General features: G+C 40.2%; 44 protein-coding genes and 1 tRNA gene (1 of these 45 only partly in view). 20 read left to right on the top strand and 25 right to left on the bottom strand.

All coding sequences use genetic code 11. The annotated features are described in order from the left end of the window. Together C7B62_RS02005 and C7B62_RS02010 are read left to right on the top strand one after the other, a co-directional pair. Nucleotides 1-640: the end of a SulP family inorganic anion transporter gene (locus tag C7B62_RS02005; protein ID WP_106232934.1), read on the top strand. The gene continues 1,064 nt to the left of window position 1, outside the view; 640 of the gene's 1,704 nt are visible here — the last part of the coding sequence; its start codon lies off the left edge, out of view; it ends in the stop codon at nucleotides 638-640. A gap of 138 nt (nucleotides 641-778) precedes the next feature. Beyond that, on the top strand, nucleotides 779-1,477 hold the full coding sequence (locus C7B62_RS02010; protein WP_106232935.1) for an MBL fold metallo-hydrolase: 699 nt from the start codon (nucleotides 779-781) through the stop codon (nucleotides 1,475-1,477). A gap of 364 nt (nucleotides 1,478-1,841) precedes the next feature. Here the strand turns inward: C7B62_RS02010 and uraH are convergent, their stop codons facing one another. Both uraH and C7B62_RS02020 read right to left on the bottom strand, forming a co-directional pair. Continuing rightward, on the bottom strand, nucleotides 1,842-2,201 hold the full coding sequence (gene uraH / locus C7B62_RS02015) for a hydroxyisourate hydrolase (RefSeq protein ID WP_106232936.1): 360 nt from the start codon (nucleotides 2,199-2,201) through the stop codon (nucleotides 1,842-1,844). 96 nt (nucleotides 2,202-2,297) lie between these two features. After that, a complete protein-coding gene (locus tag C7B62_RS02020; RefSeq protein ID WP_106232937.1) occupies nucleotides 2,298-4,382 on the bottom strand; it encodes an ATP-binding protein in 2,085 nt (694 codons plus the stop codon). A gap of 124 nt (nucleotides 4,383-4,506) precedes the next feature. On the opposite strand from C7B62_RS02020, the gene C7B62_RS02025 reads away from it, so the two are divergent. Both C7B62_RS02025 and C7B62_RS02030 read left to right on the top strand, forming a co-directional pair. Further along, nucleotides 4,507-5,193: a RibD family protein gene (locus C7B62_RS02025; protein ID WP_106232938.1), complete on the top strand. Its 687-nt coding sequence runs from the start codon at nucleotides 4,507-4,509 to the stop codon at nucleotides 5,191-5,193. A gap of 170 nt (nucleotides 5,194-5,363) precedes the next feature. Next, the gene (locus tag C7B62_RS02030; RefSeq protein WP_106232939.1) at nucleotides 5,364-5,840 is read left to right on the top strand and encodes a Tic20 family protein; all 477 of its coding nucleotides are present in this window, start codon (nucleotides 5,364-5,366) and stop codon (nucleotides 5,838-5,840) included. Between the two features lie 89 nt (nucleotides 5,841-5,929). Here the strand turns inward: C7B62_RS02030 and C7B62_RS02035 are convergent, their stop codons facing one another. The 3 genes from C7B62_RS02035 to C7B62_RS02045 form a co-directional block, all read right to left on the bottom strand. After that, nucleotides 5,930-6,208, bottom strand: a complete 279-nt coding sequence (locus C7B62_RS02035; protein ID WP_106232940.1) for a DUF2470 domain-containing protein — start codon at nucleotides 6,206-6,208, stop codon at nucleotides 5,930-5,932. 63 nt (nucleotides 6,209-6,271) lie between these two features. Further along, entirely contained in the window at nucleotides 6,272-6,697 is a 426-nt protein-coding gene (locus C7B62_RS02040; protein WP_370303729.1) for a hypothetical protein, read from the bottom strand. 145 nt (nucleotides 6,698-6,842) lie between these two features. Further along, a complete protein-coding gene (locus C7B62_RS02045; RefSeq protein ID WP_106232941.1) occupies nucleotides 6,843-7,442 on the bottom strand; it encodes a GNAT family N-acetyltransferase in 600 nt (199 codons plus the stop codon). A 207-nt stretch (nucleotides 7,443-7,649) separates the two neighbouring features. Here C7B62_RS02045 and C7B62_RS02050 point away from each other — a divergent pair, with 207 nt between their 5' ends. Then, nucleotides 7,650-9,941, top strand: coding sequence for an adenylate/guanylate cyclase domain-containing protein (locus tag C7B62_RS02050; RefSeq protein WP_106232942.1), 2,292 nt, complete (start codon nucleotides 7,650-7,652; stop codon nucleotides 9,939-9,941). Nucleotides 9,942-9,965: 24 nt separating this feature from the next. Here the strand turns inward: C7B62_RS02050 and C7B62_RS02055 are convergent, their stop codons facing one another. Beyond that, on the bottom strand, nucleotides 9,966-11,558 hold the full coding sequence (locus tag C7B62_RS02055; protein ID WP_106232974.1) for an iron ABC transporter permease: 1,593 nt from the start codon (nucleotides 11,556-11,558) through the stop codon (nucleotides 9,966-9,968). A 330-nt stretch (nucleotides 11,559-11,888) separates the two neighbouring features. Between C7B62_RS02055 and C7B62_RS02060 the strand changes: the two genes are divergently transcribed. From C7B62_RS02060 to C7B62_RS02070, 4 genes are all read left to right on the top strand, one after another. Next, nucleotides 11,889-12,179: a hypothetical protein gene (locus C7B62_RS02060; protein WP_233219773.1), complete on the top strand. Its 291-nt coding sequence runs from the start codon at nucleotides 11,889-11,891 to the stop codon at nucleotides 12,177-12,179. A 96-nt stretch (nucleotides 12,180-12,275) separates the two neighbouring features. Then, complete coding sequence (locus C7B62_RS02065) at nucleotides 12,276-13,469, top strand: GNAT family N-acetyltransferase (RefSeq protein WP_106232944.1); 1,194 nt, start codon at nucleotides 12,276-12,278, stop codon at nucleotides 13,467-13,469. 180 nt (nucleotides 13,470-13,649) lie between these two features. Beyond that, the gene (locus tag C7B62_RS26010; RefSeq protein ID WP_199194028.1) at nucleotides 13,650-13,787 is read left to right on the top strand and encodes a hypothetical protein; all 138 of its coding nucleotides are present in this window, start codon (nucleotides 13,650-13,652) and stop codon (nucleotides 13,785-13,787) included. Nucleotides 13,788-13,912: 125 nt separating this feature from the next. Further along, nucleotides 13,913-13,994, top strand: a tRNA-Tyr gene (locus C7B62_RS02070). 60 nt (nucleotides 13,995-14,054) lie between these two features. On the opposite strand, the gene holA is transcribed toward C7B62_RS02070, so the two are convergent. Next, nucleotides 14,055-15,068 carry a DNA polymerase III subunit delta gene (gene holA, locus C7B62_RS02075; RefSeq protein WP_106232945.1) on the bottom strand — a complete coding sequence of 338 codons (1,014 nt, stop codon included), beginning with the start codon at nucleotides 15,066-15,068 and terminating at the stop codon, nucleotides 14,055-14,057. A gap of 135 nt (nucleotides 15,069-15,203) precedes the next feature. On the opposite strand from holA, the gene C7B62_RS02080 reads away from it, so the two are divergent. Further along, a complete protein-coding gene (locus C7B62_RS02080; RefSeq protein WP_106232946.1) occupies nucleotides 15,204-16,217 on the top strand; it encodes a diguanylate cyclase domain-containing protein in 1,014 nt (337 codons plus the stop codon). Between the two features lie 260 nt (nucleotides 16,218-16,477). Then, nucleotides 16,478-18,034, top strand: a complete 1,557-nt coding sequence (locus tag C7B62_RS02085) for a serine/threonine-protein kinase (RefSeq protein WP_106232947.1) — start codon at nucleotides 16,478-16,480, stop codon at nucleotides 18,032-18,034. Nucleotides 18,035-18,054: 20 nt separating this feature from the next. Here C7B62_RS02085 and C7B62_RS02090 read toward each other — a convergent pair whose 3' ends face one another. After that, on the bottom strand, nucleotides 18,055-18,831 hold the full coding sequence (locus C7B62_RS02090; RefSeq protein WP_106232948.1) for a peroxiredoxin-like family protein: 777 nt from the start codon (nucleotides 18,829-18,831) through the stop codon (nucleotides 18,055-18,057). 152 nt (nucleotides 18,832-18,983) lie between these two features. On the opposite strand from C7B62_RS02090, the gene C7B62_RS02095 reads away from it, so the two are divergent. Together C7B62_RS02095 and C7B62_RS02100 are read left to right on the top strand one after the other, a co-directional pair. Next, nucleotides 18,984-20,336 carry an FAD-dependent oxidoreductase gene (locus C7B62_RS02095; RefSeq protein ID WP_106232949.1) on the top strand — a complete coding sequence of 451 codons (1,353 nt, stop codon included), beginning with the start codon at nucleotides 18,984-18,986 and terminating at the stop codon, nucleotides 20,334-20,336. A 211-nt stretch (nucleotides 20,337-20,547) separates the two neighbouring features. Further along, nucleotides 20,548-21,732, top strand: coding sequence for an LL-diaminopimelate aminotransferase (locus C7B62_RS02100; protein WP_106232950.1), 1,185 nt, complete (start codon nucleotides 20,548-20,550; stop codon nucleotides 21,730-21,732). A gap of 91 nt (nucleotides 21,733-21,823) precedes the next feature. Here C7B62_RS02100 and C7B62_RS02105 read toward each other — a convergent pair whose 3' ends face one another. After that, nucleotides 21,824-22,012, bottom strand: a complete 189-nt coding sequence (locus tag C7B62_RS02105) for a heavy metal transport/detoxification protein (protein WP_106232951.1) — start codon at nucleotides 22,010-22,012, stop codon at nucleotides 21,824-21,826. 203 nt (nucleotides 22,013-22,215) lie between these two features. On the opposite strand from C7B62_RS02105, the gene C7B62_RS26770 reads away from it, so the two are divergent. Next, the gene (locus C7B62_RS26770) at nucleotides 22,216-22,347 is read left to right on the top strand and encodes a hypothetical protein (protein WP_255413976.1); all 132 of its coding nucleotides are present in this window, start codon (nucleotides 22,216-22,218) and stop codon (nucleotides 22,345-22,347) included. A 128-nt stretch (nucleotides 22,348-22,475) separates the two neighbouring features. Here C7B62_RS26770 and C7B62_RS02110 read toward each other — a convergent pair whose 3' ends face one another. The 3 genes from C7B62_RS02110 to C7B62_RS02120 all read right to left on the bottom strand — a co-directional run bounded on the left by C7B62_RS02110 (nucleotide 22,476) and on the right by C7B62_RS02120 (nucleotide 23,531). Next, nucleotides 22,476-22,871 (bottom strand): type II toxin-antitoxin system PemK/MazF family toxin, encoded by a 396-nt coding sequence (locus C7B62_RS02110; protein WP_199194029.1) that lies wholly within the window; start codon nucleotides 22,869-22,871, stop codon nucleotides 22,476-22,478. Beyond that, complete coding sequence (locus C7B62_RS02115; RefSeq protein ID WP_106232952.1) at nucleotides 22,864-23,112, bottom strand: hypothetical protein; 249 nt, start codon at nucleotides 23,110-23,112, stop codon at nucleotides 22,864-22,866. Before C7B62_RS02115 ends, C7B62_RS02110 begins: the two co-directional genes overlap by 8 nt. Before the next feature lie 233 nt (nucleotides 23,113-23,345). Further along, the gene (locus C7B62_RS02120; protein ID WP_106232953.1) at nucleotides 23,346-23,531 is read right to left on the bottom strand and encodes a hypothetical protein; all 186 of its coding nucleotides are present in this window, start codon (nucleotides 23,529-23,531) and stop codon (nucleotides 23,346-23,348) included. Nucleotides 23,532-23,561: 30 nt separating this feature from the next. On the opposite strand from C7B62_RS02120, the gene C7B62_RS02125 reads away from it, so the two are divergent. After that, on the top strand, nucleotides 23,562-24,428 hold the full coding sequence (locus tag C7B62_RS02125; RefSeq protein ID WP_106232954.1) for an SDR family oxidoreductase: 867 nt from the start codon (nucleotides 23,562-23,564) through the stop codon (nucleotides 24,426-24,428). Nucleotides 24,429-24,533: 105 nt separating this feature from the next. Then, nucleotides 24,534-24,974: a DoxX family protein gene (locus C7B62_RS02130; protein ID WP_106232955.1), complete on the top strand. Its 441-nt coding sequence runs from the start codon at nucleotides 24,534-24,536 to the stop codon at nucleotides 24,972-24,974. A gap of 295 nt (nucleotides 24,975-25,269) precedes the next feature. On the opposite strand, the gene C7B62_RS02135 is transcribed toward C7B62_RS02130, so the two are convergent. From C7B62_RS02135 to C7B62_RS02145, 3 genes are all read right to left on the bottom strand, one after another. Beyond that, complete coding sequence (locus C7B62_RS02135; RefSeq protein WP_106232956.1) at nucleotides 25,270-27,021, bottom strand: R3H domain-containing nucleic acid-binding protein; 1,752 nt, start codon at nucleotides 27,019-27,021, stop codon at nucleotides 25,270-25,272. A gap of 50 nt (nucleotides 27,022-27,071) precedes the next feature. Next, a complete protein-coding gene (gene ldpA / locus C7B62_RS02140; protein WP_106232957.1) occupies nucleotides 27,072-28,169 on the bottom strand; it encodes a circadian clock protein LdpA in 1,098 nt (365 codons plus the stop codon). 176 nt (nucleotides 28,170-28,345) lie between these two features. Beyond that, on the bottom strand, nucleotides 28,346-28,966 hold the full coding sequence (locus C7B62_RS02145; protein ID WP_199194030.1) for a VWA domain-containing protein: 621 nt from the start codon (nucleotides 28,964-28,966) through the stop codon (nucleotides 28,346-28,348). 272 nt (nucleotides 28,967-29,238) lie between these two features. Between C7B62_RS02145 and C7B62_RS02150 the strand changes: the two genes are divergently transcribed. Beyond that, nucleotides 29,239-29,562 carry a hypothetical protein gene (locus C7B62_RS02150; RefSeq protein WP_106232958.1) on the top strand — a complete coding sequence of 108 codons (324 nt, stop codon included), beginning with the start codon at nucleotides 29,239-29,241 and terminating at the stop codon, nucleotides 29,560-29,562. 93 nt (nucleotides 29,563-29,655) lie between these two features. On the opposite strand, the gene C7B62_RS02155 is transcribed toward C7B62_RS02150, so the two are convergent. Then, complete coding sequence (locus C7B62_RS02155; RefSeq protein WP_106232959.1) at nucleotides 29,656-30,441, bottom strand: ABC-2 family transporter protein; 786 nt, start codon at nucleotides 30,439-30,441, stop codon at nucleotides 29,656-29,658. A gap of 170 nt (nucleotides 30,442-30,611) precedes the next feature. On the opposite strand from C7B62_RS02155, the gene blaOXA reads away from it, so the two are divergent. Next, on the top strand, nucleotides 30,612-31,454 hold the full coding sequence (gene blaOXA / locus C7B62_RS02160; RefSeq protein ID WP_106232960.1) for a class D beta-lactamase: 843 nt from the start codon (nucleotides 30,612-30,614) through the stop codon (nucleotides 31,452-31,454). Between the two features lie 116 nt (nucleotides 31,455-31,570). On the opposite strand, the gene C7B62_RS02165 is transcribed toward blaOXA, so the two are convergent. From C7B62_RS02165 to C7B62_RS02195, 7 genes are all read right to left on the bottom strand, one after another. Further along, nucleotides 31,571-32,857, bottom strand: coding sequence for a glutamyl-tRNA reductase (locus C7B62_RS02165; protein WP_106232961.1), 1,287 nt, complete (start codon nucleotides 32,855-32,857; stop codon nucleotides 31,571-31,573). A gap of 281 nt (nucleotides 32,858-33,138) precedes the next feature. Next, on the bottom strand, nucleotides 33,139-34,176 hold the full coding sequence (glpX, locus tag C7B62_RS02170; RefSeq protein WP_106232977.1) for a class II fructose-bisphosphatase: 1,038 nt from the start codon (nucleotides 34,174-34,176) through the stop codon (nucleotides 33,139-33,141). A gap of 921 nt (nucleotides 34,177-35,097) precedes the next feature. Next, a complete protein-coding gene (locus tag C7B62_RS02175) occupies nucleotides 35,098-35,442 on the bottom strand; it encodes a DUF760 domain-containing protein (protein ID WP_106232962.1) in 345 nt (114 codons plus the stop codon). Nucleotides 35,443-35,526: 84 nt separating this feature from the next. Continuing rightward, the gene (gene scpB, locus C7B62_RS02180; protein ID WP_106232963.1) at nucleotides 35,527-36,027 is read right to left on the bottom strand and encodes an SMC-Scp complex subunit ScpB; all 501 of its coding nucleotides are present in this window, start codon (nucleotides 36,025-36,027) and stop codon (nucleotides 35,527-35,529) included. Between the two features lie 30 nt (nucleotides 36,028-36,057). Further along, complete coding sequence (gene thiD / locus C7B62_RS02185; RefSeq protein ID WP_106232964.1) at nucleotides 36,058-36,858, bottom strand: bifunctional hydroxymethylpyrimidine kinase/phosphomethylpyrimidine kinase; 801 nt, start codon at nucleotides 36,856-36,858, stop codon at nucleotides 36,058-36,060. 44 nt (nucleotides 36,859-36,902) lie between these two features. Continuing rightward, a complete protein-coding gene (gene ftsZ, locus C7B62_RS02190; RefSeq protein WP_106232965.1) occupies nucleotides 36,903-38,180 on the bottom strand; it encodes a cell division protein FtsZ in 1,278 nt (425 codons plus the stop codon). 238 nt (nucleotides 38,181-38,418) lie between these two features. After that, nucleotides 38,419-39,192 (bottom strand): cell division protein FtsQ/DivIB, encoded by a 774-nt coding sequence (locus C7B62_RS02195; protein WP_106232966.1) that lies wholly within the window; start codon nucleotides 39,190-39,192, stop codon nucleotides 38,419-38,421. A 417-nt stretch (nucleotides 39,193-39,609) separates the two neighbouring features. On the opposite strand from C7B62_RS02195, the gene ctpC reads away from it, so the two are divergent. Continuing rightward, nucleotides 39,610-40,905: a carboxyl-terminal processing protease CtpC gene (gene ctpC / locus C7B62_RS02200; RefSeq protein WP_106232967.1), complete on the top strand. Its 1,296-nt coding sequence runs from the start codon at nucleotides 39,610-39,612 to the stop codon at nucleotides 40,903-40,905. A 79-nt stretch (nucleotides 40,906-40,984) separates the two neighbouring features. On the opposite strand, the gene C7B62_RS02205 is transcribed toward ctpC, so the two are convergent. Together C7B62_RS02205 and C7B62_RS02210 are read right to left on the bottom strand one after the other, a co-directional pair. Next, a complete protein-coding gene (locus C7B62_RS02205) occupies nucleotides 40,985-41,170 on the bottom strand; it encodes a hypothetical protein (protein WP_106232968.1) in 186 nt (61 codons plus the stop codon). Nucleotides 41,171-41,244: 74 nt separating this feature from the next. Further along, nucleotides 41,245-41,361, bottom strand: a complete 117-nt coding sequence (locus C7B62_RS02210) for a photosystem II reaction center protein I (protein ID WP_106232969.1) — start codon at nucleotides 41,359-41,361, stop codon at nucleotides 41,245-41,247. 274 nt (nucleotides 41,362-41,635) lie between these two features. On the opposite strand from C7B62_RS02210, the gene gcvT reads away from it, so the two are divergent. Continuing rightward, nucleotides 41,636-42,748, top strand: coding sequence for a glycine cleavage system aminomethyltransferase GcvT (gene gcvT, locus C7B62_RS02215; protein ID WP_106232970.1), 1,113 nt, complete (start codon nucleotides 41,636-41,638; stop codon nucleotides 42,746-42,748). Nucleotides 42,749-42,773 lie beyond the last annotated feature (25 nt).

Consider the following 42,773-nt stretch of genomic DNA (forward strand, 5'->3'; position numbering starts at 1 on the left):
ATTTCCGAAAGCTGCTTTAGGGGCAATTGTGATTTATGCTGCCACCAAATTAATTGAAATTGCCGAATTTGTTAGGCTATATCGATTTCGGCGTAGTGAATTTTTCCTGGCTGTTGTCACTACCCTTGCCGTATTAGCAACCGATATCTTAGTCGGCGTAGGTATAGCGGTTGGTCTGTCGGTAATTGAGCTATTTTCTAGGGTTGCCCGTTCCCATGATGCGGTACTCGGAACTGTTCCTAATTTAGCAGGACTTCATGATATTAATGACTGGGAAGGAGCGAAAACCATTCCAGGACTGGTAATATATCGCTATGATGCGCCTTTATGTTTTGCTAATGCGGAGAATTTTAAACAGCGATCGCTTTTAGCCATTGAAACCGAAACAACACCCGTGGAATGGTTAGTTCTCAATATGGAAGCCAATGTAGAAATCGATATCACCGCAATTGATATGCTGTCAGAATTGCGTGCTGAATTAGCTACTAAAAACATCACCTTTGCTATGGCGCGAGTCAAACAAGATCTATATTTAAGTCTCGAACGCGCAGGATTTTTGAACAACACTCAAGTCGAATATATTTATCCTACTCTACCTACAGCGATCAAAGGCTACGCGGAGCGTAATCGCCGCTTTTGAACAAAGGAAAGTGTAGTTAAACTGTATCTACTTGGAAAACTGGAAATTACGGTAAATGTTCAGATTCTGCTTGCAACTGCTGGACAAGGCGATCTCATACTAAATTACATAATATGTAATAGATTAATGGAGACGACAATGTTATTTCGTCAGCTATATGACAGCGAATCTAGCACCTATACTTACTTATTAGCAGATTTAGCTATTAAACAAGCTATATTAATCGATCCTGTTTTAGACCAGCTAGAACGAGATTCGAGGCTGCTTCAAGAATTAGGCTTAAATCTGCGCTACTGTCTAGAAACTCATATCCATGCTGACCATATCACGGCGACAGGTAAGCTACGAGAACTAACTGGCTGTTTAGGTATTCTCCCCATCAAGGCTCAAGCTGATTGCGCCAACCACTATATTCAGGATCGGGAAGACTTGAAATTAGGTTCGATTACGATTAAAGCGATCTCTACTCCAGGTCATACCGATAGCCATATGGCTTATTTAGTTAATGGAGAAAGAGTCTTAACAGGAGATGCCTTATTTATTCGTGGATGTGGTCGCACCGACTTTCAAAATGGTGACGCAGGTACGCTATATAATTCAGTCACAAGCAAGTTATTTACTCTACCCGACAGCACCTTAGTTTATCCTGCCCATGATTATCGCGGACAGACAGTTTCAACTATTGGTGAAGAAAAAAGCTGGAATCCTCGCTTTGTGGGTAGAGATCGAGCTAATTTTATCCAGTTTATGAATAATCTCAATCTTCCCAATCCTCAAAAGATGATGGAAGCAGTACCAGCTAACAAACAATGTGGTCAAAAGGTAGAATATGGGTAAAAAATTTTGCTTTCAGACAAATTTTTCGTCTCAAGAATCTGGTGCTAAACCTCCATCGATTAATGTTCTTAATCCGAACTCAGGTTAACCAACTTATAGAACCCATTTGAGATCTAGAGAAGGAGCAAGTAAAATCATCACTAGCAGGCAATAGCGATAAAGAGAAGGTAATTTGGCAATTTTCATCTTAATTTGCTCTTTTTTGTGACTTAAGCTTTAGTTTGCAGGAAAATTGCGATCGCATTTGTAATTAAAGTTACTGATCTTGTTTGACTACTAATTATTTGTGAGGTTACTTGTGAGGGTTTCTAGACGAAGTTGAGCAATGTGACTAATTATTTTTATTTCTCTTTTAATTGCTTAATTAGCTTCCTCGATAAGTACTGTAAGACCAAGGCGAAACTAACAAGGGAACGTGATAATGAACCTGAAGATCGCTGATGCCAAAGCGGAGGGGAATTTCATCTAAAAAAGCAGGATCGGGATAATTTCCGTAGCGAGCAAAATAATTACCTACCAAAAAAATTAGTTCATATATCCCTATTTCCAATTCCTCTCCTGTCAAGAGTGGTTCATTGGTGCGTCCATCATGATTGGTTTTTGTGGTTTTTAAGAGAGTTTTAGAATCTATTTTAAGATCTAGTTGCCAAAGTGCGATCGCAATTCCTGTTCCAGGACAACCGTTAGCCGTATCTAATACATGAGTAGTTAGTTTACCTGACATAAATATTGATTGTTTGATTGTTTGATTAAATAATTATTCTCATCCTAATTTAATGTAGCGAACCTCATTTAAGTTTGTGCCAAAATGGCGCTGTCGTTATGACTGCTTGTCGTCGTCATTGTTGATGATAATTTGCTTAAGAGGAATCGAAATCGAGACAGTAGTACCTTTGCCGATGCCAGGACTTTCTAAAGAGATAGTACCCTGCATTAAATCCATCAGATTACGCGAAATAGCCAACCCTAAACCTGTTCCCCCAAACTTTCTGGTAGTTGAACCATCGATCATGACAAAGGGATTAAAGAGTTTATGCTGTTGGCTGGGGTCGATCCCAATACCTGTATCTTCGATTTTAATGACAACGTATTGGTTCAGTTGTGGCCATGTTTTGGGATGACTATCGATTAGAGAACTAGGGGGATGATCTTCTTCAGTAGTTATTGCTGGTTGGGAAAAAGAAATATTATTGATTGAAGCTTGAATATCTTTTTGGTATGTGCCTTTTGAAGCTAAGGAATATTGATAATTATCAAATTCTCGATCGTTTGTTAAGAGTTGTGTGGCGATCGCGATCGTGATCCTACCGCGATCGGTAAACTTAACGGCGTTACTAACAATGTTGATTAATACCTGCTTTAGTTTGGCTTGATCTGCCATAACGTAAATCTTTTTTTCCCAAACAGGCATCTCTAAATGCAAATTTTTCTGTTGGATAGAAACTAAATGAAGATTGACCGCTTCACTAAGTATTTTGTCTAAATTGACGGGTTCAATCTTTACTGACAGTTTTCCCGCCTCAATCTTGGAAATATCTAGTACATCATTGATGATGCCCAAAAGGTGAATGGCTGCATCATCTGCCTGCTGTAAAAATTCTCGTTCCTCCTCTTTGCTGTCACAATAACCGTCTTGAACCACGCGAATACAGTTGATGATGCCGTTAAGAGGAGTCCTCAGTTCATGAGAAGTAGTGGCTAAAAATTCGCTTTTCAACTGGTTGGCAGTCTGAGCCTGTTTCCAAGCCATCACGATTTCATCTCCCCAAGCTCGGAGTCGACTCACCATATCGTTGAGAGAGAGAGAAAGCTGATTAAATTCGCGAATTTGAAAATTTTCTGGCAGGCGATCGATCTTAGAATGTAAATGTTCATCTTTGAGTGAATAATCTCTAATTTGCTCCAAAGGACGAGCCAGTTCACGGGAGAGATAGAGAGTAGCTAACGAACAAGCAGCGATCAAACCTAGAGTCATACCCACAAGAGCTTGTTGAATGTCCTTGAGAGGTTCTAAGGCAGCATCTAAAGGAGTGACCGCTAAAATGATCCATTTTTCTCCTTTATTGCTGGTTACGGGAGAAGGAATAGAACTATATCCAGCGACTAATTCAACTCCATCCGTCTCTAGATAAAACAGGTGCAAAAAATCAGGCTTATTGGCGATCGCATTTTGCATTATTTTGGTTAATCTTTGAGCATCGGGCATTTGTTTAATATTGCGTCCCACTCGCTGCTCAAAAGGATGGGCGAGAATTGTGCCATCTTGATCGATGACTACAGGATATCCTTCTAGAGAACCTGGCTCAATAATGTCTTGAGCGAGAACTGCCGATTTGATGCTTAAGGCATAACGAAGATTGCCTCGGCGATCATAGATAGGAGCAGTCAACCATAATTTGAGTTGACGACCTGAGGGATTTTCACTTACTTCCTCAGAATTTCTGACTAAAGGTGTAGTTGATGCAACTAATTGGACATCCACTTGAGATGCAGTGGTAAAAACTCGCTGTTTTTTCATCCAGGTACTATTTTCTAGCTCAACTGGCTCTTTACAGGTAGAAGCAGTAATAGAACTGGTTTTAAGATTGGTAATCTGAGCGCAGAGTATACCTGCTGGCAAGACTTCTTCTAGTTGAGAGATTAGTAATTCACCATTTAAAATGTCTGAGCGGGCGATTGCTGCATCACCAGCACTGGCTAGATTATTTTGCAAAGCTTCAATCGACTGTTGGATAATCTCTCCCTTTCTCACGGCACTTTCGGTTAAATTTTGTCTAGCAGTCTCCAAAAAAGCCGAACGAGCTTTTCTGTAGGTGACATATACCCCAACTAACAAGACTGGAACGCTGACTAAAAGAATGCGCGAGAGTAAGATTCGTCGAAAAGAAGATTGACCATGTGCCATAAGGAAAAAGGAAAGACGTAGCCCCACGCTTAAACTAGATCTCTACTGTTGTATTTTAATCATATCCACTCAAATACCATTTGCCAGATCCATTGAGAGAAAATTAAGCAAATATACAGTATTAATGAACAATCGATTACACACCACTGTTATTCTAGCAATGACTGTTGATGGTAAAATTGCCGACTATCAAAATTCTGCTGCTCGGTTTGGTTCTGCCAACGATCGCACTCACCTCGAACAACAGATATCTTTAGCAGATGGAGTCTTGTTTGGTGCGGGGACATTGAGAGCTTATGGTACAACTATGTCGGTTTCCCATCGGCAACTATTGCAAGCAAGAAAAGCGCGATCGCAATCACCCCAGCCGATCCAAATTGTCGTCTCCGCCTCAGCAGATTTAGATCCTCAGTGGCGCTTTTTTCAACAACCGATCCCACGATGGTTAATTACTATCCCTGGTAATAAGGACAAATGGCATAGCCGAAAAGAGTTTGAGCGAATCTTAATTGCTCCAGAAAATAATTCTCTCATCAATTGGACGACAATCTTTCAACAGCTAGCAGAATTAGGTTTAAATAAATTAGCTATCTTGGGTGGAGGGGAACTAATAGCATCTTTATTAGCCGAAAATTTAATTGATGAATTGTGGTTGACTCTGTGTCCTGTAATTTTTGGCGGCAATGCTCCTACTCCTGTAGGGGGAACAGGATTTATTCAGTCTCAAGGCAAAAAACTCCAGCTATTAGAAGTAAAGCAAATAGAGCAAGAATTATTTTTACACTACCTAGCAGTGAACAATGAACAATGAAGGATTCTCTGCGGTCAGCTTACAGCTTTTGTTAAAAGCCACACCTCCATCTAGTTTAAGCAACTGGACTGGACTCAAAAAAATCTAAATTGCGATCGGTTATTAGTTAATTGATGATCGGCAATCTAAGATAATAATGTTTACCTCATATTCACTGATGCAAATTGAACATGAATACTCCTGAAACCGATGTTAAAGACCGTAGTTTCGGCGCGTTAATCTATTTATTTCCTTTAATCTATTCCCTGCCCTTCGGACTGATCTTACTAGCTCAATTTCCCTGGTTGGCTCAATTTTTCTCTCCTGTCATTGCTTTATATAGCCTTACTAACAGCCTACCTTTTGCTAGTTTAATCATCTTCTTTGGTTTGTGGCTGGGAGTAGTGAGAAATGACAAAGTGAGCTATTTTTTGCGTTTTAATGGCATGCAGGCAATCCTGCTCAATATTATCCAGATTCTTTTTAGTCTGATTATGGCAGTTCTTCTTCCCGCTTTTGGCGCACAAAGCTTAATTAGTGAGACTCTCAACAATACAATTTTTATGGGTAGTGTTGCTGCCTGTTTTTTCTGTATGGTTTTTTCTGTGCAGGGTAAATATGCTGAATTACCAGGTATTTCAGAAGCTGCCTCTTCCCAAATTCGTTAATTAATTATTAATAATTAATTAACGAATTTTGCTCAAAAGCGATCGCCTATCCTCAACTGCGATCGCTTTTCAACCACTATTTTGATTAGCTAAACAGTGCGCGCCTGTTTAATCATTGCCACTAAAGTGTGATGTGCATCTTCAGCATCTTTGAGGGGGTGATCGAATTCTACCCTGACAGGAATAGCTTCGCCAGCAATTTGAGCTAAGATATTCATTCCTAAGGAATCGATTGATTTCATGACCGCGCTGTCGGTTTGGGGAGCATTACCATAGACTTGGGCGTAAAGAGCGATCGCTCCAGCATGGTCTTGGTTCATATGTTGACAAATGCGATCGCTAATGGCGGGTGTAATAGCTTCAGACATAATTACTTGAGATCAATAAGATAGATTTAAAATCAGCTTGTCTTATCACCATAAACCTAATTGCTAAAGCAATTCAATATTTCTTACCTTACGAATTGTTTGGGGCAACACCCCGACTAGTAAAGCAAATGCTTCATCAGGCAGATCTGCTACTGTTGCTACATCAAACCAATGTTCAAACTGATTTAAAATCACCTGCGCTCTTTCGGTGGGGACGGGGTTGTCAATGATTTGCTTGGTTAATTTAACCCACTGTCGTCGCATCTTATATGCCTGTTTTCTTGCCTGGGAATTGCTGGGAGTAACTAAAGACAAATTTCCCACTGCCAAAAGCTTAGATACATCTAAATCAAATTGTCCACCCACAATTGCTCCTGGTCCAGCAAATTCGGCATGATAGGTTTTATAGATAATCAGACCATTTTTGCGACGGGGATTTACAATCAACAATTCTCCCTGCTGCAATTGCCAGCGAACTTGGTCGCAAATATCTTGATTACCAGACGGTATTTCTGGTTTGTCTAAGCTCACAGCGTTCTCCAATTTGACTTGGGATTGATGATCTAGATTTTGCTCGTTCACTCTGAAAATATGATTGTGCAGGGTAAAATTTTGCCAATGATCATTAACTAACCTAGGAGGTGGGAATGATTTTTTTTAGCAGTAAGCGAGGGCAATAATCAAACCATAAATTTCCCCAATTCGGTTCAATTTGAGAGATTTGATAGCCATTTTGACAGTATAGTTGTTTAGCTGATTCATTGCGATCTAAAACATGAAGCTGAGTTTCTTGATAACCCCAGTCTAAAGCAGCCTGTTCACAAGCTGTTAAAAGCTGACTAGCAATACCTAAGCGACGGTAATTTTGAGCTACGGCTAAATTAGAAATATAGGGATATTGGGGACTAGTCGACCACAAAGCAGAACGAAGTGCGACTTCAATCGTCCCCACAATTAGCGGCTGGGAATTAGATTGGGCATCTTGATTGTGATTGGCAGAAGTCATTTTCGCGACCAAGCAGCGGTAATGAGGCGAGGTAGAACGCACACGATAACGTAAATCTTCATTAATGGTAAATCGCAAAAAAGGATAGACCCAATGGGCAAATTCAGGAAAGTTATAAAAACTTTGCGCCAAAATGGCGCTGATTTCCTTGGTGTCTTCAATTAGGGCAGGATTAATCGTTAACTTTAAATCGTGTTCAACATCACTATCGAGAGATTTTAAAACCATTAAATGTAAGAATTGGACTCAATTTTTTTAATTATTGTAGCTGTAGATTGAAGCCAGTGATTGTTCTTAAGTTTGTTTGGGAATAATAAAACTATGTAGGGCCAGAACAATTGTCATCCATCATTGTTTTATTTTAAGCCGTTAGCTTTTAATAACTGGTTTTGATCGCTATTTTGTTCTCCCAACCCAAAATTGATAATTGAATTAATGCTCCAACAATCTGAATACAGCCAGTTAATGAGTGATTTATCTTGGGAAAAGATAGGTCAATCCATCGTGGATGTCATTGGTCAATCACTTAATCTAGATATTGTCATTTTACATCTGCAAAAATTTAATCATGGTGTAGAACAGCATTTCTTCTACCAAAAATCTACTCCAGAAGTTGCTCAAATAGAGCGAAATTTACTCAAATTAACAGTTGCCTCTCAGACTGAATTTGCCTCGAATGAGATCTTAGTAATTAATCAATCTGAGGTAGATCAATCCACTCTGCCAATAGATAGGTACAACGCCTGTATTCAAGCCAAGATTGCGGCTATTATCTCCATTCCATTATGTTTCCAGGCAAATTTATCTGCATCCTTGACCATCCATTTCCTCAATAGCGATCGCCTCCAGCAACCACAGCTAGAAATCGTCAAAATTTTGGCAACTCAAGCAAATTTAATGCTTTCTCAGATGTTAGCGCGAGACAAGCTGCAAGAATTAGCCCAAAGAGCAACTACCATCAATCGCATCACTGCTACCATTCGTGCTAGTTTGGACCCTCCTGTAATGTTCGCGGCGATCGCCAAAGAATTAGGTTCGGCTTTAAATGTTGATGGTTGCACTCTTTCTTTATGGACACAAAGCGATCGCTTTGTCCGTTGCGTTGGTTTATATAATCCTCACGAAGCAAAAGCCTCGCTCAATTCTCCTGGTTGCCAACAGGCGACTAGCTCTAGCGTACCAATTGCTGAAAATCCGATTTTACAAGCTCTTCTCTACAAGAAAAAAACGATTAATCTAGCTGATTTAGAACAGCAAAAAGCTCTGGCTCGTTATGAGCTTCCCTGGCACGCTAAAGCTAGAGCATTGATGATCGTTCCGCTACTGGTAGATGAGGAGATTATTGGCAGTATTACCCTGCGACAGTCGGATAGTTCTCGTCTGTGGACTACTGCGGAAATTGAGTTAGCCGAAGCGGTTGCTGCTCAAGCTGCGATCGCCATCAACCAAGTTTTAGCTCATCAACAGGTTCAAGAATTAGCTCAAAAAGAAACCACCATTAATCGTATTAATAATACAATTCGTTCTAGTTTAGAACCCCCCGTGATGTTTGCGGCGATCGCTAAAGAGTTAGGATCGGCTTTAAAAGTAGATGGCTGCACCCTCTCTCTCTGGACGCAAAGCGATCGCTTTGTCCGCTGTGTTGGTCTTTATAATCCTCAAGAACCACAAACAATTATTCTCGATTCTGCTGATTGGCAACAGGCGACTACCTCTACAGTACCTATCGCCAAAAATCCGATTTTGCAAGCTCTATTATTTACGAAAAAGACTGTTATGTCTACGGATTTAGAAAAACAGCAAAACGTGGCTCGTTATGAGCTTCCTTGGCACGCCAAAGCCAGAGCATTGATGATCGTTCCGTTACTTTTAGATCAGGAAATTATCGGTAGTATCACCCTCAGACAGTCTGATGCTGCTCGTAACTGGAGTACTTCAGAAACAGAACTAGCCGAAGCGGTGGCTGACCAAGCAGCGATCGCCGTCCAGCAAGCCAAGCTATATCAACAGCTTCAGCTTGAAGAAGAAAAAGTTAGAAAGCTTAATTATTATCTAACTGAATCAGTCCTCAAGCGCTTTTTGCCCGCAGCGATCGTCAATAAGGCTGCTACAGGGAAGCTTTCCCTCGATTTAACTCCCGAACCTCGGCGCATTACTGTTTTGTTCTGTGATTTGGTCGGTTTTACCAATTTATCGAGTCGTCTAGAAGTTGTGTTGCTAGCAGAAATTCTCAATGAATATCTCGAAGCGATGAGCAAAGCTGTGTTCGACCACAACGGTACGGTAGATAAATTTGTTGGTGATGGAGTTATGGCAATGTTTGGCGCTCCAGAAGATCTATCTTGTCCTGAGCAAGCCAGAAAGGCAATCTCTACGGCTAAGACAATGTATTTTTATCTGCATATGTTAAACCAACGTTGGCAAGCCAAAGTAAATAGCAACGGTTCAATCCCCAGGTTACAAATGCGCTGTGGGATACATCAAGGTAAAGCGGTAGTGGGGATGTTTGGTGGTGGACAACGAAAAGACTATACAGCGGTCGGTAAGGTGGTTAATATTGCGTCTCGTCTGCAAAGTGTAGCTTTACCCGATAGTATAATGATTTCTGAAACTACGGTTAATGCCCTCAACCAAAATATTCATTATATTCATTGGGGAGCAGTACAGAATTTGCAGCTCAAAGGAATTGACGATGAGTTTAAAGCATATGCAATTTGGTTCAATTAGCATCCAGAAGTCTAGAGTGAGGAGTTAACGAGAGTGAGTAATACGCCAGCTTAAAAGAATCACGGGGATGATCCCGACGAGGACGATAGCTAAGGCTGGCGCAGCAGCTTCGGCAAGCCTTTCATCAGAAGCGTATTGATAGACTCTAATCCCTAAAGTATCAAAATTGAAAGGACGAATCACCAAAGTGGCGGGAAGCTCTTTCATCACATCGACAAAAACCAAAATAGTGGAAGTTAGTAATCCTCCTGACATCAAAGGAGTATGAATATTCCAGAGGGTGCTGGTTGAGCCGTACCCCAGACTACGGGAAGCATCATCTAAGCTGGGAGAAATTTTATTGAGGCTAGATTCCACCGAGCCAAAACCAACTGCTAAAAAGCGGACTAAATAAGCAAAAATCAGGGCGAAAATTGTACCTGAAAGCAATAACCCCGTAGAAAAATTAAAAGTGGAACGCATCCAGCGATCGATAATATTATCTAACCCCGCCATCGGAATTAATACGCCCACCGCAATTACTGACCCTGGGATCGCATAACCCATTGCCGCAATTCTAACCGCTGTTTTCATCAGCCAGTTGGGTTCTAATCTTTCTCCATAAGCCATGATCACTGAGATCAGCAAGGCCGCGATCGCCGTAATAATGGCTAAAATAAAGCTATGCTGGGCTAAATTTCCAAAATCGCCATCAAAGGCACTATCGAGATTGTTTAAGGTTAACTGTAATAGATAACCCCCAGGAATGATAAAACCTAAAAGCACTGGTAATAAACAAAAGACCAGCGCCAAGAGACTATGCCAAGGGTTGAGCTGAAAGGGAGTAAGTCTTTCAATGGAGCTAGAGCGATCGTAATATTGAGCTGCATTACGCGATCGCCTTTCTAAAACAATTAGAATCAAAACAAAGACCATCAAAAAAGCTGCCAACTGAGCTGCTGCCGATCTTTCCCCCATGCCTAACCAGGTGCGATAAATTCCTGTCGTAAAGGTGTTAACCCCAAAATACTCAACTGTTCCCAAGTCATTGAGGGTTTCCATCAACGCCAAGGCTAAACCAGCCATAATTGCTGGTCTAGCCAGGGGAAGAGCTACAGTAAAAAAACTTCGCCAGGGACTACAGCCAAGAGAGCGACTAGCTTCGATGGTACAAACCGACTGTTCTAAAAAGGCCACTCGCGCCAAGAGATAAACGTAGGGATATAGCACCAACAACAACATTATTGCTGCTCCTCCCAAAGAACGAATTTCAGGAAACCAATAATCGTCTACTCCACTCCAGCCGAATAGGTTACGTAGAACTGTCTGTACAGGGCCAAAGTAGCCCAGCATCGCTGTATAAGAATAAGCCAAGAGATAAGCAGGGGCAGCCAAAGGCAGCAGCAAGAGCCAATTTAACCATTTACTTCCCCAAAAACGACACATCGTTACTAACCAGGCAGTACCAACGCCGATTAGACAGACTCCTGTTCCTACCAACAGCATGAGGCAGCAGGAGTTGACAATATAATTGGCTAAAACTGTACTAGCTAGATGTTGCCAGACAGCACCAGATTTAGTGAAAACACTACTAAACACAAATAAAATCGGTATAGCGATGATTAAAGCGATCGCCATCACTAATAAAGTCCAGCTACTGAGAGCAAAACCCTGAGCTATTTTACGTGGAGAAAGGGGAATCACAGTCAGTTTCTATCGTTAATATACTATTACTATTCAATGATCAAATTTTACCAATCATGTCAACTTCAGGTTAAATTCGTGCTTGAAACCATCAACAAATAGTTGCAATATTTGACAAGAAATATAGAAGTGTAACGTAACTATGGTTTAACTTATACAAACCTATTCAAGATAATCGTAATTCGCTTTAATGCAGATATGAGTCTTTTGGCAGCAGTATAAATAGCCAGAACAAGATTCTTGTGCCTAAAACAATCTAAAATCGTGAGTTATAGAGCGATGAATGAGCCGTCAAAACGAGATGTCTTACTGATAGAGCTAGAAAGAGAACGTTCGGTACGTCGTACTGCCCGCTTATTATATGCCAAGCGATCGAGCATTAGAGATGAGTTGGAGCGTTTGATTAGTCATCTTTCACTGTTAGTCTCTATACCTCGTAAAACGGCAGAAGATCCTCAACCAGAATCAGATATTTTAATTGAAGCAGCAAGACGGATCGACGATCCTGTATTTACGGAGTTGGTCATTCAGTTGATTCAAGAACGCCATGTTTAGCAATGAGTAGTGAACTCGCTTTTTTCTGCAATTTTTGGCAATATTTATTAGGCTAATTAACAAACCTGCCGTTATTTCAGTCTTAAATGCCCCACTATGGTTGAGCAGCTCAAATCTCATCAATACTCTCTGTCTTGGATTACTCAAATAGCCGAAATTCCCCAGACAGATTGGGATGAATTAGCCAAACCCCTATCTACTCCGTTTTTAGAGTGGGAGTGGCTTAATAATCTTGAAGTTTCAGGTAGTGTGACGGCTCGTACTGGCTGGCAGCCTTGTCATCTGGTCGTATGGCGCAATCGTCAGTTGATTGCTGCTGCACCCTTATATATTAAAGGGCATAGTTACGGAGAGTTTGTTTTTGACCATCAATGGGCAGATTTATCTCATCGTTTAGGGATTGAGTATTATCCTAAGTTATTAGGGATGACTCCTTTTACCCCCGCAGTAGGATATCGCTTCTTGGTTGCTCCTGGAGAAGATGAGGAGGCGATTACTGAGCTAATGGTAGCAGCGATTGATAAATTTTGCGCTCGCAATCAGCTTTCTGGCTGTAATTTTTTATTTGTTGATCTTGACTGGCGCAAGATGATGGAGAGCAATGGCTTTACAAGCTGGCTACATCACGGCTATATTTGGTCGAATCAAAATTTTAACTGTTTTGATGATTACCTCAAGATGTTTAATAGTAACCAGCGCAAAAATATTAAACGAGAAAGAAAAGCTGTCATTCAAGCAGGTTTATATACTAAAACTTATGTTGGCGGAGAAATTCCTCAGCATTTATATGCTGAGATTTATCGATTTTACAGTAGTACCTGCAACAAGTTTTACTGGGGTAGCAAATACTTAACTCGGCAGTTTTTTGAGCAGCTTTATCCTAACTACAGCGATCGCGTTTTGTTAGTGGTGGCTTATACCGAACAAGATGACCTTCATCCCGTGGGAATGTCTTTTTGCCTACAAAAAGGCGATCGACTATACGGTAGATACTGGGGCTGTTATGAAGAATATAATGCCCTTCATTTTGAAGCCTGTTACTATAAACCCATCGAATGGGCGATCGCTAACGGAATCAAAACCTATGATCCTGGTGCGGGAGGAAGACATAAAAAAAGAAGAGGCTTTCCCGCTACTGCTAATCATAGTCTACATCGCTTTTACCACCCTCGCATGGCAAAGGTCTTGCGTAACTACATCGATGATGTCAATCGTCTAGAACAAGAAGAAATCAACGCCATCAACAATAATCTTCCCTTTAACAAGCAAGAAATTACTTTCCACTTGTAATGAGCAACATCACGAGTAGCATTTTGATTTGCAGATCTAAGGGAAATTTTAAGAATTACCCCAAACCTAAAATTGTTTTGATAACATTTATGTATTGCCAACACCGACTACAAAAATAATTATAGTTTTGCTAGTCTCGATTAAATCTTGTTTTGGCAGAAATAAAGGAGCAAAATAGCTATGTCTGACTTAAATCGAGGAATCATGAAATTTGATGGTGCAGACAAACCAATTCTGGTTGCTGTATCCGCCCTGTTAATTTTTGGAGGCATAACTGCTTTGATTTTTTGGGCATTAAAATCAGCTTATGTAGTCTAGCTGTACTCCATTATCAGAGGCAGCGTAAGCGCGAACAGCAAAAATTTTAGTTAATTTTAGTTAATTTTATTTTTATTGTTTTGCTGCGGTCAGGCTGTGCTATGATTATTAACCGTGACACAAATGGGTCGATGTCCGAGTGGTTAAAGGAGGCGGACTGTAAATCCGCTGGCTACGCCTACGTTGGTTCAAATCCAACTCGGCCCACTATGTTTCCCAAGGCTAATCTTACTGAAGTAAGGTTAGCTTTTTTGGTTTCATATAGGACTAAAGCCCTTGTCTTGATGGGCTGTTGAGGTGGCTAAATATCAAACATAGCTCAATTATTTTAGTCTGTAAAACCGTTAACGCTGCTCCTCCAGACTTCAGACTATACTCCAGTTCTAACAACATCGGCAAAGTAGCCAAAAGCTGTTGGGAACTTGTATTTTGTATTTCTTGATTAATAAAATAAAGGCGATTAGGATTATTAATTCCCGCGGCAGTAGCGATCGCTTGAGAATCTCTATTGCCTGACTGCTGCATCAGCTTAACTATAGTCCAGGTACGAAATTGTCCTACTAAAGTGGCGACAATTTTTAAGGCAGGTTCGTTGCGGTTGCTTAAATCAGTAATCAAGCCCAAAGCCTCATTGGTTTTGCCATTCTTAATAGCTGCTGCTAGCTGGAGACTATTTTGCGTGCTACACAATACCAGTTGAGCCACGGCTTTTTCATCTAAAGGCTGCTGATTATCTCCCCAATAGATTTTGAGTTTTTCTAATTCATTCCATAGCTGACGAGTATTGTTGCCCACAGATTCCGTCAGCAGTTCAATCGCTTTTGGTGTTAACTTCAGCTTGACTGTCTGCGCGACTTGCTGCACCTGGGCGGCAATTAAATCGGTTTTCCAGGGAGGAATTAAGCTAAAATCTTTAACTACAGCATACTTACCTAAGAGCTTAGTTGAAGCCAATCTACCATCAGGTTTTTTAGTAGTAGTCAATAACAAATGGGATGTTTCAGAAATTACTTTGAGAGTGCGTTCCAATTCATGCAAAATATCAGCGTTAGGCTTGTGCTGGCAGAGATTTGTGTCAACTAACCAGACTAAACGTTCTCCTAAGCCAAATACAGGAGTCATGACCTGGTTTAGCCCCTCGATGATCATTTCTGGGCGATCGCCTGGTAGTTGATGATAGTTAAACTGTAGCCAGTTGGGGTCTAATACTTTGTTTTGTAATTTTGCTACAGCTTGGGCGATCGCAAAATCATCCTCGCCCCAGTATAAATAGACAGGCATAATTCTCGATTACTTAGGCAAATAGATACAAATCATTGTTGATTATAAATTCAAAGTAAAAATCAATCAATTGCCATTAGTATTTGATCTAAGATTTATTTAATAAATTGCCACATGTAAGTGTTTCAGCTTGAGATGACGACAAAAGAACAACCCTTTAAACCAGGAAGCATTTTAGTGGTTGAAGATCGCCCCAATAATATTGAATTGTTGACGGTCATCCTAACTCTACAAGGGTATAGAGTAGAACAGGCTGTTCAAGGAAGTGTGGCGATTAGATCTGCTATGGCTCGACCTCCAGACATTATTTTACTAGATATTAGTCAACCAGAAATGGATAGTTTTGCAGTTTGCCAGAAACTCAAAGCCGATCCCAATACTCAAGATATCCCAATTATTTTTATTAGTGCTGCCAATGAAACCGAGCATAAGCTTAAAGCTTTCGAGTATGGTGCTAGCGACTACATTACGAAACCGTTTCAGATTGAAGAAGTAATTGCTCGGATTAACAATCAACTACAAACCAGCCGCTTTAAAATAGAGTTAAAAGCTAAAAATGCTCATTTAGAACGAGAACTTTTAAAGCGCCAACTAGCAGCCAAAAAATTGTCAAATCTCAATCAGCAGTTAGGTAAACTAGCAGCAGTTGACGCTCTGACTGAAATTGCCAACCGCCGTATATTTGATGAATTTTTCAGGAGAGAATGGCAAAGAGGACAGAGAGAACAGCATTATTTAGCTTTAATTCTTTGTGATATTGATCACTTTAAACTTTATAACGATAACTTAGGTCATCAGTCAGGAGATTACTGCTTAAAAAGAGTTGCACAAGCAATAATCAAAGCCGTTAAGCGACCTGCCGATCTTGTGGCGCGCTATGGTGGAGAAGAATTTGCGATTATTTTACCGCAAACTTCGGGTCAAAATGCTTTACGGGTAGCAGAAACAATTCGACTCCAGGTTAAGCAACTTTGCCTACCCCATCCCGAATCAACCGCCAGTAATTATGTTTCTCTAAGTTTGGGTGTGAGCTGTGTGATTCCTGAGTCAAAATACAATCAAGAAAAATTATTGGCTACTGCCGACCAAGCTCTTTATCAGGCGAAAAAGCAGGGGCGCGATCGCTCAGTGCTACAGGCAATAACTTAGTCCCTGTTCCTAATTAAATGTATGACGTACATTGATATAACAGTAAAAGTCATTTTTACAAAGTTTTGCAGCTTGTAAAGTAGTATTAATTAATCTCCAACTCAATCAAGAAATTACTGCACGCAACTGATTTTAAAAAATGTAGGATATGCTGGGGAAGAAATAGCTGAAAAGCAAGAGTTTTAAACCTCAAATTCAGCTAATCAGCCGAGCTAATCCCTGACCTATTTTTATTAGACAGAGCCTTGTAGGTACTTTGAATGAGCTATTGCCTAAATCCATCCTGTCCTAAACCGATCAATCACCCTAAGTCGAGGCTATGTCAAGCTTGTGGATCCAAGCTACTGTTACATGGTCGTTACCATTTATTAAAAGGACTTGGGAAAGGTGGTTTTGGGGCTACTTTTTTGGCAGCCGATCTCTCTTTGCCAGGCAAGCCTTTATGCGTAATCAAGCAATTACGACCCAATACCGACAATCCTAATTTTCTGACTATGGCACGGGAGTTGTTTGAGCGTGAAGCCAGAACCTTGGGTAGGGTAGGGAATCACCCTCAAATACCAAGACTACTAGATTATTTTGAAGATCGTCAGCAATTTTATTTAATTCAAGAATTTGTCAAGGGTAATAATCTCCAGCAAGAAGTCAAGAAAAATGGAGTTCTAAGCGAAGTGCAAACCAGACAGGTACTTAAAGAAGTTGTGACTATTTTGAGAGATATTCACCTTCAAAAAGTGATTCACCGAGATATTAAACCTGCTAATATTATTCGTCGCGAAATAGACGACAGGTTAGTTTTAATCGATTTTGGGGTTGTCAAAAATCAAGTGGATTCAGTTGTATCCGAGCAAACTGCCTTAACTGCTTTTGCTGTAGGCACACCTGGATTTGCTCCTCCCGAACAGTTGGCAATGCGACCTGTATACGCTAGTGATATCTATGCCTTGGGTGTCACCTGTATGTATTTGTTGAGCGGAAAAGCACCGAAAAACATGGACTGCGATCCGATCACTGGAGACATTAACTGGTTTAAATATGTAAATATTAGCGACGGTTTTGCCAAAATACTAACTAAGATGCTGGAGGTAGCGGTTAAAAGTCGCTACAAAACGGCTCAAGAAGTATTAGATGTTTTGGATCTAGAAAAGCATGGGGATAGTCTAGCGGAAAATATGCTGAGTAATCCTACTGCAACTGATAGCAATATCAGCACCAATAGAACTGGAATTGCTTCAGGTCGTAGTCAGTTACGCGATCGCACCACTAAAGGCTCAGGAGGTAGAAGTATGTCTACTTCTAAATATCGCAATAGTGCCACAGCTAGGTATAAAACTGTTGGTCAGACGACATCCCTCGACCAAGCTGCCAAAGTCCCTACTAAACCAATGAGAATTTCAGCAGAAGAGGTTTTAAGCGCCTATGATGCGGGAAGAAAAGATTTTGGCTGGAAAGATCTGAGTATGCAGGATCTACAAAAAGTCAACTTGTCTGAATCTAAGTTTCATGACTCTAAGCTAATCAGATCTAATTTTCAAGGAGCAGATTTGCATTGGTCTAACTTTAATGATTGTGACCTGCGACTGTCGATGTTTCGTAATGCTGATTTACACAAATGTTTGTTTCACTCTTCTAATTTAGAAGGAGTTGATCTGCGGGGGGCAAACTTAAACGGCGCGAATTTCAAAAACACTAAATTGAAAGGCGCAAATCTGTGTGGCGCAAATTTAAGTGAGACTAACTTAACCAAGGAACAGTTAGAAGAAACTAAAACTAACTGGATGACTATTATGCCCACTGGAAAACGCGGTTTTTGGTAACTTATTTTAACTGAGAGAAATTATCGATCTAGCAGAAACGATAAAGGGTTGCTCATATTAGCCGCAAAACCTAAAATGTTGCGATCGCGATGTTCATAGAGCAACTTTCCCGACTCATCAAATAAAAATGTTCCCCCTCGTTGGGTTAAATAACTAGCATCGGGGACATAGGTGTTCCAGTTACTCAACACTTCCTTCATGTTTCTAAGTCGTAGGGTAGCTAGTTCAAAAGGGCGCTGAAAACCAGACCCTCCCGCCAGTTTGAACATTGAGCCTTTGATTGCAGGTAATGGTGTATCTGCCACTACCTGATCGTCAGCAATTAATTGGGGTGCAGTGCGATCGCCTCGATAACCTCTAAATACTTCATAAAGCGTGCCAGGACTACCAATACCCGCACACATCAACATTAAATTCAAAAAAGCACGGTTTTTTGCTGATAAAAACGGAAATTTAAGCTTCAATCCCTGATTTAGTTCTAATTGTCGATGTAGTTCAGCAGTAGGGTCGACGTATAAACAGTTGGTGGGAAAACCAGTATATTCACAAAACTTGATTCCACTCTGGCGATCGCCAATTCCAATTGCCTTGACGCTAATTTTTGCTGCTTTGAGCTGTGCAGATTCTCGCTCTAGCCACCAAGCATATTCTAAATTATCAAAATCTCCTAACTGCGACCATAGTAAAACCAGAGTTTTATTACTCTTGTTGTCCCCCAAGATTGATTCGCGATCGCCGCTGCTGACAAGCTCTCGCTTAGTTTGCTGGAGCAAAGAATATACATTAGATCCGTTCATAGAGAAAGTTTTTAGCTTATCCAAAAGATAAGCTTCGCAAATGGTTTTTAGATAGTATAGAGATATTAAAGCTAGTGGCTGCAATGATTGATCAATAATTATGCCAATTTATATAGCTAGCTACTTATTATTTAACTTAAACTGAAACAATTATGAATAACAATAGCTACGAAGTTGTCATTATTGGCGGTGGAGTTTGTGGTGCGGCATTACTTTATGTTTTAAGCAATTATACCAACGTTAAACGAATCGCTCTGATTGAGAAAGAAGCAGATATAGCTTTAGTCAATTCCTTTACCAATAGTAATAGCCAAACTCTTCATTTTGGCGATATTGAAACCAACTATACCTTGGCTAAAGCAGAGAAAGTGAAGGCAGGAGCTAGTTTAGTCAAAAATTATTTACTAACCAAAGATCCTCACCAGGAAATCTACACCAAGTATCACAAAATGGTTTTGGGGGTGGGGAAAGAACAAGAACAATTAAAAACTAGATATCAGCAGTTTAAAACTCTTTTTCCTGATTTAAAGTTGTTAGAGCGGGCAGAAATTGCCTCTAAAGAACCAAAAGTATTACTTAATCGCCCTGAAGATCAGGAAATCATCGCTTTATATACTGATGAAGGTTATACCGTGGATTTTAATCGTCTAGCCAAGTCGTTTGTGGCTAATGCTTTAGAGAACACCGAGACGACAATAGATCTGCTATTCAATACTAAGGTAAAGCAAATTAGCAAACAGGCAGGAGAATATCAGCTTAAGACATCAGATCAAACTATTACTAGTAAAGTGATCATGGTGGCAGCAGGAGCGCACAGTCTGTTGTTTGCCAAATCTCTGGGCTATGGTCTGAATTATGCTTTACTCAGCGTAGCGGGAAGCTTCTATTTTGCCCCGCAGTTCCTTAATGGCAAGGTATACACCGTACAGCAAGAAAAACTACCCTTCGCTGCCATTCATGGCGATCCTGAAGTCCACGATCGCGCGATCGCTCGTTTCGGCCCCACTGCCAAAGTTCTACCCATGTTAGAACGTCATCACTATGGCAGCATTATTGAATATTTCCAAACTGCGGGTTTAAGCTTAAAAGCACTTTTGAGCTTTGCTAAAATCTTGTCTGACCCGATTATCTTTAAATATATTGCGCTCAATTTTGTCTATGATTTTCCTATTATTGGTAAAAGACTATTTATTAAGGAAGTAAGCAAAATTATCCCTTCAGTAAAATTAACAGATCTGACCTACGCTAAGGGTTATGGTGGAGTTCGACCCCAGGTTGTCAACCTGAACACCCAAGCATTGGAAATGGGAGAGGCGAAAATAACTGGCGATCGGATTATCTTTAATATCACTCCTTCTCCTGGAGCATCAACCTGTCTCCAAAATGCTTTAGAAGATACCACTAAACTGATTGATTTTTTGGGTTCTGGCTATCGGTTTGAGCGTCAACAATTTTTGGATGATTTATCAGTTAACAGTGAACAACTCCTAACTCCTAACTCTTAACTCTGCAATAGTACAAACTCTCACTTTAACAGAGGTAGTCCTCAAGGATATATCGGAGTGTAGCATTTGCGAAGCTACATGTGGCTTAAGCCTTTGTCCTTGAGGACAAGGACACAACATATCCCTTTAGGGACACCTGGGGATAAGCTTAAAGCTAATAGCTATCATGTGACTATTTTAAGTATCTTCACCCCCACTAACTTTAACCTCGATGCGATTTGCTAAACGACTACAATCAATTTCTCGCAATGTCTTTGCTGATATGGATCGTGCTAAAACTCAAGCTAGAGATTTAGGCAAAGAAATAATTGACTTGTCTTTGGGTTCATCAGATTTACCCGTTGCCGAAGAAATCCTTGAGGTAGTTGCTAATGCCCTACAAGATCCTGATACTCACGGCTATCTGCTTCATGGGGGGACTAAAGATTTTCGCGTCGCTGCTGCCAACTGGTATAGTAGTAAGTTTGGTATTCCCGTCGATCCTGAAAGAGAAGTTTTAGCCTTAATTGGCTCTCAGGAAGGAACAGCCCATTTACCCCTGGCTATCCTCAATCCAGGAGATATTGCCTTACTATTAGATCCTGGTTATCCCTCCCATGCAGGTGGGGTGTATCTGGCTGGAGGGGAAATCTATCCTATGCCTTTGCTAGTCGAAAATGCTTTTCTCCCTGTGTTTGAGGATATACCTCTAGATATACTCTCAAAATCGAAGATGATGGTGCTAAGTTATCCTCATAATCCCACTACAGCGATCGCACCTTTAAACTTTTTCAACCAAGCCGTCAACTTTTGTCGTCAACACGATTTGGTTTTGGTGCATGATTTTCCCTATACAGATTTGGTATTTAGCTCACAAGTACTCGCCCCATCTATCTTGCAAGCTGATCCGCAAAAGGAATTAAGTATTGAATTTTTTACTCTTTCAAAGTCTTATAACATGGGAGGATTTCGCATCGGCTATGCCATCGGCAATAGCTCGTTAATTCAAGCTTTGAGGCAAATAAAAGCAGTGGTAGATTTTAATCAATATCGAGGAATTTTAACTGGGGCGATCGCTGCTTTATCTAGTTCTCCAGAATCTGTAACTCAAACAGTGCAGACTTTTCAACAACGCCGAGATGTTTTCATTCAAGCACTCCAAGATATTGGTTGGGAAGTACCTTCCCCCATTGCTACCATGTATATTTGGGCAAAACTCCCCGAACCTTGGCAACATAATTCTGTTGAATTCTGCACTAAATTAGTTACCCAAACTGGGGTTGCTGCTTCTCCTGGGGCGGGATTTGGGCAAGCAGGAGAAGGCTATGTACGGTTTGCTTTAGTTAGAGATCCCGATACTTTGCGTCATGCAGCGCAAAAAATTCAGCAGTTTTTGCAAACATCACCTAAATTTTAGACTTCGGTGCTGCTGATGGGAAATATTAAATTAATTTTGCGATCGTCCGTAACGATTAGCCCTTTTTTTGCTTCAATCTCTAAAAAGACTTCTAGCTAATTTTATGTCCTGTTGCAACAATTAACTGTTTAAAAGTCTCAGCAGATGCTTCAGACTCGATCATGATTTTCTTAGAATCTAAATCAATATTGACATCAGCATTTGGTTCGGAAGTTAAGATTACTTCTTTTAGCTCTGTGCTTTTTTCCTTGCTGTCTAAGGTAGGTACATGAAATTCCATAGTTAAATTTGACTTAATAAACTTAAATTTGACTAAACTAAGCTTATTTTGATCCCCAAGTGTGTTCAACTATCTTTGGTTAGAGATTTTAGTACAGGACAAATAATTTAATTTAAATCTCAATAAAATGGAAATTGTCCCTTATTCTATAATTAAAAAATTAACTATTGACTGATTAATTCAATAACTAAAGCTATTTTTAGATGATCGACCCTATTACCATAACCACTACAGCAACTGCGATCGCTGCTGTAATTTTCAATAAAGCCATAAAAAAAAGCGGAGAAAACTTAGGTGGAGCTATTTCTAAGAAAATTAGTCAAAAGGAAATATAGAAGCAATAGTTGATTCTGAAATTGGTAGAGATTTTAAAATGGGTAATATCTCCATGAAAAATAATAGAGTAATTTAGTAATGCGATCGCCCTACCGATAATAGTTAAGTAAATTGCGGTGAAAGCCAATCAAATTTCTAGCCCAAAAATAGTGATTAAGGCATCATTTATTTTTTGGAGATTTTTGGGAGTAATTACTCCACGATATTGGACAAATCGCTTAGTATAATCAACTGGTCTTGTCTGTAGACAATCAGCGATTGATTTTTTGTCCAATCCATTGGTCTTATTATTGATTAATGTAACGTTGGTTAAAATTCTACTTTTTTTTTCTGACCATTCCGTAAGTGGGACAACTTGAATAACGCTCAGTCTGGCATTGTAAATATCATTGGTAACTACGATACAAGGACGAATTTTACCAGTTTCCGAACCTTTAGTGGGATTGAGATTAAAATCCGCGACCATCCCTTTTTTTGGTCTGAATTCTAAAGGCGGTTTTTGAGCGAGAATCTTTTTACTCAAAACACACCGTATCTAGACATGAGTTAGCTGCATCATCGGTTAGTTCTTGAAGGTCAGCATCATGGTCATAAACTTCCTGATAAAGTTCTGCTGAATTGATTAAAGCTTCTTCCTTGAGAATTTTATTTAATCTAGATACTGCATCAGCAACAATCGCCGATTTACTCGGATAGCCAAAAGCTTGATAATTGGTAATAAACTCAGCATTAGTTTCCGACAAACTAATTTTTATTTGTGGCATTTCTCTAGTTCTTAAATTTTGTACTTTGATTGTACCATTTTTTCTAGGCTAAAAATAGCCTAGAAAAAAGTCTGTATCATAAGAGTATAAACATAACGTTTATTACTTGCCAAAAGTTTTAGTCATCGCTACTACCTTGCACATTCATCGCCATTCAAAATCTTTTTACAACAAACACGCTACATCTCGAGCAATTGTCTTAACCCGAACTCAGGTTAATTAGATATTACTAATTAAGGCGATCGCCCTAGGATTTTAAAATCTAACTTATGACCCATATTTTCTAGGTCTTTTTTTCCTAAATTAACATTAGCTGCCCACAATCGCTTTTCGTTTTTAGAGTTTTGAGCGATGTAACCAAGCAATATTCCCCCAGCAAATTGCCCAAAGGGAAGATTAATTAGGTAGCAATTGTACATATTAGAAACAAAAAAGATAAAAGGAGAATAATGACTATTTCCGCCGATCAAATTCCTGCTCAGTCTCAAAATCAAAAACCCGCATTGGAATCAGAAATGAATCCAGCGCCCCAGTACGATCGCGAAAGCTATCAAGGCAGTGATAAATTAAAGGGGAAAGTTGCACTAATCACTGGTGGTGACAGTGGCATTGGTCGCTCTGTAGCAGTACTGTACGCTAAAGAAGGTGCGGATGTGGCAATCGTCTACCTCAACGAACATGAGGATGCCCAGAAAACTAAACAACTAGTCGAAGCTCAAGGGCAAAAGTGCTTAATCATTGCAGGGGACATTAGCGGCGAGAAGTTTTGCCATGAAGCAGTAGAAAAAACCGTAGCTGAATTAGGTAAATTAGATATTTTAGTGAATAATGCTGCCGAGCAATATATGGAAAACGCCGAAACTTTAGAAGACATCGATTCGGCACGTTTGGGTAGTATTTTTAGTACTAATATCTTTTCCATGTTTTACTTTTGTCGGGCTGCTATTCCTCACCTAAAAGAAGGTAGTTCAATTATTAACACTACTTCGATTAATGCCTACAAAGGTAATGCATCTTTACTCAGCTATTCCACAACTAAAGGTGCAATCCTCGCCTTTACTCGTTCCTTGTCTCAGTCTCTACTAGCAAAAGGCATTCGTGTTAACGGTGTTGCTCCTGGCCCAATTTGGACTCCTTTTATTCCCGATGCTTTTCCCGCCGAACAGGTCAAAGGTTTTGGGAAACAAGTACCTATGGAACGTCCTGGTCAACCAGTTGAAGTTGCCACCAGCTTTGTTTTCTTAGCTTCGGATGACTCTTCTTATTTTGCAGGACAGGTGCTACACCCTAATGGTGGCGTAGTCGTAAATGCATAGATTAGTTATAACGTAGTTTGATGCTAAGTCCATTTTAAGGTGGGCGTTCGAGGAACTGTAATTCGTCGGACGCTTGCGTTATCGTAATCAAGTCAGTCACAATCAATGAAGCAAGTAATCAAGAACTTATTTAAAAATCTGATTTTAGAGCGCAAAGCAACTTTTCGCGGCATCTTAGCAATCTGCATTATCGTTGCTGGAGTTTTACACTTTCTTACTCCAGAACCTTTTATTAAAATTGTGCCTAGTTTGCTGCCTTACCCTGCTGCAATTGTTTATATCAGTGGGTTTTTTGAAATTCTCGGCGGAATTGGTTTATTAGTTCCTGCTGTTAGTCAGGCAGCAGCTTGGGGTCTAGTACTGCTGTTTATCGCCGTTTACCCAGCTAATATTAATATGGCAGTTAATCACATTCAAATTGCGAATATACCTGATAGTAACTGGTTTCAAGCAATTAGATTGCCATTTCAATTTGTTCTGATTGCTTGGGCTTGGTGGCTTACTCAGCCTGACGAACAAAGAGATCGCATTTCCCCTCAAAGTTAGAAACTAACTACCTAACCTCTTGATTCAAGTTTTTCAAAAACTCATTAAAAAGCGCGATCGCATCTTACCAGAAATCTAGTTATGCATCGTGCCTAATAGGGAGGGTTTGAATTTTATTGCTATTTTCATTTTCTCCCTACTTGCCCTTCATTCTCCCTCTCTTTTCCGTTCTCGTCTTTCCGTTAGTCTAAACTACAGTCTTAACCAGAGTAAATTTACTTGAAAGTAAAAAAAGCGATCGCCATAATTTTCTTAAACGGCGATCGCTATAATTAATTTTGTATAGGTACTTATTCTATGCAGGATAGATCCTGAGACGGCGATTAGGCTCATCCCCAAAGCTATCAGACTGGAGACGGTAATGTTCGATTAGTTCATGCTGCATTTTACGCACTTTTGCCGAGCGCGGTAATAATTCTACAGGTTGACCTTGAGGAATGACTATTTGCTCTACCGCTAGTCTTGCCTCTTCCAATGCCTCGATTTCGTCATCGCTGCCTGCCTTGCTAAATAGACGTAAATCTGTTGCTTCAGGAACATTAGGATCATCTAGGTTAAGAATCTGGCGAAAGATTCGCGTCACCTGGGGAATGGTGTTTGCTTTGACTGTATAGATAGGTAGATGACGATCTCTTGCTATACTACGCAATCGCGAATGATGCTTAATTTGCGATCGCAGCGCCACCACCACATCTGCTTCATCTAAATCTTTAGTCAACATAATCGGTAGATCCAGTACATCAATCACCTGATCGATTTGAGAGCGACCAATACCATAGGCATAGATATATACGGGCCAATCTTCTCCATTCGGCCCAGGAGTCCGTATCTTTTGACTATTTTGCTCTTTAGTCTGCCAAGAGCGCTCTAACATGTTTTCAAAGTCAGAATTGCCCCTTGAATTACTGGGGTTTAAAGCTAGAGGAGTCATTCTACCTGATGCTCTTAATCCTTGAGGGTGCAGAGGAATAGCCTCGTTTGTATTTCTTGAGGGCAGTGGTTTAAACGGCGAGGAAGATTCTTCGTGAATAATGGTCACTTCGCCACTATCATCAACGGTTCTAACTTGAGCAGGAGGTTCAATTCCTCGCAAGAGGGTGTCAATAGTAGCAGATACATCGTCGTGAACGACCCAACGCTGCCGTTCTAACATCTCTACAGCGATCGCAAATGTAGGAGGTGCTTTCCGTTCTAAAACGGTCTTTTGAGTTCTTCTACGGCGGGCTTCGTCGTCTCCCAAGGTAACACTCTGGATACCACCAACGAGATCCGATAGGGTAGGATTTTTAATTAAGTTTTCGACACTATTGCCATGAGCCGTCCCCACTAGCTGCACTCCCCGTTCGGCGATGGTTCTAGCCGCTAGGGCTTCTAATTCAGTCCCAATTTCATCGATGACAATCACTTCGGGCATATGATTTTCTACCGCTTCAATCATTACCTGATGTTGCAACTCAGGGCGTGCTACCTGCATCCGACGGGCGCGACCAATAGCAGGATGAGGCACATCACCATCTCCGGCAATCTCATTCGAGGTATCAATAATCACTACTCGTTTACCAAAGTCGTCGGCTAACACTCTAGCAATTTCTCTTAAAGCCGTAGTTTTACCTACCCCAGGTCGACCCAGCAAGAGAATAGACTGTCCAGTTTCGACGAGATCGCGAATCATCACAATCGTACCGTAAATTGCCCGACCAATCCGACAGGTCAAACCAATAATATCTCCAGTACGGTTACGAATGGCGCTAATACGGTGGAGGGTTCTTTCAATTCCTGCCCGATTATCGCTGCTGAACATTCCAACCCGTTCAATACAGTGCTGGATCTCTTCTTGTGTTACAGGTTCATCACGAATATAGACCGCGCGATCGCTAAAACGGGCTTCGGGCAATCTACCTAAATCTAAAACTACCTCAATTAAATTATCGCTATCGGATTCAATCTGCTGATCTAGCTGGGAACGAATTGAGTCAGGAAAAATAGCAAGTAATTTGTCTAAATTATCGGTAACTTGCATCCGATGGGAAGCTATATCTGACTGCATTATGAAAGTATATTTGTTAATAAAAATGAATAAATTTAGGAAACCAGAGACTAACTATTAGCCGTTTTAATCTGACTAACTAGTTCTTTAGCAGTGTTGACTGCTTGCTCTAATAACTCTCTATTTTGTTCGAGCTTTAAATTAAGCTGATTCATTGGTTGATTTTTAATTGATTTAACTTGATTTAATTGCAGTGCAGTTTCTAACTGAGCGATAGTTGGAGTTAAAATTGCCCGAGCATAACTGCCGTAAGCTAATCCTGACACTAGGTTTGGTTTTCCAGCCCCATTAGGCTTGCCTAGCATATTTGCCTGTTTAAGTTTGCTGACAGTATAGTTGTTAGTTCCTCCCGCAAGCTGGATATATCCAGGCAGTTGTGCCTGTAAAACTTTATGAGCAAAAGAAATAGCTGCATGGGTTGTGCCTCTGCCAATATCTCCGCTCATTGAGCGTCCGTCCGTTTGCCAAATGAGGGGACAGGATAGAGGACTAATTAACGCATAAAGCGATCGCAAATATTCAATCACATTAGGCGCATCAGTACAGCTAATTGCCAACAATTTTAGCTGACCAATAATAGGCGAAATATCTCGCCACACCCGCTTAAAATCATCATAATGCCCCACCTGAGTATGGATCTCGATCGCGTCTACGCCTAAAGATTTAATTAAGGGGATCACCTCTGATAAACAAGATATATAAGAATTAGTTGTAATTAAACTTTGAGGACAAATCGGCTCGCAACGTCCACAGCCATAACACAGACTATCAAGTACTCCTCCTTGATTTAAGTCAATCGCCTCCGCAGGACATACCTTCACACATGGTTGAGAACAATCTATGGGGCATTGAGTTGCATCAAACTTTGCTTTGCGAAAATGAGGATCTTCTCCATCATTAACACTAACCATTAACCACGGTGAGTTGTCGGGTAAGTTTTCACACTTCAATTGTTTTTTGGCGGCGGTAATTCCTTCCTGGGCAGCAGCAATTACCGCCAGATCGGCAGCCACATCAATACAGTCTGCCCCAGCCAAACTATAAGCTACGGCCAAACTGCGAACCACAGGAAGATGTTGGTAGCTAGCTCCACAAATTAACTTAAACCAGCTACCCTCTTTTAAGGAATGTAAGGGATAGGATTGCATCACTCTTACATCGTAATAGTTTGTCAATCATTAGTGTTAGGAATTTTTTAAAAGCTCCTAATTCTCTATCCCAAGTTATTATTTCTTACGTTACTGCTCATTGATTACTAATTACTAATTACTGATTACTGTTCATTGCTCATTGCTCATTGTTCATTGCTCATTGCTCACTGAACTTAATCTTTAATGGCATTCAACAAAACTTCTGCCAAAGTTAAGCCCTGCATATCGTCAATGGTAATGGTATCAACAATATCAAATTTAGCCCCAGCAGTTTGTAACTGATCGTCTAGAGCCTTGAGAAACTGAGTCGCTTTACGATCTTTTCCTACTTGAATTAAGGAAATACCTAACTCTTCGTCATGATTTATTTGGCGAGAAGCATCGATAATTACCCGCATTACGGCTTTATAATCATCTGGCTCACCATCTGTAACAACTACAATCGTTTCCCCGTTTGTCTTTGCTTTTCCTGCTGCTTTGCGCTCAAAATAGTTATTAACTGCATCTGCCAACACGCTAGCTAAATCTGTTCGCCCCATCGGCTCGTTTTCCAGATATATCTTCGCCACCTTGTCAGCAGTAACATTATCGTAGCGACGAAAACGACCAGAGAATAAATAAACTGTAATACCGTCGGGGTCTATTTTTTCGCATTCTTGAGCTAGAGCTAAAGTAGATTCTTGGGCAGATTCCCAGCGAGTTTTTCCTCCAGGGCGATCGTTAATCGACATACTGCCACTTTTATCAATAATTAATGTATAGTCGCGATCTTCAACAATAGAACTATCCGTCATGATGTCACAATTTATTTTGTTCTAGTTTCAATCTACAGCCTATTACAAGCTTGAACTGAACTGCCAAAAATCAAAAATTTTCACAGATTTACTTAATACCAGTATAAAAAAGCTTAAGTAAATATACTCAGTAATTTCAGTCAATTGTAAACAGATATTGCAAGCCACGAAAAAATAGTTGAATATTCTGCTTAATCTTAGAAACCTCCGCGATAATTGTAAGTAATCTAAACCTCAACATATATACCTTTAGACATTTAGGAGATTTTTTGATGGATAATGAGCTGCATAAATATAAAATGATCTGTACTTTAAAATTTGGTGATATTTACGGTCAGATAATTATCTGGCTAATTGTAATCTTTATAAGCTTGGCAACCACTTTAGCTTTATGGAGCAGTACTAGACAAATCTACGCTTTAGCAACTGTGGGTATTGTCTTAGTTTTATCCTTGCCTTTCTTGCTGTTCGCTTTTGTGACAACCTTGCTTAATCGGATTGAGTTTGTGCCGATGGAAGAAGAATTATTTAGCCGTCGAACTGTTGTTGGTCCTAATTCTCAAGCAACCAACTCAGAAACTGCGGCTGCTAGTTAAAGACAAAAATGAGGGATAGATTAAGGAGATGGAAAAAGTAATTAGATCTAATATAGATCTTCATCTCCTCTTCCTTCATTCTTTTAATTCGACTCAAGCACCCATCCCTGAATATTGTTTTAATCCTCTACGCCACAGCCAGCGATTAATAATTAAAAAAGCGATCGCCCAACTTAGTATAATCAGAACACTTTTACCAAACTCTACTGGTAATCCCATCAGTAATACCGCAGGAAAATGCATCATGTAGGGAAAAGGAGTCCATTCTACAATCTGTCTTACGCTAGCAGGAAAAACTTCCAAAGGTGCGATCGTACCGGAAAGAAAAATATAAAACAGAAACCAGAATTGCTGAATGGCGCTAGCTCTTTCTGTCCAAAAAGCCAGCATAGCAAAGGTATATTGAATCACAAAGGCTAGAGTAAAAGATAGGGCGATCGCAATTATGCCTAAAAACAAATTTGATAGTCGGGGAATCCAGGCAGCATCGGGATAGAGAACAAAAAACAACCCGCAAAATAAAGCAATTAGCGGAATGCGAGTCATTTTCTCGGCTAGGTGTCTGGCGACATGATGCCAAGCAGGATCGATTGGTTGCAAAAGACGCAGAGATAGTTGCCCCTCCAAGATCTCCCGCTCAAATTCCCAAATTACCCAAACAGCCGTAAGCTGTCGCACGACAAAGACGCTAAAGAAATAGCGAGCAAATTCTTGAGGAGTAAAATCAAACTTTCCCTGGCTGGATGCTTGAATCCATACCCCCATCAGAATAATTGGCAATGAATTAGATAATACCCAGAGAAATATTTCAGCTCGATATTCCAGCATATGAGCATAATGAGCTAGCAACAAGGTTCTGGCTTTTCTAAGATTTAACATTTTTTCTAATCGTCAAAATATATTTGAAGAGCGATTGAACTCTGTCCACGGACGCGCCTGGAGGCGCTAATCCTTTAGGGCTTCGCGATCAGCATTATTTGACATGCTATTTAAGCTCTGATTCAATTGAAACAGTTTTAGCTAGATAAAGCAGCCAAAAGAAGAAAATTGTGAAAAAAGTAATTAATTTGCTCTTGCTATTATTGTTAACCACAGTTGGTAGTTATCTGGTTACACAACATCCAGTTTATTCCCAAAGCGAACCAAATATAGAGCAGCAAGCGGATTTTCAAAAACACTTTGAAAGCTTGGGCGTGAAAGGCTCAATTATGATTTACGATCAAAATCGAGATTTTTTTTATCAACATAATCGCGATCGCAACGATACACCTTTTCTCCCTGCTTCAACCTATAAAATTCCTAATTCTTTAATTGCTTTAGAGACGGGAGTAATCAAAAATGATGTTGATGTTCTGACTTGGGATGGGATTGAAAGAGGTTTAGCCGATGCTCCTATTGACGAATGGAATCAAGATTTAAACATGCGTCTGGCTTTTAAATATTCAGCTGTTTGGTTTTATCAAGTTCTGGCGCGTAAAATTGGTCATCAAAGAATGCAGAATTTTGTGACTAAAATCGCCTACGGAAATCAAAATATTGGTGGCAAAGAGGATATTGATCAGTTTTGGTTGGAGGGAGAATTACGCATTACACCTCGACAGCAAATTGATTTTCTCCGCCGTCTCCAGCAAAATGACTTACCTTTTGCTCAAAAAAATATTGATTTAGTTAAAGATATTGCGATCGCCGAAGAAACTGACAACTACGTATTGCGAGGTAAAACAGGAATAGCTACTTCTGTCACGCCCCAGATAGGTTGGTATGTGGGTTATTTAGAACAAAATGATCATGTTTATTTCTTTGCAACCAATATTGATGTTATTAGCGACAAAGATGTGGCAGCGAGGTTAGAAGTTACTAAATTATGTTTACAAGATTTAGGGCTACTTTAAGGTTTAATCCCTGGGAATAGAGGTGAACGGTAAGGCACTTGCAGTGGAAAAAAAACGCGACCTAGTAAAAATTTAGATCGCGGTTGTAAGTTGTTGGATAGATGATTACTAGTTACTTAGCCGTACTGCTCTTCTGTATCTAAATCAAATAGCATTTGCAAAGAGCGCAGACAGTGACGACGAGCTTCAATATCCTGCTGCGCTCTTAACTGTACCATCGGCTCATGGAGAATCTTATTAACAATGCCTCTGGTTAGAGCCTCAATTACTTCCTGGTGCTTTTCGCCAAACTCTGAACCTAAACGAGACAAAGCTTTTTCCATTTCCTGTTCGCGGATGCTTTCGACTTTGTTACGTAAACAGCTAATCGTCGGTACAGTTTCTAGCGATCGCCACCAAAGCAGATAGTTACCCACTTCCTGTTCGATAATCACTTCGGCTTCCTGTGCCATCTGGCGACGAGTTTCTTGATTAGCTGCCACTACAGCCTTTAAGTCATCTACATTATAGGCGCTAACACAGCCGACTTCTTTGACATTAGCATCTATGTTGCGAGGGACGGAAATATCTACTAGCATCAAGTCTTTATCTAAAGTTAAATGCTCCTCTAACTTGGCGCGGTCTAATATCGGCTGAGTTGCCCCTGTACTAGTAAATACTAGATCAGCCGTGGCGATCGCCTGCATCATTTCTCCTAGAGGATAAATCTGAATTTCTATCTGGGAAAATTGACTACAAAGTTCTTGCGCTCGACGATGGGAACGATTAACAATTGCAATCTTAGTAACACCTTTAGACAGCAAGTGCTTAACCAGCAGGTGAGCCATTTTACCCGCACCAACAATCGTGACACTGTAGTCTGGTAAATTATTAACTTTAGTATGAACTAATTCAACTGCTGCCGAGCTAATTGAAACTGCTCCTGTGCCGATACTGGTTTCGCTGCGAACTCTTTTACCTGTAGAAATTGCCTGTTTGAATAAGCGATCTAACAACCGACCTAAACCTTTATATTTTTGTCCCAGTTTGTAGGTTTTTTTTACTTGAGCTAGTATTTGCCCTTCTCCTAATACCAAACTTTCTAAGCCTGCGGAGACACGCATTAGGTGTCGTAAGGCATCTTCTCTTAACAACGTAAATAGATTGGGGCGCAATTCTCTGAGGGAAATCCTCGCTTTATCTGCCAAAAATTGGCTAATTTCTCGGACACCTTGTTCAAGATCTGCTGCGACACCGTAGATTTCTAAACGGTTACAGGTACTGATGATCGCTATTTCCTGAATGTGGGGATAGCTTTTGAGCAAGGCGATCGCTTCTTCAATCTGTGCTTCGGGGATACTGAGTTTTTCGCGTACTTCTACCGAGGCAGTTTTATGACTTAAACCAACAACTACAATGTTCATTATTTTTTTGGCAAATTTTGCTTTAATCAGTTCTCAAACGGGGAAAATCAAAGCAAAATATTGTTTAGATCTAATAATTTTATCTTAATCAATTTTTTTATGCAGAATTCAGGTAATAAAAAGGCAACAGCATAAGATGTATCTTCTACTAGTTGCCTTTTACCTGATTAATTTATACCCTTTTTGCTGTGCCAACTAGCTTTTAGTTAATCAGGATTTACATATCTTTAGCTATCAATTTAATTGTCACATAAAGATCCTGCTCAAAATTAAATAGCTGACTATCTCAATTGTAGAGATTTTGGCTGGTTAAGCATATGCACTGTATCTACAAAACGGGCAGTTTTCGACTGAGATGAGATAACCAAGCTCTGAGTTCTCGCACCGTCTTTAAAGAAACGAACACCGTTCATTAAAGTCCCAGGAGTAATACCACAAGCAGCAAACAGTACTGTTTCTCCACTAGCAAGTTCTTCTGCACCATAAACTTTATCTGGATCGTTGATACCCATTGAACTTAGTCGCTCTAGGTTGCTTTCTTTGCTCTCACCAATTAGACCAGTTTTAACGATCGCTGGATCGTAGATTAACTGTCCTTGAAAGTGTCCACCCAAACAGCGCATTGCCGCAGCCGAAATAACACCTTCAGGTGCAGCACCAATGCCCATCAAAGCATGGATGTTAGACCCAGAGAACGCACAGGAAATAGCAGCAGAAACATCACCGTCGGCAATCAATCTAACTCTCGCTCCTGCATCTCTGATTTCCTTGATCAACCCATCATGACGAGAGCGATCCATGACTACTACTACCAAATCTTCAATTGAGCGATTGAGGCAGTCTGAAAGAATCTTGAGGTTTTCTGTAGCGGATTTATTAATATCTACATGACCTCTAGCTAATGGAGGTGCAGCCAGCTTTCTCATGTAAAAATCAGGTGCAGCAAATAAACCGCCTTTTTCGGCAATTGCTAAAACTGCCATCGAACCATTTTGTCCGTAGGCAACAAGGTTAGTTCCCTCACAAGGATCTACAGCGATGTCAATCTCAATTAACTCATCAGGATTACAAAAGTTTTTCGCGTCGGGACGGGTACAAATACCGACCTCCTCACCGATATAGAGCATAGGAGCATCATCTCGCTCTCCTTCCCCAATCACAATCCGACCACGCATGTTGATTTTGTTCATGCGCTCACGCATTGCTTCTACTGCTACTTGATCGGCAGTATCCTTTTCTCCCTTACCCATCCACTTGGCAGAGGCAATGGCAGCTTGTTCTACTACCTCAATAATTTCTAAACCGAGGGTTGTCTCCAGCAAAGTTTTCCTCCCTAATTTGCTTGTTGTTAAATTTCTTTTAAAAGCGATGAAGTATGGTCTTGGACGGGGCTTACACCAAACTATGCGGTGCAAGTAAGGCGCGTTTTGCGAGTCAGCGCCATCTAGGGTTTTACCCAAGTAAAGCGATTGACGAGGTTGAGTAAGAGTATTCTTACAGTCGGCTTTTCCTCAAGGATAAGCTTCGCAAATGAGTAAGAATCTTCTTACCCAAAACGCGACTTACTCAAAAGCCGCCGCCCCATGAACAACTTCATCAAGAAGCGATGTCTCAAGTCCAAAGTCTACCAGAGAGAGGTATCTCTCTGATAATTATTAATTTTTAATAAGCTCTGCAAGAGAGCTTCAGTGTTTATCTAAATATCTTATTAGTTTGTAATCTACAGACCCAAAGATTCAGGATGACTTTTAAGAAATAATGACTTTTCGCTATCAAGTAGGTATTTTAGTATATTTTGTAACAAAAAAATTAAGACAAATAACGGCTGCTTGGTGAAGAGTGATAAGCTCAAAAATAAACATGCGATCGCGTTTTTATTTAGCTTTTTATTTAGCAATATAGCAATATTCTGGCTCTGCTCAATAGCTGCCAAATATTAATAAAATGTTTAGTTAGGCCACTAGATGAGAGATTGGTAGTTAATCTATGAGAATACTCAAGTTAGTATTTTTATCCACTCAAGCAGAGACTAAATTATTATTTTTACATGACATCCCACGATTTTCTGACCTTAGTTTTATTGCTTAGTCCAGGCATGGCATTATCAGTTTTACTCATGCTGACTTTTGCCAAAGGTGGTTAATTTGACAAGGCAAAGCCAAGATCAGCTTTTAAATCTGGCATCTAGGCAAAGCTAAAGGCGATTTTTGTTGAGTTTAACCAACAAGAGCGCAATTTAACTATTGAGCTTCATCACTCAAAGTATGATTAGGCAGATTAGCCAAACTCTCTTCTAAATCCATCCTCTTCTCCATCTGACATAAAAAGTAGCCCGTCATCATTGCTGAAGCTAGCAAATGAGCTAAGTTTTCTCGGTCAGTAGTAATTTTTACGTTGAAGTCTCCCGATGGCAACATACCTACTAATCCTTGGACGTTTTGAGAGATAATCTGCTTGACGTCTGGACTTGCCGAGGCAGCAATTTGAGCTAGAACCTCGGGATGTTGCTGACGCAAATACTGCATCAAGGTATTGTAGTTATGTTCTTGTGATTCAGAATTAAGAAAATCAAAATTAAATATCATTCGTTACCCAGATATGGATGTACGTTATTTATACTTTGACACAGTACCAGGGGCATCGGCTAGTCACTCAGTAGCTTTAAACCGCTAGGGAATAGCCATATTGTTAATTTCAAAGTATTGATGGAATTTATTAGTCACTTCAAGCCAATAAGAGCGACCATCAGCCTGTTCTCGTTTACGTACAAACCCCAACTGTACTAACTCGGCTATTTGTTGATAGGCGCTGCTACCTCGCAAGTCAATTAATTCAGTCTGCAAAATTGGGTTTCTCAATGCCACTGCTGCCAAAGTTCTCAGCGCTCCTTTTCCTAATTCGGCAGGAACTAATTCTCGCAGCAGATATTCGTAATCTTGTTTAAGTTGTAAACTATATCCAGCCTCGGTTTCGATGATTTCCAAAGCGCTATCTCGATGGGCATAGTCATTCATTAGCTCAATGATGCCGTCTTCAATTAATTCGCGATCGCTTTGGGATATCTTAGCTGATTCAGCATCTTGTTCCTGAAGACAAGCATGTATTTCTTCAATGGAGAGGGGTCTGCCTTTGATGTAGATAATCGCTTCGATCTTGGTGGATAGTTTCATAATCTGTACTAGAGGTTAAAAATGCTTTGCTCAATCAGATTTTATTAAAGGAAAAAAATGACCAACAGGACCATTACCTGCACCAATGTCTAAAGAATGTTCCAAAGCATTGGTAACATAATTTTTGGCGTTGACTACGGATTGCCAAAGATCTTGACCCAAAGCTAAATTAGCACAGATTGCTGCGGAGAGAGTACACCCGGTACCGTGGGTATTTTTAGTGGTTATAGTTTTGTTAAATAAAATTTTAATTTCTTGTCCGTCATACCAAACATCTACCCCCTGCTCATTTCCTAGCAAACTACCACCTTTGGCCAAAACTACTGTTTTACTACCCTGATAAATGGCGATCGCTGCCTGTTTAAGTTGCTCTACACTATCAATAGTCAAACCGCTGAGAATTTCTGCTTCATAGCGATTAGGTGTCACGATTAGAGCCTGGGGAATCAGTAGCTCTTGCAAAGAGGCGATCGCCAGATCGTCAATTAACTTGACCCCCGTGCGAGAAACCATGACAGGATCGACGACTAGCTGTTGCCAGTTTTGCTGTTTAAGCTGTTGAGCAATGATCGTGATGATTGCCGAATTTAACAACATTCCAGTCTTGACGGCATTCACTGCTAAATCACTCCCTACAGCCTCCATTTGTGCTGTAATCAGGGGCATACTCATTTCTGCTACTTGAGTTACCCCAACAGTGTTTTGTGCCGTGACGCAAGTAACCACGCTAGCACCATGAACACAGTGCATGGCGAAGGTTTTCAGATCTGCCTGAATCCCTGCTCCGCCAATACTATCAGATCCAGCAATAGTTAGAGCTACTTTAGTCAAGATATTTAGTTACTGTGTTTGAGCGCGATCGCTTATCAGCCAGTTTAATTTTTAGGAAAACGTCTCTGCTTCAAGAAATCAGGAATTTCAATTCCACCGCTGTTTTTATTGACCCGATTGCGATCGGGCTGTGGTGCTGTTGAAATACTCTGAAAAACGTTGTTTGATTGTTGTACTTGCGGTTCTTCCAGTTCAAGCTCCTGGGTTTCACCATCAAATCCTGTGGCAATCACAGTAATTCTCACCTCTCCTTCCATACTGTCATCAATGACCGCACCAAAGATAATATTTGCGTCTTCATCAACTACTTCATAAATGCTATCAGCAGCAGCATTTACTTCGTGAAGAGTTAAGTCATATCCTCCAGTAATATTAATTACTACTCCCTTAGCGCCATGAATGGATGCTTCTAGTAAAGGAGAAGAAACCGCAGCCACCGCAGCTTCTCTAGCACGAGATTTACCAGATCCCAACCCAATACCCATCAAGGCTGAACCAGCATCAGCCATAATTGCCCTGACATCGGCAAAATCTACGTTGATTAAACCAGGAATCGTAATGATATCTGAAATACCCTGTACACCTTGGCGCAGAACATCATCTGCTACCCCAAAAGCTTCCTGTACGGGAGTTTCTGGAGAAATTACTGACAATAGCTGATTGTTGGGAATCACAATCAGAGTATCTACTCGACTACGAAAAGCCTCAATACCTTTTTCTGCCTGTTTGGTGCGTCTTCTGCCCTCAAAGGTAAAGGGACGAGTTACCACTCCTACGGTCAGACAGCCCATTTCTTTAGCTACTTCAGCAGCGATGGGTGCTGCCCCTGTACCTGTACCACCGCCCATACCAGCAGTAATGAAGACTAAATCAGTATTTTCTAGGGCATGAGCTATTTCATCCCGTGACTCTTCTGCTGCTTTTTGCCCAATGGCAGGGTTTCCCCCAGCACCTAAACCTCTAGTAATTTTATGCCCAATCTGTAGCTTCTGAGGCGCCATGGCATTGTCTAAAGCTTGAGCATCCGTGTTAATTGCCCAAAATTCAATCCCCGACACCTGGCTTTCAATCATGCGGTTTACTGCATTGCAGCCACCACCACCCACACCCATGACTTTAATCTTGGCAACGTTGCTTGGCACTATTTTATTACTCCTTATTTCTTCTTTGGGAATCTGAGAACTATTATTATGACCCTTGAAAGGTATTCCCATACTGTTACTGTTACCTAAAGAGTTATTTGCTAGAGCGGTGGATAAATCGGAACGATTATAGTTAATTTCGTTATTGAAAGTATTAACGTTTCTTTTGTTTAAAGACATGGGCGTGCATCAAGGTTTCCGCGCTTAGTTTTCTGATTCAGAATTCAATTTGGTAGCTTAACTCAATTTATTATCATCTGGGTATTTTGTTCTGGGAATAATATTAAAGTTTTCGTAATTATTAAACACATCTGATTAACTATCATCCAAGAAATTACGGAACACAAAAAGCAAAATTGCCACCAATATACGTGTATTTACTTAACTTGCTCAAAGATTTTACTGATTTGACTTAAGATTAGTACTTTTGAATTAAATTTATCCCAGGATTACTTAAGTCAATATAGGCAATTTCGCTCTTTTTGAGCTGTTTTGGTAAATTCTTTAATTTTGAGATAATTTTAAACTGTTGTTCTAGGTAAGATGATTTTGACCCTAGAAAAACTGTCCCTATTTTCGTATTCAAAAGTATGCTTCCTGATGGTTGCCAGTGAACTTCAGATATTCCTAATTCAGGGTAAAGAAAAATTAATTGATATATTTTCTGCCAAGTTTGTTGAAACTCCATTTGATAGTCAATTACTTTGAGTTTTGGTAGAGAAAAATTGGCTTTTGTACCACTATAAAATTTCGGCGCAATCCATTCTCCTTGAGAATTCAAAAAACCCACTTCTCCGTTAAAAGTAGCTAAAGCTACAGGAATCTTTTCCTGTAGAGAAATAGTAATGAGAGGAGGAATAATTTGTTTGTTAACTTTTGCTGCTTCAACTGAAGGAATAGATTTAATTTTTTGACTTAGTTCAATACCGTTGACTGACCAAATATACTGTGGATAGCTTAAGTTTAAAGCATGATAAATTGCATCTTCATTTACTATTGTTTTACCGTTGATTCTGACTTGAGTCTGCCTTTTAATTTGCGAATTTGGTAAGATCGCTGCTAGGCTAAGACCCATCGTACAGGAAATTAAGCAGCAAGCACGCCAAAAAGAAAGACGCATCAAGCGACGCTGCTGAAGTTTTGCTAGAGCCAGCTTAGACTTGAGTTGTTGCGAGGGCAGAAATACACTCATAAGCAAGAAACCATAGTTTTAAACAGCACTGGGGTAATCTCTGATGATTGAGCTAAGATATTATTGGTTTAATTAATTTAATCCGCAATTATATTAACTGCTATAAATAAAATATGCTAATTAGTGTAACGCGGTAGAAGATAACAGTCTGGTAAGATGTGTATGCACTAACTGTTCTCGTCAGCTAAAAGTTATTTGGTTTTAGTTGCCAATGCGCCGAAATTACTTAAATTAAAGAATGGTTGCGGGGTTATTGTGGTGTATCCTTTAATTCCCTAAAGTTTTAAGTTACCTGTGGTAGATTAGACTTTAAATTAATAAAAATCTTTGTCAGATTGAATCTTCAGCTAAGGCTTAGATAAAGCTTTTCCACTGTGGGAGAAACTATCTCGGCTATATCTATTGTATTTTTAACGTATGGTAATGACAAAAAAAGGACTGATTTTGGGCACAACTGCGGTAGCTATATCAACTGTAGCAGTGACTGGTGCAGGAATTCATTTGTCTCAGAGTCAAGCCTTGATTCAAAGTGGTCCGAAAGAGACAATTGATGAAGTATGGCAAATAATTAATTATCAGTACGTCGATGCAACTTTTAACCAGACTGACTGGCTAAAAGTTAGGCAAGAATATGTCAAAAATGCTGCTTACAAAAATCAGGAAGATTCTTATAAAGCTATTCGTGAAATGTTGGGCAAGCTTAAAGATCCTTACACCCGCTTTATGAATCCTGAAGAGTTCAAAAATATGCAAATTGACACTTCAGGAGAATTAACTGGAGTAGGCATTCAAATCTCTGCAGATGAAAAAACAGGTCGATTATTGGTGATCTCGCCCATTGAAAATACTCCTGCTGCTGAAGCAGGGATTCTGGCTCAGGATTTAATCATCAAGATTGATGGCACTGACACCAAAGGTATGGACGTCAATGATGCGGTGGAGTTAATTAGAGGGGAGCAAGGCAGCCAGGTTACCCTAACAATTGAGCGCAATGGCGAGGTGCAGGATTATGATATTATCCGTGAAAAAATTGAAATTCACCCTGTTAAAGCCAGTATTAGAAATACGGAATTAGGCAAAGTTGGCTATATTCGTCTCACCACCTTTAACGAATACGCTGCTAGAGATATGCAGAAGGCAATTAAAGAGCAGGAACAGGCAAATGTAGTCGGTTATGTATTAGATCTGCGTTCTAATCCTGGTGGCTTACTTTATGCCAGTATCGATATTGCGCGGATGTGGATCAATCAAGGTACGATTGTTTCGACTGTAGATCGTAAGGGTATTAGCGATCGCGAATCCGCAACCAACAAAGCTTTAACTGATAAGCCATTAGTAGTTTTAGTTGATGGTGGTTCGGCTAGCGCCAGCGAAATTCTCTCAGGTGCGCTCAAAGATAATAAACGGGCAACGTTATTAGGCACAAAAACTTTTGGTAAAGGTTTGGTTCAATCGGTTCGTCGTTTAGGAGATGGTTCGGGGTTGGCAGTTACAATCGCCAAATATCTAACTCCGAATGGTACAGATATTAATAAAGAGGGAATTCCACCTAATGTGGTGCTTAAGTTAAATGAATCTCAGCTTAAGGAACTTTATGGTGGCGATCGCTCTAAGCTTGGTACTCAGGAAGATCCTCAGTTTGCCAAAGCACTTGATATTTTAAACAAAAATATTCAGGCGCAAAAATCGGGTGAACCCCAAGCAGTTAAATAAAGGAGCTTTGCTCCTAGCTATAAGCCATAAGCTATAAGCTTTTTAATTAAATAATTTAATCATTTTATTAGTGGATAAACTACTCAGGTTGACATTTACCCGCTCGAATTAAACCAATTTTTTTAGCGATCGCTTCTTGTTCGCTCTTGTATGAACCCCATTGCTCTTGTTCTGGGGTTTTTGTCTGTTGGCAAGAAAACTGTCTTACTTGACAAGTTCCGTCTTCCTGTTTAATTACGTACCAAAATTCTTGTTCTGTACTCATTTTTGACCACTTACTAGATATAAATTAAAAAAGGGGCATTCAAGCCCCTTAATTCTAGATTCTTTAGTTGATTATTATTCTGAGTCGCTACCGCCAGGATTACGAGAAGGATCGCTGGAGAGAAAGCCAAAAATAAATAGTCCGATAAAGAAAAAGACGGTGATATACACCACAATTTTAAGAGTAGCCATGTTAATTTGCTCCTGATAAATCTAATATAGATGGACAAAAATATTAACGGTTGTTCCTGTTTCAAAATTTAGCCCAGCAACAGAAAGCTTTTTGGGTCGTAGTCCACACCTAACAGCAAAGCGTAAACAAACAAAAATTTATTGAAACAAATATTACGTAATTACTAAATCATACCCGATTGCTATACTTTAATTCGATTTTTCTTCGAGAATTAACTCTAGGCTTTAAGCTATTAAATATCAATTCTTATTTGCGATACTTTAAGTAATCTACATGGCGGATCAATCATCTCAACTTCTGCGGACTCCTCTATACGAACTGGCTCACGAGCAAAAGGCAAGATTCACGGCTTTTTCGGGCTGGTCAATGCCCGTACAGTTCTCAGGATTGAAGCTAGAACACGATGCAGTGCGCTCTGAAGCGGGAATGTTTGATATATCTCACATGGGCAAATTTAGCTTTGTGGGCGATCGCTTAATTGATGCCTGGCAAGCTTTAGTCCCTTCTGATTTAAGTCGTCTTCAGCCTGGTCAAGCAATGTATACGGTGTTGCTCAATCCTCAAGGGGGAATTATTGATGACATTATCTTTTACTATCAGGGAACAGCAGGAACTCAGCAAAAAGCCCTGGTAATCGTTAATGCGGGAACGACTGATAAAGATAAAACTTGGATTTTAAGCCACCTACAAAACAGTTCGGTGGAAATGTTCGATCTGTCTCAGTCTCAGGCGCTAATCGCTCTCCAAGGACCCAAAGCTGCTCAGATTCTTCAGGCAATGACTACCGCAGATCTTAGCTCCTTAACAGCATTTGCTCATCGTATTGTAACTATTAATGGCTCATCTGCTTTTATTGCTCGTACTGGCTATACAGGAGAAGATGGCTTTGAAATTATGCTCGATCCAGATGCAGCACAACAGCTATGGAGATCTTTACAGCAAGCAGGAGTTACCTCCTGTGGATTGGGTGCGCGGGATACTTTACGCCTAGAAGCGGCAATGAGCCTTTATGGTCAGGAAATTGACGAGACGATTAGTCCTTTAGAAGCTGGGCTAGGTTGGGTCGTACACTTGAAGGATAAAGGTGATTTCATTGGACGTTCGGTATTGGAACAGCAAAAAGCAGAAGGGGTTAAACGCCGTTTGGTGGGATTAGAAATGTCAGGTAGATATATCGCTCGTCATGGCTATCGGGTTATCTTTGATGGGGCAGCCGTCGGCGAAGTTACTAGTGGGACTTTAGCGCCGACAGTGGGTAAAGCGATCGCCCTGGCTTATGTGACTACCTCTCTTAGCAAACCAGGACAGGCTTTAGAAGTCGAAATTCGGGGTAAAAACTATCCTGCTACTGTAGTGAAGAAACCTTTTTATCGAGCTTCTCATTGATAGGTAGTAGGTAGTAGGTAGTAGG

The sequence above is a fragment of the Pleurocapsa sp. CCALA 161 genome (genome assembly GCF_003003995.1).
GTDB lineage: Bacteria > Cyanobacteriota > Cyanobacteriia > Cyanobacteriales > Xenococcaceae > Waterburya.

Bases quoted from the DNA above. Each gene is read 5' to 3' on its own strand.
- C7B62_RS02025 (WP_106232938.1), top strand. From the start codon at position 4,507: ATGAACAATCGATTACACACCACTGTTATTCTAGCAATGACTGTTGAT.
- uraH (WP_106232936.1), bottom strand. From the start codon at position 2,201: ATGTCAGGTAAACTAACTACTCATGTATTAGATACGGCTAACGGTTGT.
- holA (WP_106232945.1), bottom strand. From the start codon at position 15,068: ATGCCTGTCTATTTATACTGGGGCGAGGATGATTTTGCGATCGCCCAA.
- C7B62_RS02205 (WP_106232968.1), bottom strand. From the start codon at position 41,170: ATGAGTACAGAACAAGAATTTTGGTACGTAATTAAACAGGAAGACGGA.
- C7B62_RS02050 (WP_106232942.1), top strand. From the start codon at position 7,650: ATGCTCCAACAATCTGAATACAGCCAGTTAATGAGTGATTTATCTTGG.
- C7B62_RS02130 (WP_106232955.1), top strand. From the start codon at position 24,534: ATGAAGCAAGTAATCAAGAACTTATTTAAAAATCTGATTTTAGAGCGC.
- C7B62_RS02145 (WP_199194030.1), bottom strand. From the start codon at position 28,966: ATGACGGATAGTTCTATTGTTGAAGATCGCGACTATACATTAATTATT.
- C7B62_RS02010 (WP_106232935.1), top strand. From the start codon at position 779: ATGTTATTTCGTCAGCTATATGACAGCGAATCTAGCACCTATACTTAC.
- C7B62_RS02150 (WP_106232958.1), top strand. From the start codon at position 29,239: ATGGATAATGAGCTGCATAAATATAAAATGATCTGTACTTTAAAATTT.
- scpB (WP_106232963.1), bottom strand. From the start codon at position 36,027: ATGAAACTATCCACCAAGATCGAAGCGATTATCTACATCAAAGGCAGA.
- C7B62_RS02045 (WP_106232941.1), bottom strand. From the start codon at position 7,442: ATGGTTTTAAAATCTCTCGATAGTGATGTTGAACACGATTTAAAGTTA.
- C7B62_RS02090 (WP_106232948.1), bottom strand. From the start codon at position 18,831: ATGAACGGATCTAATGTATATTCTTTGCTCCAGCAAACTAAGCGAGAG.
- C7B62_RS02035 (WP_106232940.1), bottom strand. From the start codon at position 6,208: ATGTCTGAAGCTATTACACCCGCCATTAGCGATCGCATTTGTCAACAT.
- C7B62_RS02100 (WP_106232950.1), top strand. From the start codon at position 20,548: ATGCGATTTGCTAAACGACTACAATCAATTTCTCGCAATGTCTTTGCT.
- C7B62_RS02175 (WP_106232962.1), bottom strand. From the start codon at position 35,442: ATGATATTTAATTTTGATTTTCTTAATTCTGAATCACAAGAACATAAC.
- C7B62_RS02115 (WP_106232952.1), bottom strand. From the start codon at position 23,112: ATGCCACAAATAAAAATTAGTTTGTCGGAAACTAATGCTGAGTTTATT.
- C7B62_RS02030 (WP_106232939.1), top strand. From the start codon at position 5,364: ATGAATACTCCTGAAACCGATGTTAAAGACCGTAGTTTCGGCGCGTTA.
- C7B62_RS02135 (WP_106232956.1), bottom strand. From the start codon at position 27,021: ATGCAGTCAGATATAGCTTCCCATCGGATGCAAGTTACCGATAATTTA.
- C7B62_RS26010 (WP_199194028.1), top strand. From the start codon at position 13,650: ATGTCTGACTTAAATCGAGGAATCATGAAATTTGATGGTGCAGACAAA.
- C7B62_RS02125 (WP_106232954.1), top strand. From the start codon at position 23,562: ATGACTATTTCCGCCGATCAAATTCCTGCTCAGTCTCAAAATCAAAAA.
- C7B62_RS02195 (WP_106232966.1), bottom strand. From the start codon at position 39,192: ATGAGTGTATTTCTGCCCTCGCAACAACTCAAGTCTAAGCTGGCTCTA.
- C7B62_RS02055 (WP_106232974.1), bottom strand. From the start codon at position 11,558: ATGGCGATCGCTTTAATCATCGCTATACCGATTTTATTTGTGTTTAGT.
- gcvT (WP_106232970.1), top strand. From the start codon at position 41,636: ATGGCGGATCAATCATCTCAACTTCTGCGGACTCCTCTATACGAACTG.
- C7B62_RS02105 (WP_106232951.1), bottom strand. From the start codon at position 22,012: ATGGAATTTCATGTACCTACCTTAGACAGCAAGGAAAAAAGCACAGAG.
- C7B62_RS02165 (WP_106232961.1), bottom strand. From the start codon at position 32,857: ATGAACATTGTAGTTGTTGGTTTAAGTCATAAAACTGCCTCGGTAGAA.
- C7B62_RS26770 (WP_255413976.1), top strand. From the start codon at position 22,216: ATGATCGACCCTATTACCATAACCACTACAGCAACTGCGATCGCTGCT.
- C7B62_RS02065 (WP_106232944.1), top strand. From the start codon at position 12,276: ATGGTTGAGCAGCTCAAATCTCATCAATACTCTCTGTCTTGGATTACT.
- C7B62_RS02080 (WP_106232946.1), top strand. From the start codon at position 15,204: ATGACGACAAAAGAACAACCCTTTAAACCAGGAAGCATTTTAGTGGTT.
- C7B62_RS02085 (WP_106232947.1), top strand. From the start codon at position 16,478: ATGAGCTATTGCCTAAATCCATCCTGTCCTAAACCGATCAATCACCCT.
- ctpC (WP_106232967.1), top strand. From the start codon at position 39,610: ATGGTAATGACAAAAAAAGGACTGATTTTGGGCACAACTGCGGTAGCT.
- ldpA (WP_106232957.1), bottom strand. From the start codon at position 28,169: ATGCAATCCTATCCCTTACATTCCTTAAAAGAGGGTAGCTGGTTTAAG.
- ftsZ (WP_106232965.1), bottom strand. From the start codon at position 38,180: ATGTCTTTAAACAAAAGAAACGTTAATACTTTCAATAACGAAATTAAC.
- C7B62_RS02210 (WP_106232969.1), bottom strand. From the start codon at position 41,361: ATGGCTACTCTTAAAATTGTGGTGTATATCACCGTCTTTTTCTTTATC.
- C7B62_RS02120 (WP_106232953.1), bottom strand. From the start codon at position 23,531: ATGTACAATTGCTACCTAATTAATCTTCCCTTTGGGCAATTTGCTGGG.
- C7B62_RS02020 (WP_106232937.1), bottom strand. From the start codon at position 4,382: ATGGCACATGGTCAATCTTCTTTTCGACGAATCTTACTCTCGCGCATT.
- C7B62_RS02155 (WP_106232959.1), bottom strand. From the start codon at position 30,441: ATGTTAAATCTTAGAAAAGCCAGAACCTTGTTGCTAGCTCATTATGCT.
- C7B62_RS02095 (WP_106232949.1), top strand. From the start codon at position 18,984: ATGAATAACAATAGCTACGAAGTTGTCATTATTGGCGGTGGAGTTTGT.